This is a genomic window from Pseudoalteromonas sp. ATL1, assembly GCF_058933015.1.
The window spans coordinates 2932817-2990487 of the sequence record NZ_JBZYXL010000001.1 but is presented as its reverse complement, the minus strand read 5'-3'; the positions used below and the strand labels follow the sequence as shown (position 1 = coordinate 2990487).

The 57671-nt window shown below is 41.7% G+C and carries 54 protein-coding genes and 2 pseudogenes (2 of these 56 running past the window's edge); 22 read left to right on the top strand and 34 right to left on the bottom strand.

The features are described 5' to 3' along the window. The 3 genes from apbC to AC5FX4_RS13060 form a co-directional block, all read left to right on the top strand. A protein-coding gene (apbC, locus tag AC5FX4_RS13070; protein WP_493607821.1) for an iron-sulfur cluster carrier protein ApbC crosses the window boundary here: on the top strand, positions 1-731 show its 3' portion. The gene continues 343 nt to the left of window position 1, outside the view; only the last 731 of its 1074 coding nucleotides appear in the window; its start codon lies off the left edge, out of view; the stop codon is at positions 729-731. Between the two features lie 3 nt (positions 732-734). Then, a complete protein-coding gene (gene dcd / locus AC5FX4_RS13065) occupies positions 735-1328 on the top strand; it encodes a dCTP deaminase (RefSeq protein WP_493606811.1) in 594 nt (197 codons plus the stop codon). Between the two features lie 143 nt (positions 1329-1471). Next, on the top strand, positions 1472-3940 hold the full coding sequence (locus tag AC5FX4_RS13060; RefSeq protein ID WP_493606810.1) for an EAL domain-containing protein: 2469 nt from the start codon (positions 1472-1474) through the stop codon (positions 3938-3940). Positions 3941-4119: 179 nt separating this feature from the next. Here the strand turns inward: AC5FX4_RS13060 and AC5FX4_RS13055 are convergent, their stop codons facing one another. Further along, complete coding sequence (locus AC5FX4_RS13055; RefSeq protein WP_493606809.1) at positions 4120-4908, bottom strand: CLCA_X family protein; 789 nt, start codon at positions 4906-4908, stop codon at positions 4120-4122. After that, positions 4905-5501, bottom strand: a complete 597-nt coding sequence (locus AC5FX4_RS13050; RefSeq protein ID WP_493606808.1) for a tRNA-uridine aminocarboxypropyltransferase — start codon at positions 5499-5501, stop codon at positions 4905-4907. Before AC5FX4_RS13050 ends, AC5FX4_RS13055 begins: the two co-directional genes overlap by 4 nt. A gap of 115 nt (positions 5502-5616) precedes the next feature. On the opposite strand from AC5FX4_RS13050, the gene AC5FX4_RS13045 reads away from it, so the two are divergent. Next, positions 5617-5958, top strand: a complete 342-nt coding sequence (locus AC5FX4_RS13045; RefSeq protein WP_493606807.1) for an Hpt domain-containing protein — start codon at positions 5617-5619, stop codon at positions 5956-5958. 90 nt (positions 5959-6048) lie between these two features. After that, positions 6049-7266: a pyridoxal phosphate-dependent aminotransferase gene (locus AC5FX4_RS13040; protein WP_493606806.1), complete on the top strand. Its 1218-nt coding sequence runs from the start codon at positions 6049-6051 to the stop codon at positions 7264-7266. 43 nt (positions 7267-7309) lie between these two features. Here the strand turns inward: AC5FX4_RS13040 and AC5FX4_RS13035 are convergent, their stop codons facing one another. From AC5FX4_RS13035 to AC5FX4_RS13005, 7 genes are all read right to left on the bottom strand, one after another. Continuing rightward, the gene (locus AC5FX4_RS13035; protein ID WP_493606805.1) at positions 7310-7981 is read right to left on the bottom strand and encodes a M15 family metallopeptidase; all 672 of its coding nucleotides are present in this window, start codon (positions 7979-7981) and stop codon (positions 7310-7312) included. 7 nt (positions 7982-7988) lie between these two features. Further along, a complete protein-coding gene (gene dapE / locus AC5FX4_RS13030; RefSeq protein WP_493606804.1) occupies positions 7989-9131 on the bottom strand; it encodes a succinyl-diaminopimelate desuccinylase in 1143 nt (380 codons plus the stop codon). Continuing rightward, complete coding sequence (locus AC5FX4_RS13025; protein ID WP_493606803.1) at positions 9128-9475, bottom strand: ArsC family reductase; 348 nt, start codon at positions 9473-9475, stop codon at positions 9128-9130. The genes dapE and AC5FX4_RS13025 overlap by 4 nt, the downstream gene beginning before the upstream one ends. Positions 9476-9485: 10 nt before the next feature. After that, a complete protein-coding gene (locus tag AC5FX4_RS13020; RefSeq protein ID WP_493606802.1) occupies positions 9486-9995 on the bottom strand; it encodes a PTS glucose transporter subunit IIA in 510 nt (169 codons plus the stop codon). Next, complete coding sequence (locus tag AC5FX4_RS13015) at positions 9996-10376, bottom strand: ACT domain-containing protein (protein WP_476289396.1); 381 nt, start codon at positions 10374-10376, stop codon at positions 9996-9998. Between the two features lie 83 nt (positions 10377-10459). Further along, positions 10460-12616, bottom strand: coding sequence for a phosphate acetyltransferase (gene pta / locus AC5FX4_RS13010; protein ID WP_493606801.1), 2157 nt, complete (start codon positions 12614-12616; stop codon positions 10460-10462). A gap of 2 nt (positions 12617-12618) precedes the next feature. Then, positions 12619-13815 carry an acetate kinase gene (locus AC5FX4_RS13005; protein ID WP_493606800.1) on the bottom strand — a complete coding sequence of 399 codons (1197 nt, stop codon included), beginning with the start codon at positions 13813-13815 and terminating at the stop codon, positions 12619-12621. Positions 13816-13966: 151 nt separating this feature from the next. On the opposite strand from AC5FX4_RS13005, the gene yfbV reads away from it, so the two are divergent. Further along, positions 13967-14413: a terminus macrodomain insulation protein YfbV gene (gene yfbV / locus AC5FX4_RS13000; RefSeq protein ID WP_493606799.1), complete on the top strand. Its 447-nt coding sequence runs from the start codon at positions 13967-13969 to the stop codon at positions 14411-14413. Positions 14414-14433: 20 nt separating this feature from the next. Here the strand turns inward: yfbV and rlmA are convergent, their stop codons facing one another. From rlmA to AC5FX4_RS12975, 5 genes are all read right to left on the bottom strand, one after another. Further along, positions 14434-15228 (bottom strand): 23S rRNA (guanine(745)-N(1))-methyltransferase, encoded by a 795-nt coding sequence (gene rlmA, locus AC5FX4_RS12995; RefSeq protein ID WP_493606798.1) that lies wholly within the window; start codon positions 15226-15228, stop codon positions 14434-14436. Further along, the gene (locus AC5FX4_RS12990; protein WP_493606797.1) at positions 15225-15833 is read right to left on the bottom strand and encodes an energy-coupling factor ABC transporter permease; all 609 of its coding nucleotides are present in this window, start codon (positions 15831-15833) and stop codon (positions 15225-15227) included. Before AC5FX4_RS12990 ends, rlmA begins: the two co-directional genes overlap by 4 nt. 20 nt (positions 15834-15853) lie before the next feature. Then, positions 15854-16663 (bottom strand): exodeoxyribonuclease III, encoded by an 810-nt coding sequence (gene xthA / locus AC5FX4_RS12985; RefSeq protein ID WP_493606796.1) that lies wholly within the window; start codon positions 16661-16663, stop codon positions 15854-15856. 170 nt (positions 16664-16833) lie between these two features. Next, on the bottom strand, positions 16834-17973 hold the full coding sequence (locus AC5FX4_RS12980) for a porin (protein ID WP_493606795.1): 1140 nt from the start codon (positions 17971-17973) through the stop codon (positions 16834-16836). Positions 17974-17984: 11 nt separating this feature from the next. Continuing rightward, positions 17985-18425 carry a type 2 periplasmic-binding domain-containing protein gene (locus AC5FX4_RS12975; protein WP_493606794.1) on the bottom strand — a complete coding sequence of 147 codons (441 nt, stop codon included), beginning with the start codon at positions 18423-18425 and terminating at the stop codon, positions 17985-17987. A gap of 343 nt (positions 18426-18768) precedes the next feature. Between AC5FX4_RS12975 and AC5FX4_RS12970 the strand changes: the two genes are divergently transcribed. Continuing rightward, entirely contained in the window at positions 18769-19296 is a 528-nt protein-coding gene (locus tag AC5FX4_RS12970; protein WP_493606793.1) for an exonuclease III, read from the top strand. Between the two features lie 61 nt (positions 19297-19357). On the opposite strand, the gene AC5FX4_RS12965 is transcribed toward AC5FX4_RS12970, so the two are convergent. After that, complete coding sequence (locus AC5FX4_RS12965; RefSeq protein WP_493606792.1) at positions 19358-20647, bottom strand: anti-phage deoxyguanosine triphosphatase; 1290 nt, start codon at positions 20645-20647, stop codon at positions 19358-19360. A gap of 205 nt (positions 20648-20852) precedes the next feature. On the opposite strand from AC5FX4_RS12965, the gene AC5FX4_RS12960 reads away from it, so the two are divergent. From AC5FX4_RS12960 to ttcA, 5 genes and pseudogenes are all read left to right on the top strand, one after another. Beyond that, entirely contained in the window at positions 20853-21671 is an 819-nt protein-coding gene (locus AC5FX4_RS12960) for a glucosaminidase domain-containing protein (RefSeq protein ID WP_493606791.1), read from the top strand. Next, entirely contained in the window at positions 21661-22323 is a 663-nt protein-coding gene (locus AC5FX4_RS12955) for a DUF2987 domain-containing protein (protein ID WP_493606790.1), read from the top strand. Before AC5FX4_RS12960 ends, AC5FX4_RS12955 begins: the two co-directional genes overlap by 11 nt. A gap of 191 nt (positions 22324-22514) precedes the next feature. Then, positions 22515-26237 carry a response regulator gene (locus AC5FX4_RS12950; protein ID WP_493606789.1) on the top strand — a complete coding sequence of 1241 codons (3723 nt, stop codon included), beginning with the start codon at positions 22515-22517 and terminating at the stop codon, positions 26235-26237. Next, positions 26238-27273 (top strand): annotated as a pseudogene (locus tag AC5FX4_RS12945) (response regulator). Positions 27274-27414: 141 nt separating this feature from the next. Then, positions 27415-28308, top strand: coding sequence for a tRNA 2-thiocytidine(32) synthetase TtcA (gene ttcA, locus AC5FX4_RS12940; protein ID WP_493606788.1), 894 nt, complete (start codon positions 27415-27417; stop codon positions 28306-28308). A gap of 45 nt (positions 28309-28353) precedes the next feature. Here the strand turns inward: ttcA and AC5FX4_RS12935 are convergent, their stop codons facing one another. From AC5FX4_RS12935 to ccoN, 11 genes are all read right to left on the bottom strand, one after another. Then, a complete protein-coding gene (locus AC5FX4_RS12935; protein ID WP_493605020.1) occupies positions 28354-29556 on the bottom strand; it encodes an IS256 family transposase in 1203 nt (400 codons plus the stop codon). 108 nt (positions 29557-29664) lie between these two features. Beyond that, on the bottom strand, positions 29665-30591 hold the full coding sequence (gene uspE, locus AC5FX4_RS12930) for a universal stress protein UspE (RefSeq protein ID WP_493606787.1): 927 nt from the start codon (positions 30589-30591) through the stop codon (positions 29665-29667). Between the two features lie 101 nt (positions 30592-30692). Beyond that, positions 30693-31427: an FNR family transcription factor gene (locus AC5FX4_RS12925; RefSeq protein WP_493606786.1), complete on the bottom strand. Its 735-nt coding sequence runs from the start codon at positions 31425-31427 to the stop codon at positions 30693-30695. A 35-nt stretch (positions 31428-31462) separates the two neighbouring features. Then, on the bottom strand, positions 31463-32134 hold the full coding sequence (locus AC5FX4_RS12920) for a sulfite exporter TauE/SafE family protein (protein ID WP_493606785.1): 672 nt from the start codon (positions 32132-32134) through the stop codon (positions 31463-31465). Further along, positions 32121-32294: a cbb3-type cytochrome oxidase assembly protein CcoS gene (gene ccoS, locus AC5FX4_RS12915; protein WP_070987092.1), complete on the bottom strand. Its 174-nt coding sequence runs from the start codon at positions 32292-32294 to the stop codon at positions 32121-32123. The genes AC5FX4_RS12920 and ccoS overlap by 14 nt, the downstream gene beginning before the upstream one ends. Then, positions 32291-34666, bottom strand: coding sequence for a heavy metal translocating P-type ATPase (locus AC5FX4_RS12910; protein WP_493606784.1), 2376 nt, complete (start codon positions 34664-34666; stop codon positions 32291-32293). Before AC5FX4_RS12910 ends, ccoS begins: the two co-directional genes overlap by 4 nt. Positions 34667-34671: 5 nt before the next feature. Then, positions 34672-35163, bottom strand: coding sequence for a FixH family protein (locus tag AC5FX4_RS12905; RefSeq protein ID WP_493606783.1), 492 nt, complete (start codon positions 35161-35163; stop codon positions 34672-34674). A gap of 115 nt (positions 35164-35278) precedes the next feature. Continuing rightward, on the bottom strand, positions 35279-36244 hold the full coding sequence (ccoP, locus tag AC5FX4_RS12900; protein ID WP_493606782.1) for a cytochrome-c oxidase, cbb3-type subunit III: 966 nt from the start codon (positions 36242-36244) through the stop codon (positions 35279-35281). Next, positions 36241-36426 (bottom strand): cbb3-type cytochrome oxidase subunit 3, encoded by a 186-nt coding sequence (locus tag AC5FX4_RS12895; protein ID WP_476289346.1) that lies wholly within the window; start codon positions 36424-36426, stop codon positions 36241-36243. The genes ccoP and AC5FX4_RS12895 overlap by 4 nt, the downstream gene beginning before the upstream one ends. A 5-nt stretch (positions 36427-36431) precedes the next feature. Beyond that, complete coding sequence (ccoO, locus tag AC5FX4_RS12890; protein WP_493606781.1) at positions 36432-37055, bottom strand: cytochrome-c oxidase, cbb3-type subunit II; 624 nt, start codon at positions 37053-37055, stop codon at positions 36432-36434. Between the two features lie 12 nt (positions 37056-37067). Then, a complete protein-coding gene (gene ccoN, locus AC5FX4_RS12885) occupies positions 37068-38501 on the bottom strand; it encodes a cytochrome-c oxidase, cbb3-type subunit I (protein WP_493606780.1) in 1434 nt (477 codons plus the stop codon). Between the two features lie 311 nt (positions 38502-38812). Here ccoN and AC5FX4_RS12880 point away from each other — a divergent pair, with 311 nt between their 5' ends. Then, entirely contained in the window at positions 38813-39256 is a 444-nt protein-coding gene (locus AC5FX4_RS12880) for a hypothetical protein (protein WP_493606779.1), read from the top strand. A 4-nt stretch (positions 39257-39260) separates the two neighbouring features. Then, positions 39261-39737 carry a GreA/GreB family elongation factor gene (locus AC5FX4_RS12875; protein WP_493606778.1) on the top strand — a complete coding sequence of 159 codons (477 nt, stop codon included), beginning with the start codon at positions 39261-39263 and terminating at the stop codon, positions 39735-39737. Positions 39738-39922: 185 nt separating this feature from the next. Here the strand turns inward: AC5FX4_RS12875 and AC5FX4_RS12870 are convergent, their stop codons facing one another. Beyond that, on the bottom strand, positions 39923-41044 hold the full coding sequence (locus tag AC5FX4_RS12870; protein ID WP_493606564.1) for an ISAs1 family transposase: 1122 nt from the start codon (positions 41042-41044) through the stop codon (positions 39923-39925). Positions 41045-41441: 397 nt separating this feature from the next. Between AC5FX4_RS12870 and AC5FX4_RS12865 the strand changes: the two genes are divergently transcribed. Beyond that, complete coding sequence (locus AC5FX4_RS12865; RefSeq protein ID WP_493606777.1) at positions 41442-42026, top strand: hypothetical protein; 585 nt, start codon at positions 41442-41444, stop codon at positions 42024-42026. Between the two features lie 80 nt (positions 42027-42106). On the opposite strand, the gene ltrA is transcribed toward AC5FX4_RS12865, so the two are convergent. Next, on the bottom strand, positions 42107-43444 hold the full coding sequence (gene ltrA / locus AC5FX4_RS12860) for a group II intron reverse transcriptase/maturase (RefSeq protein WP_493606139.1): 1338 nt from the start codon (positions 43442-43444) through the stop codon (positions 42107-42109). A 659-nt stretch (positions 43445-44103) separates the two neighbouring features. Here ltrA and AC5FX4_RS12855 point away from each other — a divergent pair. Then, the gene (locus tag AC5FX4_RS12855; RefSeq protein WP_493606776.1) at positions 44104-44856 is read left to right on the top strand and encodes a hypothetical protein; all 753 of its coding nucleotides are present in this window, start codon (positions 44104-44106) and stop codon (positions 44854-44856) included. A gap of 112 nt (positions 44857-44968) precedes the next feature. Beyond that, positions 44969-45322 carry a 2OG-Fe(II) oxygenase gene (locus tag AC5FX4_RS12850; protein WP_493606775.1) on the top strand — a complete coding sequence of 118 codons (354 nt, stop codon included), beginning with the start codon at positions 44969-44971 and terminating at the stop codon, positions 45320-45322. 474 nt (positions 45323-45796) lie between these two features. On the opposite strand, the gene AC5FX4_RS12845 is transcribed toward AC5FX4_RS12850, so the two are convergent. Then, on the bottom strand, positions 45797-46840 hold the full coding sequence (locus tag AC5FX4_RS12845; RefSeq protein ID WP_493606774.1) for an IS110 family RNA-guided transposase: 1044 nt from the start codon (positions 46838-46840) through the stop codon (positions 45797-45799). Positions 46841-47007: 167 nt separating this feature from the next. Between AC5FX4_RS12845 and AC5FX4_RS12840 the strand changes: the two genes are divergently transcribed. From AC5FX4_RS12840 to AC5FX4_RS12820, 5 genes and pseudogenes are all read left to right on the top strand, one after another. After that, on the top strand, positions 47008-47235 hold the full coding sequence (locus tag AC5FX4_RS12840; protein WP_493606773.1) for a hypothetical protein: 228 nt from the start codon (positions 47008-47010) through the stop codon (positions 47233-47235). 41 nt (positions 47236-47276) lie between these two features. Next, positions 47277-48251: a transposase gene (locus tag AC5FX4_RS12835; RefSeq protein ID WP_493606772.1), complete on the top strand. Its 975-nt coding sequence runs from the start codon at positions 47277-47279 to the stop codon at positions 48249-48251. A gap of 289 nt (positions 48252-48540) precedes the next feature. Further along, positions 48541-49641 (top strand): mechanosensitive ion channel family protein, encoded by a 1101-nt coding sequence (locus AC5FX4_RS12830; protein WP_493606771.1) that lies wholly within the window; start codon positions 48541-48543, stop codon positions 49639-49641. 146 nt (positions 49642-49787) lie between these two features. Continuing rightward, positions 49788-50195: pseudogene (locus AC5FX4_RS12825) on the top strand (transposase); the annotation flags it as partial. 492 nt (positions 50196-50687) lie between these two features. Continuing rightward, positions 50688-51440, top strand: a complete 753-nt coding sequence (locus AC5FX4_RS12820; protein ID WP_493606770.1) for a hypothetical protein — start codon at positions 50688-50690, stop codon at positions 51438-51440. A gap of 40 nt (positions 51441-51480) precedes the next feature. On the opposite strand, the gene AC5FX4_RS12815 is transcribed toward AC5FX4_RS12820, so the two are convergent. The 5 genes from AC5FX4_RS12815 to AC5FX4_RS12795 form a co-directional block, all read right to left on the bottom strand. Beyond that, complete coding sequence (locus AC5FX4_RS12815; protein ID WP_493606769.1) at positions 51481-52878, bottom strand: hypothetical protein; 1398 nt, start codon at positions 52876-52878, stop codon at positions 51481-51483. A 599-nt stretch (positions 52879-53477) separates the two neighbouring features. After that, positions 53478-54515, bottom strand: a complete 1038-nt coding sequence (locus AC5FX4_RS12810; RefSeq protein WP_493606768.1) for an IS110 family RNA-guided transposase — start codon at positions 54513-54515, stop codon at positions 53478-53480. 216 nt (positions 54516-54731) lie between these two features. Next, positions 54732-55757, bottom strand: coding sequence for a tetratricopeptide repeat protein (locus AC5FX4_RS12805; RefSeq protein ID WP_493606767.1), 1026 nt, complete (start codon positions 55755-55757; stop codon positions 54732-54734). 64 nt (positions 55758-55821) lie between these two features. Beyond that, positions 55822-57549 (bottom strand): cyclic peptide export ABC transporter, encoded by a 1728-nt coding sequence (locus tag AC5FX4_RS12800; protein WP_493606766.1) that lies wholly within the window; start codon positions 57547-57549, stop codon positions 55822-55824. A gap of 6 nt (positions 57550-57555) precedes the next feature. After that, on the bottom strand, positions 57556-57671 hold the final stretch of the coding sequence (locus tag AC5FX4_RS12795; RefSeq protein WP_493606765.1) for a penicillin acylase family protein. It continues 2338 nt past the right edge of the window; 116 of the gene's 2454 nt are visible here — the last part of the coding sequence; the start codon falls outside the window, past its right edge; its stop codon occupies positions 57556-57558.

Below are 57671 nucleotides of genomic sequence, written 5' to 3'. Positions count from 1 at the left end.
TAAACCTTGCCCATGCTTTAGTTGAGGAAGGCGCGAAGGTAGGCGTGTTAGACGCCGATATTTATGGCCCATCAATTCCGGCATTATTTGCAGCACAAAATGAAAAGCCTACAACACAAGACAACAAAACGCTGAATCCGATTGTAAAAGAGCACATTAAAATTCAATCAATCGGCTTTTTGGTCCCAGCTGAAAATGCCACAGTGTGGCGCGGGCCGATGGCATCTCAAGCGCTCAACCAGCTATTAAATGAAACCCAGTGGGGTGAACTTGATTATCTGATTGTAGATATGCCGCCAGGCACAGGAGATATTCAGCTCACCATGACTCAGAAAGTGCCAGCAAGTGGCGCGCTCATCGTCACAACGCCACAAGACTTGGCACTGGCTGACGCACAAAAGGGTATAGCGATGTTTGAGCAAGTGCAATTGCCGTTATTGGGCTTAGTTGAAAACATGAGTCATTTTATTTGCGGGCATTGTGGCGAGAAAAATCATTTATTTGGTCAGCATGGAGGAGAACAGTTGGCGATGCGTCATGGTGTTCCTCTGTTGGCTGAAATTCCTTTAAACACGCAGATAAGAGAAGCGTCTGAACGAGGACACAGTGTGGGTGTGCAAAGCAGTAGTATGTTTGAGCATTACACATCATGTGCTCAGATAATCAGTAGTATGCTTTATTATCAAACACTATCGTCGCCAGCTGTCGATATCGTTATTACGGATGACTAGTCAATGAGATTATCAGATACACATATAAAACAAGCACTAAACGAGAATAAAATTGTCATTGAACCACCGCCGAGTGACGATATGATCTCAGGTATTACCGTTGACTTGAGACTTGGTAACAAATTTAGAGTATTCCAAGACCACGCAGCCCCCTACGTTGATTTGAGTGGTCCAAAAGACCAACTTAACGCGGCGATGGAATCCATCATGAGTGATGAAATTGTGCTTGAAGATGGTCAGGCGTTCTTTTTACATCCAGGGCAATTGGCATTGGCAATCACTTATGAATCAGTAACATTACCGGCGGATTTGGTTGGTTGGCTGGATGGTCGTTCGTCGCTAGCGCGCTTAGGTCTGATGGTACACGTAACTGCGCACCGTATTGATCCGGGTTGGTCAGGCAATATCGTATTAGAGTTTTATAATTCGGGTAAGTTGCCTTTAGCCTTACGTCCCAAAATGAAAATAGGGGCACTGAGTTTTGAGACTATGACAAGTGAAGCGCAAAAACCTTACAACGTCAGAACGGATGCAAAATATAAAGGCCAAAATAGTGCTGTTGCCAGCCGCATAAGTGCTGATAACAATAATCTTTAGCGCCCAATAAAGCGGTGTAGCTTCTCTACACCGCGTGTTCTCTCATTATTAAATTCCTCGAACTTCTGGCAATACCCGATAAAGCTTCCATACTCAGTAGTGGCTAACCAGCTATTTGTTATGGTGAAGTTCAAGGAGTCGATATGTGTATCACCCGTGTGATCTACCCATTTTTCTTAGCATACATGTTGCTTTGGGGCAGCGTGTGCAATGCAGCATCCAGTGCTATCTACTCGGATGTGAGCAATCAAGTAACGATAGAAGCGTTGTTAGCAAGTAAAGTGGAGTTCAGTGCGCTGAATGTTCAGCTGCCCATTGCACAAAAATTGGTATCCACGTGGCTAAGAATTGATGTCTCTAACACTCTGTCGGCAGAACCAAGGCAAGCAATTTACTTCGACAAACCCATAGATAGCCAAGTCATTTTTTATCTTGTGCAAAATAATTCAGTGGTAAAAGAAGTCAAAGTTGGTAGTGATAATAGCGCACCAAGCAAATTACAGAGCATATATCCGCACATTTGGTACCCAACTAACACACCCGATACACAAGTTTACATTAATATATTTGTACCTTATCAGGTTAAATTTGACTACGTGATTCAATCGCAGCAAGACTTTACCTATCACAGTGAGCAAAAACTATTTTGGTATGGTTTAGAGCTGGGTTTACTGTACTTTTTTTCGTTAGTTTTTGCTGTAACTGGGGTTATCAGTAAAAGAAAGTACTTGATTATTCTTGCTGCATATATTGGTTTTCTAACCGTTGAATGTAGTACAAATAGCGGTTCTATTTACTACTACGTGCCAGAACAAATCGCTAAATTTCTCTCACATTTCAATGGTAGTTGGTTGGTTATCACATGTGTGATGGGGTTACTTTATCATCAACAGTTTTTTGGCGTTGCAAACAGCAAGAAGAAGCTGAATCAAGTTATTAAAGTAAGTGCGGCACTGCTATTGCTTTCAGTGTTGTTTTCATTCGGTTTTTACACGCCAATGTCGATACAATTTCAGGCGCTTGCATCGATTTTGACAATTAGCTTAATGGTAATTATTTATAGAGATTGCAAACAAGATTACCCACATGAAGCGCTCATTGTGGCTGGCGCATGGGCCCCCATGTTTGTGCTTGGTGTAGTGTGGATATGCATGCAGTTTGGATTTGTGACCAATGGCAGTTTGATTGGTACAAGTAAGTTGGCGATTATGAGCCATGTAACTTTATTAGCTTTTAGCGTATATGCGCGAGACAAAAGACAAAAAGAAGCGTTTATTTACTACAGCTTACACGATCCAGATACTGGACTTGCTAACCGCTTTTCACTGAATCAGTACCTAGAATCCTTGCTACGAAAAAATGCACACCATACTTTGCTGTTGTTCAGGCCACTTGTCATTAAATCTATACGCTTAAACTGGGGTACTGAGCAAGCAAATAGGCACTTGAAAAGCTTGTTTGAGCGTCTTGCGGTACAACTAGAAAGATACGCCGCATATGCTGTCGATGAGCAAAACGAAAAGACGGAAATCTTTCGCTTAGACGACAGCACATTTGCAATCATTTTACAGGGAAAGCTCTCTTTGAGTCAGGTCGAGCAGTACGCTTGTATATTGTCGTCTGTTTTTGAAGAAGGCACTCTCTACAAAGGCACCCGATTAATTGATGAAATTGAAATTGGTGTGGCTAACTCTCCCATACACGCTAAAACGGCGGACTGCTTAATTCAAAGAGCCTTGTTGGCGCTTTCAAGCAAGTCTGCGCTCAATGACCGATGGCAAATCTTTGATTTGGCTAATTCCGTCATATCGCAACGGAAAATGCGCCTGGCCTCAGGGTTAAAAGACGCGTTGGACAATGATGGTTTTGCGCTATATTTGCAGCCACAGGTGAATTTACGCACCGGTAAAGTGCATGGTTCAGAGGGATTATTACGCTGGTTTCATCCTGAATTTGGACAAGTACCGCCCGACGAGTTTATACCTATTGCGGAATCTTCAGGGCTTATCCACTTGTTAACCGAGATGGTATTTTTAAAAGGGCTTAATTATCAAAAGCATATTGTGGAGCAATACCCAGGACATGTTTTATCACTCAACATCTCTGGAAAGGATTTAGCCAGAAAAGAGCTTTTGGTGCACCTTATTACGTTAGTGAACGAGCTAAACCTCAACCCTTCACAAATTATGATTGAAATAACTGAGTCAGTGACGATAGCAAATCAACAAAATTTAAAAAGCGTTTTAGATGATTACAAAAGTGTAGGGGTTAAACTCGCAATTGATGACTTTGGTACTGGTTACTCGTCAATGGCGTATTTAAGTCATCTTGGTTTTGATGAGCTTAAAATTGATAAGCAGTTTGTCATGGATATCGAAAGCTCGAGCAGTAATCAAAGTATCACAAAAGCGATGACGGACATGGCACATAGCTTAGGGTGTAAGGTGGTTGCTGAAGGTGTCGAGAGTTTAGAAAGCTTCACTAGGCTACAGCACTACGGTGTTGATTATGCGCAAGGGTATTTCATCTCCAAGCCGCTTGAATTTGATGAGTATTTACCGTGGTTATATCAAGCAAGTCAAAGTGACGAAGCACTGCGATTTTTAGTGTAGTGTTGTATTTAACGCTTATCCGTATGAATGATATGGATTAAGCGGATTAGATCCAGCGTTTAGCTTATTTAAGCAGGTATATACTTTAGGTGGAATGGCTATCTATGTTGGTTGTCGTGACTGTTGACAACTTTTTTCACTGACGTTCTATTTCTCTTTCCTGTGCCTGTATCACAGCGCTATCGGCTTTGCAGCGCCTTACCCAAAGAAAAAAAGTAACTAAATATACTTTGGGATAACTTGGGCATTATTTCGGGGGATGGAAAGCCGCCCCGATTCTGAAGAGCGCTGTTATGAATACCATTAGCCAAGTAATCATTGCGAATATTGCCATTGTAAAAAATACAGGCTTCAAATGCTCTCGCAGTCATTTCCTGCGGCCGACTAAAATAAAATGAATTGTGTTGTTTATCAAGTTGTTTGGCATTTTCAAAGTAGCAACTAGGGCGCTTACCGTCTTCGCTTAAAAACGCTTGATTGAAAAAGCTATCTAAATACAAATTGAGTGGGTGATTATTAAAAATTGGTATTTCTAACCACAGACTAGAGGCAAAACTCATCGGACTGAGGGTCTCAAACAGGTGTTTGCAAATATAATGATCAAACGCATGCCACCATTCGTGCGCAAGCGCACCAGCGCCTGCATTTTTTGCTAATGCCAATGTTCTTGTGGCGGGTGCATAGTGTGCTTGTACGCCTTTCTGTCCACCAGTACCAAATGCGAAATTTAATGTGTTATTCAGCCCAATCACCGTCGGTGGCACCGACAGAATTTGTGCAAGGTCAGCGAGCGCATCGTAAATTAAATTGGCGCTAAGGTGTTTTTCTTTATCATTAACCCAACTACCTATGGTCATGGTTTTAAAACCAAACGTTTGCTTAATCTCTTGATAATCTACTTGATCGCCAAATCGATAATCTGGACCATGTCGTGTAAAACGGTCACTTAAGCGTGGAATGCGATTCATGGAAAATATCGGCTTCGTACATGCTCGGGCATCAGTTTGGTCTGTTGCTCAATCATGCCGTTGAGTAGTGTGAGTAGCGGGGTTGGATCAAGACTTTCAAATTGTTCTAGAAATAGTCCCACGGCTTCTAAAGTAGATAAACTATAGCTTTGTTCGGCTTTGCGAATACGGTATTGATTACTTGGAATATGACTAAACGTGAGAGTAGGAAACTCAAGCAACCAAGGGTTGAGCGCGATAATTTTGTTCGCCTTTTTCCAAGTACCGTCAATGACGATAAGGGTATCAAGCGATGCTAAGTTTTGTTTCGCTTGTTCAACTGCGAGTGCTTTTTCGTTGGGGTAGAGAATAGCACAATGTTGATTTGCTAAGGCGTGCTTAACCGCCTGAAAATCCGCCTCACATTCACCTACCACAATTTCTATGTTATCTAATTGGAGTGCCAATAGTCGCGCGGTATTTTTTGCCAAGTTGGTTTCATCAGGGTGCTGCAAAATGAGCACCTTTGTTTTGTTTGATACTTTATCACCGACGTAACTGCATACACAGGTAACATTTGGATAATGGCATTTTGAACAGCAATTTCTTTTCATGTCTAATCGTGCTACAACAACTTCAGAGTAAATCTTATCATAAATATCAAAATGTTTTGCTAACCAGACTCGAATTGTCTAGCATTAGTTATCATGACCGTTAGAAGGGAATTTTATGACTGTAAGCATAGATACAAACGCACTTGAAAATATGCAGTCTTTGCTTGGTGAGCAATTCGAAGATACGTTGGTCTTCTGTTGTAGCGAGTTCGAACGCTTAGAAAATGACTTAAAACTAGCACTGCATTCCGATAAGCAAGAAGCAATTCGCCATGCACATAGCTTGAAGTCGAATGCCGCACAATTTGGCGCAACCAGTTTAAGTAATACCGCACGTGCGATAGAGCTCGGTTTGGTTAATGGTGATGAAGACATTGTGTCTGAAAATATTGCTCAAATCGCTGAGCAAGTAGTTGGTTCAAAGCAGGAATTAATGGACTGGCTAACCGCCGAATAATAATAACTAAATATATCAAATCCATCGAATAATCCCTTTGTTTTTGAGTACCAGTTTGGGCTATGCTAGGCGCTGGAAATGGGGGGATAAATGTCAAAAATTACAAAAAGCAATAAACTACATGGCGTATGTTACGACATACGTGGTCCGGTTCTTACCCAAGCTAAGAAAATGGAGGAAGACGGACAAAAAGTTCTTAAACTCAATATAGGTAATCCAGCAGCCTTCGGTTTTGATATGCCAGAAGATATGCATCGAGACATTATCCGTAACTTGTATGCTGCACAAGGGTACTGTGACTCAAAGGGCCTATATTCAGCGCGAGTTGCTGTGTATCAGCATTATCAACAAAAGTCTCTACCAAACATCAGTGTAGACAACATCTATATTGGCAATGGCGTAAGTGAGCTAATTCAAATGACAACTCAAGCATTGCTGAATAATGGTGATGAAGTGTTGATCCCTGCACCTGATTACCCACTTTGGACGGCTTCAGTTAAGTTAGCTGGTGGCACGCCAGTGCATTATCGTTGCGATGAGCAGCAAGATTGGTTTCCTTGTCTCGATGATATTCGCAAGAAAATCTCGAATAGAACAAAAGCACTGGTGTTAATTAACCCAAATAACCCAACAGGTGCCGTATATGATAAAGCTCTTTTACAGGGGTTGATCGATATTGCTCGAGAGCATCAATTACTGTTATTGAGTGATGAGATCTATGAAAAGATTTTATACGACGGTGCTGAGCATACATCCATTGCAGCGATGTGTGACGACTTGCCCGTGATCACTTTTAATGGTTTAGCAAAAACCTATAGAGCTGCTGGACTGCGTATGGGATGGATGATCCTTAGCGGTAAAGTCAGTGATATGAGTGACCTCATTACCGGTTTGGATATGTTGGCATCAATGCGTTTATGTGCCAATGTGCCTGCACAGTACGCAATTCAACAGGCGCTAGGCGGCGTACAATCCATTGATGCACTGATTGAACCCGGCGGTAGATTGTACGAGCAAAGAAATATTGCGTATCACGGGTTAAATAACATAGACGGTGTCTCATGTGTTAAACCCAAAGGGGCGTTATATGCCTTTGCTAAAATAGACACGGAAAAGTTCAACGTCAAAAATGATGAAAAAATGATGCTCGATCTTCTAAAGCAAGAAAAAATCTTGCTTGTACATGGGCGTGCATTCAACTGGCCCGAGCCAGACCATTTTAGGTTGGTATTTTTGCCTCACAAAGATGAGTTAGATCCAGCAATGGCGCGCATGCAACGATTCTTTGATGGTTACCGACAAGGCTAAGCAGTTCATACAAGGCGCAGAGTAGCTCTGCGCCTTTATTTTTTTAAGGTTTACAAATATTCGCTATAAACTGTTGATAGAGTTCTGGTAACGCTTTTAGCAAGCTGCTTTTTCCGCAAATATCATGCTCCGACAGTGCAAGCGTAATATTTGTTACGGTTTGCTGTTTGGCAAGTTCAGATGAGGTATCTAAATGACTGATATGCCAAGGCTCTTGCGCAACACCACCATTGTAATGTCGGTATGGTTTAAAAAAGCCGTAGCGTGACAAGTTTTCATCAAGCCATTCGTTAAACTCAAAAAATGGCCCACCGGCTTGATATTCCCAAGGCTCAAGTTGTAACTTTTGATGACTGGCTAAACAGTTACCAGCGTAGATATCTAAGTCTGTACCAAAGTGGTGTCTGCTACCACCTGGGATAGCCGAAAATAGCATAATGGCGCGGCACTTATCTAAGTCGGTCAAGGTTGAAATATCAACTTGGTTACCTTGCAAGTCAAACACCGAGCGTAAACCTTGGAACTTATTATTCCAAATCATCGCTTGGCGCTCAAAACCACGATAGGCAGATGCAATGGTTAGTTCAAAACCAGCCTTATCAGCCGCGTCTTTAAGGGCCTTAAGGTCAGTTACCACTTCCTGGTGGATGGCATGTTCTTGCCATTTAGTTAAATGGGACTCATCTAATCCGCAAGCTATCTTAGACAGTGTCATATGTTTCCTAAGCCAATAGCTTTTCTAAAATGCGTTCGTATATCAAAGCTAAGTTATCAAGATCAGTGATACTGACACACTCGTCTACCTGATGGATAGTGGCGTTTATAGGCCCAAGTTCAATCACTTTGCAACCTGTTTGCGCGATAAAACGTCCGTCAGAGGTTCCTCCAGATGTTTCTGGTGTACTGATCACGCCAGTGACTTCTTTGATCGCAGCCAACGTGACATCGAGTAGGGGGCCCGGCTCGGTTAAAAATGGCAAGCCGTTCAAGATCCACTCAAGCTCATACTCTAGCTGATGCGCTTTTAAAATTTGGTTTACACGTTCTTTTAACTCGTCTGCGGTCACCTCTGTGCTAAAGCGAAAGTTAAACTGCACATAGAGTGTGCCAGGAATAACATTGCCAGCCCCAGTGCCACCTTGAATATTTGAGATTTGAAAGCTTGTTGCTGGGAAATATTCGTTACCATTGTCCCAAACTGTTTCACTTAATTCGGTCAGAGCAGGCGCTGCTTTGTGGATCGGGTTTTTGGCCAGATGCGGGTACGCAACATGACCTTGTTTACCTTTAACGCGCAAGTGACCGGTGAGCGAACCTCGACGCCCATTTTTCACCACATCGCCTAATACATTTCGTGATGATGGCTCACCCACCAAACACATATCTATTTTCTCATTTCGAGCTTCAAGTAAATCGACGATTTTGGTCGTGCCATTGATAAAAGGGCCTTCTTCATCGGAGGTGATTAAAAATGAAATGGAGCCGCGATGATTTGGATACTTTGCGACGAATCGCTCCGTGGCCACAATCATTGCTGCTAAAGAGCCTTTCATATCGGCTGCGCCTCGACCGTGCAGCATGCCGTCCTCGATAACGGCGTCAAAAGGAGGAAATTGCCATGTAGCCTCGTCACCAGTCGGTACAACATCGGTATGGCCAGCAAAGCAAAAGTGAGGGCCTTCATTGCCTTTTCTTGCCCAAGTATTCAATGTATCAACGAAGAAGTGCTCTTCAATATTGAAGCCTATCGCTGCTAATCGGCGATTCATCATCGCTTGGCAGCCTGCATCCTCAGGTGTTACGGATGTTTTTTTTATTAAGGCTTGTGCCAGTGCTACAACTTCACTGGTAGTGTGTTTACTCATAAAGCAAAAATCTCTTGATATTGCTCTTTTTTAAATCCGATATGGAATTGGTCGTTATGTACAAGAATAGGGCGCTTGATCATCGCTGGCGATTCTAATAAATGTTGTTTCGCACTTTGCTCATCTAGGTTTTGTTTCTGTTCATCCGTTAAAGCACGATAAGTGGTACCACGTTTGTTAAGTACATTTTCCCAACCAAGTTGCGCACAAAAAGTGTCGATTAACTCGTCAGTGATGCCATCTTTTCGATAGTCATGAAAAGTAAACTCTATGTTATTGTCTGCGAGTAGCTTTTTCGCTTTTTTTATTGTGTCACAGTTTGGAATACCGTACATAATGGTCATATTCATGGCCTTAAAATATTGGTTGTTTTGTGATTGTGATCAGCGGGTCTTGGCCTGCATTCACTTGTTTTAGCGGATGATAACATGGTCCAAGCCTGTCTGCATTGAGGATAACCAAGGAGCCTAAAATTTTTGGCGCATCGTTGGGAATATCGAAATATGCTAGAACTTCACCTTGTTCAATGTCTTTTTTACCTAAAGCATTAATTGGGTGTCTTTCAAGCGCCATGTACTCTTGTGGTAATTTAATATTTACCAGCAGCTTTAATCCGTTCCCTGCAAGAATGATGAATTCACTCCCTTTGTGTCGGACTTGCTCCAATTGGCCCGTGACGGGGGAGGTCACTTTGTTGCTACTCATTTCTACACAAATGCCACGTCCCAACATGCCTTGTGCAAATATGGGGTCTGGATGTAGGTGCAATGGCAGCACTTTCCCAGTGAAAGGGCTTGCTAAATGCATCAACAAGTTATTGATTGTGGTAATTGGGGCGTATTCAATAGTTGGTGAAAATATCATTTATAGAACTAGGTACCCGTCTTTTTTCAATGCTTTAACTGCAGTGTCAATCTGTTGATGTTTGACCAAAATATAGTCGGTATCGTATGTTGAAATTGAAAATATCGACACGTTTGCCTTAGCTAAAACGCCAGAGATATTCGACATAATGCCAGTTAACGAAAAGCCTAAAGGGCCAATGACCTCTAATGCTCGCCAGTTATCTTCGGCTGCAAAACTATCAATTTCAATGTTACTCGGGCACACAATAGATAACTCATCTTGGGTTTTGGCGATAAAGAAAATATCGGCATTAACGACTTTTTCAGGCAACTTGGCATCGCGATCGAGACTGTGGATCGCAAATGTTTGACTGAGAAGCTGAAGAGTTTGTTTTGACATGCCCTAACTCTATTTGATGAACTATTTAGATAGTATAGCTAAGAGTTAAGAAATAATAGTTCTTAACTCTTAGTAAGTTACAATTATTGTTGTTGATCAGCAATTTGCTGCGCTTGAATTGCGGTAAGAGCAATCGTGTACACAATGTCTTCAACAAGTGCGCCACGACTGAGATCATTTACAGGTTTGCGCATGCCTTGAAGCATGGGGCCTATGCTAATAAGTTCAGCACTTCTTTGCACCGCTTTGTAAGTCGTGTTGCCAGTGTTGAGATCGGGGAATACAAACACCGTCGCTTTACCAGCTACTTTGCTGTTTGGTGCTTTTTTCTTCGCCACATTTTCCATAATCGCCGCGTCATATTGCAAAGGTCCGTCAATATCTAGATCTGGACGCTTTTGCTGCGCTAACTTGGTTGCTTCACGCACTTTGTCGACATCAGCGCCTTGCCCTGAAGTACCCGTGCTATAGCTGATCATTGCAACGCGTGGTTCTATACCGAATGCCGCTGCTGAATCGGCCGATTGGATTGCAATATCCGCGAGTTGTTCGGCTGTTGGGTCTGGATTGATTGCACAATCGCCATAAACAAGTACTTGATCCGGAAGCAGCATAAAAAATACAGAGCTAACCAGTGATGACCCCGGTGCTGTTTTAATGAGTTGCAGTGGCGGTCGTATCGTATTTGCTGTGGTATTTACAGCACCGGAGACGAGTCCGTCAACTTCACATTGAGCAAGCATCATCGTACCAAGCACCACATTGTCTTGTAGTTGTTCTTGCGCGACGACTTCGGTTAAACCTTTGCCTTTGCGAAGCTCAACCATGGGGGCAACATATTTGTCGATATGAGATGCCGGTTCTAATATTGTTACATTTTCGTTCAGCTCGACGCCTTGCTGGGCTGCAATACGCTCGATTTCCTCACGTTCACCGAGTAATACGGTCTTTGCAATGCCGCGTTCGCCACAAATAGCGGCCGCTTTGATTGTTCTAGGTTCATTACCTTCAGGCAACACGATGGTCTTGTTTGCTTTTCTTGCCAAATCAGTGAGCAAGTAACGAAATGCGGGTGGAGAGAGCTTACGGGTCTTAGCTACGCCGACAGCTAACTCATCGAGCCAATCAGGATCAATATGGCTCGCATTGTGTTGTTTTACCTTGTCGATACGCTGTTCGTCATCACTGGGTACTTCCATATTGAAGTTGTGCAGTAATAGTGACGTTCTCCAAGTATCGGCTTCAGTAGCCAGAATTGGCAGCCCGGTTTCCATTGCTTGTTCGCACAAGGTCATTATTCTTGGTTCTGGCTTAAAGCCGCCAGTTAACAGGATGGCACCGAGCTTAGTACCATTCATTGCAGATAGACAAGCCGCGACCAGTACATCAGAGCGATCACCCGGAGTTACCAATAAAGCACCTGGGGTGAAATGATTAAGGATATTAGACACTGTTCGCGCACAAAAGGTTACTCTGCGCAAACGGCGGTGCATCATATCACCTTCGTTAATTACTTCGGCTTTCATATAATTGCAAAGATCGATAACACGAGGGGCCACCAAGTCGAAGTCCCAAGGAATGCAGCCTAGCAGCATAAATGGGTGCTTTCTAAAAATGGGCAGCGACGCAAGACGATGAAGTTCGTTTTCTAGTGCATCGGGGTCGTGTTGTTCTACTAAATCAGCACGCGCGCGACCTTGTTCATCCAGCGGCGCATTGACCTTATTGAAAATGCAGCCCAATACTCGAGAATGGTTTACCGTACCATAGTTACCAGCGGCAATTTCTAGCCTGTCTTCCAGTTGGTCGTTACTGTCGTTACCTGGAGTCAAAACAAATACGATGTCAGCCCCAAGGGTTTGTGCTATTTCTCTATTTACACGTCCAGCATAGGGTTGTAATCGGGTAGGGACCATCCCTTCGATGATCGCCACTTCGTCGTCTTGGATCACACTTTCAAAGCGCTCGACTATTTCTTCGAGTAAATCATCACCCTTGCCATCGCCAATCATTTGCTCAGCATAACTTAGTTCAAACGGCGTTGGCGGATTAACGGCGGAACCCTGCTGAACAATAGCCGTTGATTTTTCGGGGCCGTGTTCGTTTTTCCTCGGCTGTGCTATGGGCTTAAAGAAATTAACTTTCACCGCTTTTTGTTCAAGTGCACGCACTAAGCCAACAGAGACTGAGGTTAATCCCACGCCTGTAGATACAGGGATTAACATAATTCTTCTACCCATATTTATTGCTCCTGCGCAATGCGTGCTGCATCGGACGCGATAACCCATTCCTCATTGGTCGGAATGACAATAGCGCATGGTGAAGTACTTGATGTGATAATGCCTTGTTGCCCAAATCGTGCTGCTAAATTCTTATCAGGATCAAGTGATAAGCCTAAGAATGAAAGTTGCGAAACCACTTTAGCGCGGATCACATCGGAGTTTTCGCCAATCCCGCCAGTAAATACTAAGGCGTCTAGGCCACCAAGTGGCACAGCAAATGCGGCTATTTGTTTAGCAAGGCGGTAGCAAAAAATATCGAGCGCCAGCATCGCTTGTTCATTACCTTGCGCCGCAGCTTCTTCAATTGTGCGGCAATCGTTTGACAGTTCACTGATCCCAAGTAGGCCACTTTGTTTGTTTAACAGCAAATCTACTTGTGTTGGCGAATACTTAAGGTGATTTACCAAGAACGAGAAGATGCCCGGGTCAATATCACCAGAGCGCGTGCCCATCATTAAGCCTTCAAGTGGTGTTAAACCCATGCTGGTATCAACTGAATGACCATTTTTTATCGCAGTAACAGAGCATCCATTTCCTAAATGGGCGCTAATAACACGCGAGTTAGACTCATCTAGCGCTAAAATTTTGTGTGCTTGAGCCGTTACATAGTAGTGACTAGTACCATGAAACCCGTAGCGACGAATACCGTGCTGTTTATACAAAGAGTAAGGTAGAGCGTATAAAAACGCTTCTGGTGTCATTGTTTGGTGAAACGCAGTATCAAACACAGCAATTTGTGGCAGCGATGAAAACGCATGTTGCGCAGCTTCGATGCCTAACAAGTTTGCTGGATTATGTAGCGGTGCTAAAGAGCTTGTTTGTTTAATTGCGTCTAAAACATCGCTAGCGATCAGTACAGAATGCGTGAAGTGTTCACCACCGTGCACAACGCGATGACCAACAGCAATGAGATTTTTGTCCAAATCGAGTTGTTTAACGAGTTCGACTAATCGCGCAATTGCAACTTGGTGTGCATCGCCATCATTTAATGTGATGGTTTGCTTACTGCCATTGTGTTTATATTTTATTAGCGGCTCTCGCTCAGCGAGGCGTTCCGCGAGGCCAGATAAAACTTCTGCACCAGAGTTGATATCGATGATGGCAAATTTTAAACTCGAGCTACCGCAGTTTAAAACTAAGACATGGGAAGATGACATAATGACTTTCCGTTTTGACAATAACAGTAAACGCGTATTAAGCTTAAAGTATAGTGGCATTTAAGCTACGCATTAGACCAAGGTATAATTGACTCATTTGCCAGTAATTTTACCTGATTTTTTTCTTAAAAGTTAGCACCGAGGAGTGACGATGCAAAATAGTCTAATTTCACAAGTGCAGCTTGGACGCCAGTACGCTAAGGAATGGCCAATGCGTAAAGAACTCGCCCCCATGTTTGCCGAGTTCAGAGTTATCAAGGCCACCGAATTTGCTTTGACAGTGATGCCTGTGCTCGCAATTTTTACTGTGTTTTTACAAACAAGCCATCTTGGTATGGACTATTTACCGCAATCTATCGCGATTGCATTATTTTTTCTTTCGTTACCCGTGCAAGGCCTGCTGTGGCTTGCTAAAAGATGTGAAACGCCTCTCAATCCATCATTGAACAGTTGGTACAACGAGTTGTATCAAAAAATGGTCGCAAATGGTTATGACGTGCCGCTTACCTCTCGTAAGCCAAAATATAGAGAGTTGGCTAAGCTGTTAAGCGATATGTTTAATAAAATGGATAAGGCGTTTACGAAAGAGCAGTTTTGAAACTGCTCTTTTTTTATTGTTTATTTTTTCGCAAATTCGCTTAAGTAGAAAGACAAGGTAACCTCATGGTGAGAGGTTGCCCTGAGCGATTCGTAGTGTGAATCTTTAAACTTCCAAGCAAATGGCGTCATTTGGATCAGTTGCTCAATAACCTCAGTACTTATGCTCTGTTTTTCTTCTAGTAAAGTGTGCTTGGTTAATTCAAAGCCATTTGGTGCCTCAACCGCCTCATGCAACTGTACTTCATCATATATATGTTTTTTCAGTTCAAATAAATGACAGGGTCCCGGACTCACAATTATCGCGGTCCCATTGTTTTGGCACAGGCGAGCCATTTCTTGCTCAAATATTGGCGCGAATACACTGACCAGCACATTTGCACATCCGCTAGCGAAAGGCGCTTGTTTTGTGGATGCGACGCTAAAGTTCACATTTTTGTATCGCTTAGCTGCGTATTTAATCGCAGATTTAGAGATATCCACACCGTAAACTTGGCGTGTATCTTGGACAAATTGATGAGTGTAAAAGCCTTCGCCACATCCTAAATCGATAACCACATTAGGTTGATATGAGTTAATCAGTTCAACTAGTGCTTGGCGCAAGAACACATAGTGATCGGTTGCGAAAAACGCGCGTCGTGCTTGTACCATTTCCAAATTATCGCCTGGTTGCTTTGACTTTTTATTTTGCACAGGCAATAAGTTTACATATCCTTCTTTTGCATAGTCGAATTGGTGCCGATTTTCACAGAGTAGGCTTTGTTGATGCTGCGTCAGTGGTTTTGAACAGATAGGACAGTGGTACAAAAGGCTCATTTATCTAGGTATTCCTGATCGTAAAATGTTTTTACCCAATGAGGGCGATAAGTGATGAGTAGGGTTATTGCCATGCCATTAAGCATAGCTTCGGGAAACCAAATGATAACAGAAAAGAACATATAGTTATCGCGTAATGTTGCAAAATCATAGGCCCCTAAAAAGTAAAAATAGCCACTACTTATAAGAATTTTAGCGGCACCGATACTGCCGCCTACAAGAAATGCACATACAAAAATATAGATGAAGAAGTGCTTTGGTAGAAATCGATGGCAAAGTAAATACGCGCAATAACTTAAGTACACAGGAATAAGCCCAGTAAAAACAACAAACTCACTAAATGTATTCCAGTTTAAGCTTGTGAATGCCAGTAATAGTACACTCGCTAAGATGACGCATAGACAAGCCAGTCGCCAACCCATAATCAATGTGACAGCCGTTATGCCCAGTATATGGATGTCTAATTGTGGCAGTATGCCTGCTTTTATTTGCCAAAGCAGCACTAATACCAAAGCACAAGCGAATACGCCGGTCTGACGAGCGGGACGTTGAAGTAAGGTGAAATAGGCTTGTCTATTGAGTGTGGCGGCAAATAATGCCGCCATAAGAGCGCTTATCAGCATATTTAAAGATTGAATGTCGCCCAAATTGGCGCATGATCTGACGGTTTTTCGATGCCTCGCAGTTCGTAGTCAATGTCACTTTCAGTACATTGCGCCATCAGGGAGTCTGTTACCAAAATTACATCGATACGCAGGCCTCTGTTGTCATCAAACCCGCGTGAGCGATAATCAAACCACGAATATTGTTGTGTATCTTTGGGTTTTAACTCTCTAAATGTGTCTTTCAAGCCCCATGTTAGTAGGGTATCTAGCCATTGACGCTCTTCTGGTTGGAAAGAACATTTACCTGTTTTTAACCATCGTTTGCGATTTGCCTCTCCAATACCGATATCTAAATCAGTCGGTGAGATATTAATATCACCCATGACAACAAGGTTTTCCGATGGCTGACAATGTGTGCTTAGGTGTGACATGAGATCCGTGTAAAACTGTCTTTTGTATGGAAATTTTATCTCATGGCTAATGTTGTCACCTTGTGGGAAGTAACCATTCATGACAGTTACTTCTTTACCAGAGTTGCTTTCGAAGGTGCCCATGATCATGCGTTTTTGTGATTCTTCCGTGTCGGTGGAAAACCCTTTTTGAATCGCTTTAGCTGGCTTTTTAGATAATAATGCCACCCCATAATGTGCTTTTTGGCCGTGAAAATATACGTGGTATCCCATCGCTTCTACATCTTCTACTGGAAATGCCTCATCATGTACTTTGATTTCTTGAAGACCGATAACGTCAGGTTGATGTTTATCGATCAAAGCCTGAAGCTGATGAAGTCGCGCTCTAAGTCCATTGATGTTAAAAGAGATAATTTTCATATTATGATTATGACCTTATGATTCCGATAGGATTACTGATATTTATGTAGCACTATTTGGGCGCGTAAATAATACCATTCATTTGCAAATTGCTAAATGGCTTTGGGGTGTAAGTTTACCGCAAAAAAAAAGCGCCTCAATTTAAGGCGCTTTATTAGAGTAGTTAGAGATTAGAATACAAAGTCGACACCCATGGTGATTGTTCTAGAGTCTCCATGATAAGCCCAACCTGTTGGTTTGTGGCCTTGGTCTACGAACTTATCGTATTGAATTTTGAAAGCCGCAGTAGGTAGGAAGTTGTATCTTAAGCCAACACCTAGCATGTAGTGCTCTTCTAAATCTTCAGTTGCGTTGCCTCTGGTACGCTCATGATCAGCCTTCGAGTATGAAACGTAAGGCTGGAAGTCATCCCAGTTATACACTAAAGAAATGAGGTATGTAGGGAACTCGGTGCCAACCGCGTCATCATAATCAACAAAGTTCCAATCAAATAGCAGGGTAAATTTATCGAGTGAAACATTACCGCCAAAACCGATGAAGGTTTGTGAAAATGGCGTGTATGGGTCAATGCTACCATCCTGTTGAATGGTTTCTCTATCACGGTCATTTTGGAAATAGACGAAACGAAGGTCGAAGTTATCTCCGGAAATATTCCAGTTCATACCCGTAATGTCAGTCCAAAACTCGTTGACAGTTCTGGCCGAGCCACCATATAGCTTGTTGTAATAAAGCATCTCAACATTGTCATCCGAATACTCATTACCGTAGAAGAAGGTGACTGTATTGGCATACTCACCTAATTCAAAATCGTACATTGCATGCACGCCGTTGAATTGGGTTACTTGCCACCAATATAAGTTTGATGGTGGGCGCATCCAAGGGTAGGCGTAACCCACCTCGGAAAACTCAGAAAAGTAGTACATAGGAATGTTACGACGACCCGCCATTAAGGTCAGGTTATCGGTTGCTTTATAAGTTACATAATACCAATCAAACTCTGGCTCAAAATCATCAACCCCTTTTGCAACCAATTGGGCAGTGACAGTAAAGTTTTCAGCGAGATCCATCACGCCCTGAACAGCAAAGATAGACTCAGCCTTGAATGATAAATCGTTATCGTATTGCCCAACATCATAAAAGTCTGCTGTGAGTATTTCGTCTCTGGTTTTGCCTGGGTTTAGTGGATCATCAACGGTGCCCAATGTTTTACCCGCGACAATTGAACCATAACCACTGATTTTCAGATCAGCATAAGCACTGGTCGACAATAATAAAGGTATGCACGTAGTGACAGCTAAAAGAGTCTTCATAATTCACCCCACTAAAATTTAGCAACAACTTTGACAGCATCGGTTGCAGCACCTGCTTCGATGTAGCCAATGGCGTCAGGATTTGAGGATACAGCGGAAACCACATCTTGAGTTGAGTCCATTTCTTGTGGTGGTGTCCCTTTACCTGTAAATAAAATTTTTGACCAATACGCTTTTACTTGGCTACTCGATTTACCAATAACCTTGGTATTGAATTCATCGGTAGCTGGATCGCTTGAGCTGGCACTGATCAAAATGGCGGAGCGCCCATTTGAAAATGACTTTGCTTTACCTAAAAAAATCTTTTTGATGGTGGCTTGGTCAAATGTTGATGAGTTACTGGGGTGGACGATGATGGCTACTTCGGCATGTGCTTTTGACAGGCTAAGTAAGCAAAATGTAGACGCAGCGAGAACAACTTTCCACGTTATATTTTTTACAGGGAATAACATAGGAGGTTCCTTATGTGATTAGCAAAGAGTACAAACTAATTGTTTGGTATATCAAAAATAAAAATAGCCTTAAGATCTGTATATGCAAGTATTTGTAGCTAAAAAGTTGCTATTAAAAGAGCGTGAAACTGACAGATAAATGGGGAGTTTCAGAAACGGAGATTATCTCCATGAACCTATTTGGACCGGTATTGGGTCTTTTTAGATAAGTGTTTTTGCAAACGAATAAGGTGAGTTTTTGTAAGTGAGAAGTTGGTTAATAACGCTACGCGCATTGTTAAAATATGAACAGTTGTTAGCGGTGAAAAGCGAAGGTTTTACATTGATGTAAATAGTCTATTAAATGAGCGAAAAAGGTTGTTTTTATCATTTACAAAGAAAAAGTTGGTTATATAATGCGCGCAAATTCGTTCAAATTAGGTATATTATGTTTAAGTCACTTTCACTTGTAATCGCGTTATCTTCTGTTGCATCTCTTACTGCACAGGCTGCTACAGTTGAATATACAGCTGCAAACGCATCACCTGAGTCTAAGCTATGCGTTATCGCTGCACAGAAAGGTTTTAGTGCTGCACGTGTAGAAGCACAAAGACATGGTATTCACATTTCTCGTTTCTCAAAAACGTTAGTATGTAATGGCGAAGATATCCGTGACATCGCTAAAAATGCGGTTAAAGCGACTCAAAAAGAAGAGCAAAAAAATGTTGCTCTAGTGGCTAAAATTGAAAGTACTGAAACTGAACTTTGCATCAAAGCTGCACAAGATGGTTTTTCTAGTGCAGTTTTGAAAGGTTTCAAAGCTCGTAACTTGCGTTGTAACGACATGCCAGTAAGAGAATTTGTTAAACAGTACGGCAAAACAGCTATCTAATCGTTTTCTTTCTGTAGAACACAATCCGAAGGCCAAGCTTATTAGCTTGGCCTTTTGCTATTTATTCGCTATCAAAAAGTCGTTTGTGGGTTCTGCGAGCATATTCGTCTGTCATACCACTCAAATAGTCTGCTAGTACGCGCATTTGTGCATTTCTATTATCCGCTTTGATATATTCGTCTTGCGTTGTGTATGGCAGTAAACGCATAGCATCACTCGCCAGCGCACTGAATAAATCGATAAGCAAATTTTGACCGCTAAACTCAATTTGTTGCATTTTTGGCTCTTTTATCAAACGCTCAAATACGAACAATTTGAGAATGTCTAATATTTGTGCGAATTCATCGTCGAGCGATACACAGTATTTCAATAATGGAGAGTCAAAGTCCGCAGACTGTATACTCAGTTTACTGTTGATAATGAAAAGGTTTACAAGCTCACCTATGGCGTCTTTTCTATATGCCTCATCTCTAGAAAACAAACGACTCGTTAATTGTGACAAGTTATTTTTCAACCAAGTCGAGGGGAGTGCGGCGAGTTTGGGCTCTGCATAAAGCGTCCAGTCTGTGTAAGTCAAGGTATCTGTAGCAATAGCATCTTCTAGGTCATGTACGGCATACGCGATGTCGTCAGCCAGTTCCATAATTGAGCAATCAAGAGACTTATAGCGTGTTTTACATCGATACTGGTCAACGACATCATGCTGTTGAAGTAAAGTCCTATCATTGTCACTAAATGGGCTCAAAATCCAATCAAAAACATCATCATCGCATTGATAGATCCCTTTTGCTGGTAGCCAGTCTGTTGCCCTAATAAACCTGTGTGTGGGATCATGATGTGGCTTGTTAAACCAAAGTGTATCAATTATTGCTGGGTACTTAATAAATCCAAGTAATGTTCTGCGCGTAAGATTCATGCCAAACCCTTTGCTATATGGTTCGAGTTTAGACACGATGCGTAAGGTTTGCGCATTTCCTTCAAAGCCACCAAAATCCTTCATCAAATAGTTAAGCGCAGTTTCGCCACCATGGCCAAATGGGGGGTGTCCTATATCGTGCGCTAAACATAAAGTTTCGATTAGACTGGTAGAAGGAAAGTGCTCAAAGTTTGGGGTTTCAATCTTTAAGTGCCTTAACAGGCCACTACCAATTTGTGATACTTCCAGAGAATGGGTGAGACGAGTACGGTAAAAGTCATTTACACCAATACTCATGATTTGCGTTTTGGCTTGCAGCCTTCTAAACGCTGCAGCGTGGATTATACGGGAGCGATCAACCTGCCAAGGAGAGCGGTTATCGTTAGGCCGATGTTTATTTTGTTCTAATCGTCGCTGCTGCCAAACTGTATGCATGTATGCTCCGTATCAAATTCATAACGCGTTCCAATGTTCGATAAACTAACATAAATTCGCGTTTGATTACCGTTTAAGTATAATATGATGCTAATTTTAAAGCGAAAAATAGTATGTTACGTGTAAAAGCTGAAGTGAAATCAATATTTTCAGCAGGAAAAGCCAAGAAGGGAGTATGGCTCGCACAAAAACATAGAGGATGATTATGCAAGCTAGATTAATACAAATTGTTATTTTTGTTATTTCTGTTTGGGCGATAAGTTACCCCTTCGTGTTCAAGCAAACGCCTCAAACAATAGAGGAATCGACAGTTGAACGTAAGAAAGCAAAACCAAAAGTGGTAGAAAAGCCATTACACAACGTCAAATTACCTGATTTTGCAAACATTAAAGATATAAAACAGAAAAAGCAGCAGTTCTTCGACTTTATTAAACCGCACGTGAATGCGGAAAATAAACAAATCGAGGGTCAAAGGGCGGCGCTAGAAATTGCCTTAATGATGTTACAGGCAGATGCAGAGCTGACTGGTACCCAGACTAAAAAGTTGAGAAAAATCTTTGCTTACTATCGACTTGATAGTTCGGAGTTGACGATTGAAAGCATTCAGAATGCGTTGACTCATGTCGATATTATTCCTAAAGAACTCGCTTTGATGCAGGCTGCTAACGAGTCAGCTTGGGGAACATCTCGTTTCGCGAGAATAGGTTTAAACTTTTTTGGGCAATGGTGCTACAGAAAAGGCTGCGGTATGGTGCCTAAAAAACGTAATGATGAGGCAGAGCACGAAGTGGCTGCCTTTAAATCGGTCGGGGCTGCTGTTAAATCATACTTCAGAAACATTAATACGCATGAAGCTTATGCTCAATTGCGTGAACAGCGTGCACAATTGAGAGCACAAAAACTGCCAATTGATCCCACCGTACTCACACGCGGACTTGTTTCTTATTCAGAGCGTGGTGATGCGTATGTTGAAGAATTAAATGACATGATCCGCCATAACAAGGATTACTTTGATGAAGAATAAAGGTTTTGCGGCATTATTAGCAGTTTTAGCCACAAGCACAGTAGTGAACGCGAAAGAGTTTGTTGTATCTTACGATGGTTTTTACGACAGACTAAAAGAGGTTGAAAAGGGTGGCTTTGAGTATGCTCGCGTTAACTTTTATGTGGTGGATATTGCAACCCTAGAGCCATGTAAAATTGCGAAAGGTCAAATTGTAACTGAAAAATCAACCGCGCCCTTAACGTATACAAAGCATGCGCAGTTACTTCTGCCTTATGATAAACAGCTAGACCAAGATAAAGCCGTCATTGTGATCGAGCCAGAAAATCCAAAGCATGATTGTCAGCTTAAATTTCAAATCGAAGCTGAGCATTTTACTTCCGAAAACTTAAATAAATCGGATATGTACCAACTACATAGGGAGTTTGATGAACTACTATCGGATCTTTCAGGTTTTTTTGTAAGTAAATTGATGAGTTTTTTACTGCCCGAACAAAAGGGGCTCAAGGTCCAATTTACTGATAAAGTGCGCTTTGATGATGCACAAGTTCACTGTACAGATCAGCAATGTACATTTGAAGTACACTCTAGTTGGGAAAATGATCCAGTTAGGTTCAAAAGTCACAATGCACACCTTGCAGTACAAAAAGTAACGCCTTGGATCAGTAAATAAACTGCATTTATCAACGTGGCCCATGCTATTCGCAATGGGCTACTTTTTCGGCACATTCCTTAAGCAAGTCAGGATAACCTTTGCGTAATGACAACACTGGGTGATGCCTTTCATTTATCACTCGTCGTGGCGACCTTCCATAATCTATGCTACACCTAATTTGGGCTGATTAATCAAAGGACGGCCGAATTATGTCGCGTATTTTGCAACACATGGATGATTTTAAAAAGTCATTCTCATACCGTGCGTTCAATATTTTCGTTGTAAGCGTTTTATTGATTGGCGTCATTTCTATCGCCGTGATAAGCAATCGCACCGAGCGCGAAGTTGAAAGAGATTACTACACAGAGATTAGTGGTCAGCTTTCAATGCGCTATAATCTGCTAACTAATCAACTAGATACCAAAGTTAGACAAATTCGTTTTTTGCATGATACACCGCCTGTAAAAGGCATAATGCGTGCAACTGCCAACAATGGCATTGATCCTTTAGATGGAACAGCGAGAGCACAGTGGATCAATAGGCTAAAAATCATCTTCAAAAGTTATATTGATAATCACCCAGATATTATCCAACTAAGATACATAGGTGTAGCAGAGCAGGGAAAAGAAATTGTAAGAGTAGACAGACGCAATAATGTGGTTAACGTTGTTGATGAAAGCGCATTGCAACGCAAAGGAGAATCTTCATATTTCAAAGCGGTCAGCAAACTTAGCCCCTCAGATGTTTATATCTCTGATCTCAACTTAAACCGCGAATATGGCAAGCTTGATTTCCCTTATGTACCCACATTGCGTATCGCGATGCCAGTATTTGATCAATCTCAAACATTCTTTGGCTTGATTGTTATTAATGTTAAAGCATCGATTTTACTTGCGGAAATACAACAAGAGTTAAACGATGAGTTACAGTTGTATCTTATTAATAAGAAGGGATATTTCAAAATACATCCCGACTCTTCTAAAACATTTGGTGAAGATCTAGACAAGACCAATCGGTGGAACAATTTCTTCACGACAGGGCAGCAACGCAATGGCTTTACCGTAGTTAAACACCTGATCTCAGGAAACGAGTTGCTCTATCAGCAAAAGCGCGTACTTTTCCCTCATTCAGGAGATCCTTATTTTTTAGATATCATTGTGGGTGTGCCCACATCTCATATTGAAACCATTGTTGGTAAGCGTCGAAACCAGCTTGTTATATTGGTTGCCGCTACTTTATTTGTTGTGATTGTAATTGCTTCTATCTATCAAAGTCATATGCACAAGAGGATCACTTTGCTAGAAGCTAAATATATGTACGAAGCGATAGTTTTAGGCTCGTTAGATGCGATTGTTAGCATGGATCTTAAAGGAAAAGTGACAAACTGGAACCATGCTGCACAAAAGATATTTGGTTATCTTCCTGAGCAAGCAATTGGTAAAACTATTTTTGAGTTGATTGTACCAAAAGATGATAATTGGATTAAGCCAGACACTTTATACAAGCTCAGTGTAGAAAACCAAGAACCGTTCGACTTTTCTGCAAAAAAAGATAATGGCGACCTGATTGACGTGTCGATTTCTTTCTCTCCTATCACCTTTAAGGACCAGAAAAACACCGGCATTTCGGCCATTATACGAGATATAACACAGCAAAAAGAAACTCAGTCGTTGCTCAGTGAGCTGAATGAGTCGTTAGAAGAGAAAGTGGCTTGTAGGACCAAAGAGCTGGAGCAAGCGCGTAAGAAGGCGGTAGAGGCAAATGAAGCTAAAAGTAACTTTTTAGCTAATATTAGTCATGAGATTCGGACACCAATGAACGCAATTTTGGGTTTAACTTATCTTTTACAAAAGCAGTCTCTATCAACAACTGCATTAAATATGGTGCAAAAAATCCATAGTTCGGGTGAGAATTTACTCGGTATTATTAATGATATTCTTGATTTCTCAAAGATTGAAGCGCACCGCTTAGATATTGAATGTATTTCTTTTCAACTTGCTGATGTGATGGATAATGTTGCCAATATCATGTCTTCTGCAGTGGGTGATAAGCCAATAGAAGTAATAATGGCAGCGATACCGCACGGTGCCGAAAATTTAAAAGGTGATCCACTCCGGTTAGGACAAATACTCATTAATCTTACGGGAAATGCGCTGAAATTTACGAAGCGGGGCGAAGTTGTTGTCGGCATGACACGTGTGAATGAACACATGGGCAATGGCAAAGTACGTATTCGGTTTTCCGTGCGAGATACTGGTGTGGGGATCCCTCTTGAAAAACAGCAATCAATTTTTGAGGCTTTCTCCCAAGTAGATACTTCTACGACGCGCACTTTTGGCGGAACAGGTCTGGGTTTAGCAATAAGCAAGCAATTAGTCAGTTTAATGGGCGGAGAACTACAATTGTTTAGTGAGGAAGGGGTAGGTAGTGAATTTTACTTTGAATTAACGTTTCCAATATCTGATCCCTTAAATAACTCAATTCCTAAAATGTTGAATCAGAGAATTTTAATAGCAGATGATCACGATGTTGCATTAGCTTTGATCGTTGATACTGCAGCAAGTCTTGGCTGGCGACCTGAGTCTACTTCATCCGGACAAGGTGTGTTAGATAAACTATCTGAGTTTGGTCATGCCAAATTTGATGCGCTGCTGCTTGACTGGAGAATGCCAGGCATTGATGGGCTCACAGTGGCAACCACAATCCATGATGAATATCCTGATTTTGACATCCCAATTATTATGATGGTTAACGCAGCAGATAGAGCAAAGCTGTATGAACATCCCGCAAACAGTTTGATCGAAGCTGTTATTACTAAACCAATTACTAGCTCTAGCTTATACAATACGATGCTTGAGTATAAAAATCGTAAAGGAGAAATACACAAACATGTCAAACCACTTGATGCTAAGCGTGTAAGAGATCTTGTAATACTCGTTGTTGATGACAATGAAATTAACCGTATGGTTGCTAAAAATATTCTATCTAGTGAAGGAGCTGATGTTGAATTGGCAGAAAATGGTTCCAATGCATATTCAATTTTAGCTAAAAACCCAACCAAGTTTGATGTGGTTCTAATGGATGTACAAATGCCAGTTATGGATGGCTATGCTGCAACTCGAGAAATGCGTCTAAATAAAGAATTACGAGACATTCCCGTTATTGCGCTTACTGCTGCGGTTTTCAAAGCTGATAGGGAGGCAGCGATTAGAGCCGGAATGAATGATTTTGTGCCGAAACCTTTTGATGTCGAGGAGCTGATCAATGCTGTTTTGCGTTGTACCAAAAAAGACATAGTGGAAACGGATATTTACGCATCCCCAGTAGATAAAGTGCGTGATGTGCCATTGTTTAGTGAAGAGCTGGGAATTAAAAAGTGGACAGATGTTAATAGCTATCAAAGCCAACTAGCGGTTTTCTTGGAGCATCATGAAAATGATATTCAGAGAATATCCGATGCTATAGATAGCAAAGATATTTCAGAAGCAAAACGATTGTGTCATAAGCTTCGAGGCTCGGCGGGGGCACTTGTACTTATGCCGCTATGTGATCGTACAAGTGAATTGGAATGTGGATTACAAGATCAACGACAGGACTGTAGACACTTAGTGAACCAATTAACAACTTGTATGAAGGAAACGGTTAGACTTGTTAAAGAATATCTATCGACAAGACAAAATAAAGTTCGTACGTCAGCTAAGGTTGTCACGAGTGCTGAGGTGGCAAACAACGCGTTGACAAAATCAGCCTGTAAAAGTGTGCTCAATACATTACACAGCGATAACCCCTGTGAAGTAGAAAAAGTAATTAAAAAGGTTGAAAAACACCTTCCTCAGAATTTAGTCGAAGAGATTAATGCGTGTTTAGAGAAGTTTGATTTTCGGCGTGCCGAAACTCTGGTTGAAGACTTTATTAATTCTAAGGAAAAATAGATGCCATTCTCACGTCCAATTTTGTGTGTTGATGATGAACCGACTAACTTAGCGCTCATGCGTCAAACTTTAAAAGATGAGTATAAGTTGGTATTCGCTAGAAACGGAAAGGAAGGTATAGAGACTGCATTAAAGCATAGCCCTTCACTTATTTTATCTGATGTAGAAATGCCAGAAATGGGTGGTTTTGAGTTTGCTAAAAAGCTGAGAAGCTATCCCGAGCTATTTCATATACCGATCATCTTTGTGACATCGCTTAACAGTGAATATGATGAGCAAAAAGGTTTCGATGTAGGCGGTGTTGATTATATTTACAAACCAATATCACAAGCGATATTAAAAGCCCGTGTGAAGACGCATTTATCATTAATTCGCGCTGAAAAATTAGAGGCAAGTCAAAAGGCTGCGATTTTCATGCTTGCCGATGCGGGTCACTATAACGACTGTGATACTGGTGTGCATATTTGGCGGATGGCGGCATACTGCAAGTTAATTGCAGAGAATATGGGGTGGGATAGAAGTCGAGCTGAGCTTCTCGAGTTAGCTGCACCAATGCACGACACGGGTAAAATTGGAATTCCAGATGCCATCTTAAAAAAGACCAGGCAAACTTGAAGAGTGGGAAATTATGAAACGGCATTCTCAAATTGGTTTTGAGATCCTTAGCCGTAGTGACGATCCAGTTTTTAAGCTGGCCGCGGAGATTGCTTTAAATCATCATGAAAAATGGGATGGCACAGGATACCCAAATGGATTAAAAGCAAGAGAGATACCAGAGTGTGCGAGAATTGTTGCGGTGGCGGATGTGTTTGATGCCTTAACAATGAAAAGGCCTTACAAAGAGCCATGGCCGCTAGACAAAGTATGCATGACCTTAAGAGAGATGGCTGAAAATCACCTTGATAAAGATATTGTAGAATTGTTCTTTGAGTTAATGCCGAACGTGTTAGAAATAAAAGCAATGTGGGACAAAGAAGAAGCAAAATTAAATGCTGCGTCTGTTGCTAATGATAGTGATTCTAGGAAAGAAGCATAGAGTGTATCAAAAAGTAGTGAGAATTTGCGTCCTAAGTAAATTAGAGATTAAGCTAGTTCAGCAAGAAAAAAGCCCGTATAATTGCCGCCCTCGAATTTCCGTTGAAAAGTAGTCATTGCGATTGACGATGTGAGTAGCAAAATGAGCCAAACAGATACACGAAAAGAAGTTTTTGAAATAAATAAATTACAAAAACGGCTGAGAAGACAAGTAGGTAACGCCATCACCGATTACGGTATGATTGAGCAAGGTGATGTTGTTATGGCTTGTATCAGTGGTGGTAAAGACTCATTTGCGATGCTCGACATTTTGTTGCAATTGCAAAAAGTCGCACCTATTTCGTTTGAAGTTGTCGCGGTCAATTTAGATCAAAAACAACCGGGCTTTCCAGAACACATTCTGCCTGAGTACTTTGAGTCTTTAAATATCCCTTACTACATTGTCGATAAAGACACGTACTCCGTGGTAAAACAAAAGGTTCCAGAAGGCAAAACAACCTGTGGGCTTTGCTCACGACTGCGTCGTGGTACTTTATATTCATTTGCAGAAAAGATCGGTGCGACGAAAATCGCGTTAGGACACCATATGGATGACATGGTTGAAACGCTGTTTCTAAATATGTTCTATGGTGCTCGACTAAAAGGCATGCCACCAAAATTACGCTCTGACGATGGTCGTAACGTGGTTATTCGCCCGTTAACATATTGCCGAGAAGATGATCTAATTCGTTACGCGGAGCACAAGGAGTTCCCAATCATTCCTTGCAACCTGTGCGGCTCTCAAGAAAACTTACAGCGTCAAAATATTAAAGCCATGTTGGTTGAATGGGACAAGAAAACACCGGGTCGTGTAGAGAACATTTTTAAATCGATGCAGAACGTGAGTCCAAGCCAGTTAGCTGATAGAGCGCTTTTTGATTTTGAAAATCTGCCCTTGGATCGAAGCGAAGAGCGTCAAGAGTACGAGTTTAGCGAAGCGGTTGTTTCTTCGACGAACATTGACGAATCACTATTTATTGATGTGACAAACATCTAATCGAATTTAGGAGGGCGTTCAGAATTCTGTGTCAGCTAATTTTGGCTAGATATCTAAGACATCATCCAAGCGCCCATCAAAATGAATCGCCAGTTGAGACAATGTCATATTCCAGTTTTGAATTGGCATTGTCCATTTCTTAGAAGCATTCAATATCCCAGCATACAGTAGCTTAAGCAAGCTGTTTTCGTTTGGGAAGCCACCTTTCGTCTTGGTCAGTTTACGGAACTGGCGATGTACAGCCTCAATAGCGTTCGTGGTATAGATGGCCTTGCGAACGTACTCTGGATACTTAAAATAAACGGACAGGTTTGCCCACTTGTTTCGCCAAGAACGGAGCACTATCGGGTAATGTTGACCCCATTTGGACTCTAAACGCTCAAGTTCCATCTCTGCTGCTTCTTTGCTCACAGCGCGGTAAACTGGTTTTAGATCAGCCATGAACTCCTTTTGATGTTTGGAAGCGACGTACTTCATAGAGTTGCGGATCTGATGAATAACGCATTGCTGAACTTCTGTATTTGGGTAAATAGTTGCAATAGCTTCAGGGAAGCCTGTCAGGCCATCCACGCAGGCTATCAGGATATCTTCAACGCCACGGTTATGCAGATCCGTTAGTACAGATAGCCAGTAGTTCGCGCCTTCTGACTCGGATAGATACAGACCAAGCAGCTCCTTCTTGCCTTCGACGTTTAAGCCTAAGATAGTGTACACCGCTTTGCTGACATAGCGGCCATCTTCCTTAATTTTGTAGTGGATAGCATCAAGCCAGACGAACGGATAGAGCGCATCTAATGGTCGTTGCTGCCATTCTTTCAATTCGGGTATCAAACAGTCGGTAACGCCTGTGATGGTAGCCTCAGAAACGTCAATACCATACATATCTTCAACATGGCCGCGGATATCACGATAGCTCATGCCAAGCGAAAACATGGATAAGATCTTGCGGTCGATCTCATCAGTTAACTTAGTCTGGTTTTTCTTAACTAGCTTTGGCTCAAATGAGCCTGCACGGTCACGCGGGGTATCCAGTTCGAAAGTGCCCACTGAAGACTTAACGGTTTTCTTACTAGAACCATTTTTACGGTTAGGCTGCTCGTCATCTACAAGGTGCTGTTCCAGCTCTGCTTTTAAGGCAGCTTCGGTGATCTGTTTGATAAGAGGGGTTAAGAAGCCATCTTTGCCTGTCAGATCTTGCCCTGACTGAAGGGCTTTAATGGCTTGTTCTAAATCGAAGTCTTTGGTCATGTGTCATTCCTGTTTTCTTAATGATACTGAAATGACACAGATTTCTAAACACTACCGAATTTAGTTACAAAAAATGCCCCTGTTCAGGGGCATTTTTTGTTTTAATCCTTAAGATTCATCTAAAGGGCTCTTGTAACCATCTGGTTTTAGCGCGAGTACGTCACAATCTAGGCTGTCAATAACATGCTCGGCTGTGTTACCAATTAAGGCTGCGCTTAATCCTGTTCTGCCGACGGTGCCAATAACAACAAGCTCTGATTTATTCTCTTTAGCGACCATAGGTATTACGTCTTCTGGTAAGCCTTCTTTTATGATGCAATCAGCTTGAGCAATTGAAAACGATTCCGCGAGCGCATACGTCTCATCTTCATGGTGCTTTTTAACCGCTTCGTTGTAATGAGTTGGATTGAATTCTGGAATTTCAATCGCAATATTGACTGGTGTTGCAGGGTAGGTGTTAACTAAGCTCAACTGTGCATTGGCTAATTGGCAAATAAACTGTGCATCGCTAATGATTCTGCGGTTTAGCTCTAAGTGCTGTTCGTTGTCGCTCACCGCGTTAACTGCGGCTAATATATGGCCTTTTTCTGGCCAGTCTTGATCTTTTACGAGTAACACTGGGGCTGGGCATTTTCTGATCAAGTGCCAGTCTGTTGGCGTAAAAATAACTGATTTTAGGGTATCGTGCTGATGTGTCGCTTTGATCACGAGATCGTAGCCTTCACTTAACACACTTTTGATGATCGCCTCGTAAGGGCGGTTATGCCAAACGACTTTACTTTGTACCTTAATATCAGGAATATTATCAACAAGGTCATCTATCCACGCTTCTCTATCTTTAATTACCGCCTCTCGCATTGCTTCACGCTCATCTTTTGACAGCATGGTGGTCATTTCGTATGAAAAGTCATAAATAGATAAAAATGCGGTAATTTCAGCACCAGTTTTCTTTGCAAGCGTGATCGCGCGTTGCAAGCTATTTTGCTGCGCTTTTGTTGGGTCTATAACGGCTAGAATGCTTTTAATATTGTCCATTGCAAATTCCTTATCGTGCTAAGTTAGCTAAATCAGTTATCTTTAAGTGTAACCGATCTAGCCAAAGGTTAAAGAATTTGCAAACAATTCGTTGCTTTAGATCAAAGAGATATCGCTGCAGTGCGAGCTAAAGCTGGAATGTCTAAGATTGTGATGAACTTGCCTTCAACCTTGATGATTTCCGCTTTTTGGAAGCGACTCAACAGACGGCTGATGGTTTCAACCGTTAGGCCAAGATAATTACCAATTTCACCACGAGTCATGGTAAACCTGAACTCTTTGCGTGAAAAGCCACGTTCGCCAAACCGGTTCGATAAATTAAAGATAAAGGTGGCTAAGCGTTCTTCAGCCGTTTTTTTGTTAAGCAACAGTAGCATCTCTTGATCATAGTTTATTTCGTTACTCATCAAGCGCATGATCTGTTGTCGCAGCTTAGGCAGCTTTCCGGCCAAGTCATCGAGTGTCTCAAATGGGATTTCACAAACCATAGATGTTTCAAGTGCTTGCGCAAAGCTTTGATGCTGCATTTTGTTGATGGCATCAAAACCAACCAAGTCACCTGCAAGGTGAAAGCCTGTGATCTGCTCGTCGCCTTGTTCAGACAGGGTATAAGACTTAAATGAGCCAGAACGCACGGCAAAAATAGCGTTTAGTTTAGTGCCTGACTCAAAAAGGTAGTCGCCTTTATGTAATGGTTTTTTCCTTTCGATGATCTCATCTAGCTTGTCCATTTCTGTGCCATTTAAAGAAAATGGCAGACATAGCTGACTGATACTGCAGTTGTTGCAACTAATTGTGCACTGACTTTTGCCACGTTGCTGATTGCTCAAATCCATAATTTTTCCATCCAATATAAGACGTTTGGCCTAGGTTAATGTACTAATCTATCAGTTGCAATGATTAGTAGATAAACACCGTACCAAATGAAAACACTACCTAATCCTAATCTTACCAGATTGTGATTTAAAAAGCGGCTAAGTTGTTGGGCTGATTGGCCTATAACTAACATGGCTGGTAAAGTACCCAGTGCGAAGTAGGCCATGATCAGGGCTCCTTCAATAGGCGTTGGAGCCTGTAAAGTCCAAGTTAATGCGGAATACACCAAGCCACAGGGAAGCCAACCCCATAAAAGACCATAGCTCAGTACCTTGGCATAGTTATCGATAGGGAGTATGTACTTATTTAATTTTACAATATGCTGCCAAATTAGAGACTTTGCGCCCGATTCTAACCACTTTAGCGTGCTAGCAAGACGCATTACATAAATGCCAACTAGTAGCATAAACACGCCGCTGAATAGCTGTAAACCGAGGGAGAAAGTTGTATTTTGCTTGGCAAATGCACTACCGAGAGAGGCAACCAAAGCGCCTGCAATCATATAGCTCATTAAACGGCCAACGTTATAAAGCAAACTGACTTTGAAAGGAGCAAGCGACTTAGATGCTAATTGTAAGCTTGATGCAATTCCACCACACATCACAAGGCAATGCCCACTGCCCACTAGGCCCATTAAAAACGCACTAAATAAACTAATCTCGTTCATTGGCGTTTTTATGCTGCTCTTTGTCGTCTTCAAACAAAATGCTATGACCTTGCTTTTCAAGATCAGAGAACTGCTCGCTTTTTACTGCCCAAAAGAAGATCCCGATGGCAATGATAACAAACAGTATTGCAATGGGGATTAGTACATAAATAATACTCATAGTTTTAACAGCCTTAGTGAGTTACCTATCACAATGATAGAACTTGCTGACATACCTATCACTGCAAGCCAAGGTGGCACTAATCCCAGTGCAGCGAGGGGGAGTATTGAGCCATTGTATATCAGCGATATTGCTAAATTTTGTTTCACGATCTGGCGTGTTTTGAGCGCGACATGTTGTAGATGCACAATAGCGTTCAGATCGCTTTTCAGCAAAACAACATCGGCAACATTTTTAGAAATATCGGCACCCGTTTCCATTGCAATAGACAGGTGTGCACTGTTAAATACCGGGCTATCATTGACGCCATCGCCAATCATCGCAACGACTTCACCTGCCTCAGACCAAGATTCCACTGCACGTTGTTTGTCTTGTGCAGAGCAACTACTTTGTTGTGAGTTTAAGCCTAGTTTATCGGCTAACACCTGGCCTGCGTTACTGCTGTCACCCGTAAGCATATGGCAGCTTAGACCTGAACTTTGCAACTTATCTATCACGCTTTGCGCATTGTCACGTGTTTTGTCATCAAAGAAAAAGTTTGCGACGATAGATTTGTCGATATACAGCGTGGCTTGTGCTTCGCTGTTTTGAGAATCAAACCAGTTACTTTTGCCAATGGCAACATATTGACCGTTTAAGTGACCACTGATGCCTATTCCTGGGTGAACTTCTACATTAGCGAGTTCATGATGCTGCGTTAAATGTTCCGCAAAAGCGGCTGCAATAGGGTGTTCTGAATATCTTTCTAGACTTGCTGCCAGCGCTAACACATCGACTTCGCTATACGTGTTATCACATACTTCAACTTGCGCAATTGAAAAACGACCTTCGGTCAGGGTGCCTGTTTTATCAAAGGCAACTCGAGTTAGCTTAGTGAGAGTTTCAAGCACATGGCCTTCTTTTATCAGAATACCTTTTTTCGTCAGGGTTGCTACTGCGCAGGTTAAAGCGGTTGGTATGGCTAAGCTTAATGCGCACGGGCAGGTTGCCACTAATACAGAGATGGTTACCCAGAAGGCTTGCTCAGGTGAAACAGAATACCAACCGATTGCGGTGAGTGAAGCAAACACCAACAAGCAGGCAACAAACCACTGTGCGACTTTATCCGTTATCTCAACCAATTTAGGGCGCTTGCTGAGCGCATTATGCTGAAGGCGAATAATTTGGTTGAGTAGGGTATTTTGACCCACTTTATTGATCTCAACGGTAATAACACCATCATGATTGACTGTTCCCGCATAGATCTGATGCCCTTGATGCTTCTTAACAGGCAGATGCTCGCCGGTCATCATCGACTCATCTACACTTGTTGACCCTTCAAGCACAAGACCATCAGCAGGGATCGTCTCGCCGGGCTTAATTAGAATAATATCTGCTAACTTGAGGTTTTTTGCGGCAACAATATGCTCGTCTCTACTTGAGTCAATTTTTCGAGCGGTTAATGGTAAAAGCTTTTGCAAGTTTGCCGTAAATTCACTGGCCTTTAAGCGTGCTCTAAACTCTAAATATTTACCAAGCAACAGCAAAAAGGTGAACATACAAATGGATTCAAAATAGACTTCACCTACTTCCATCACCGTGGCATAGCTGCTTGCGGCATATGCGCCAAAAATAGCCAGCGACACGGGTAGATCCATATTCAGCTGTTTGGCTTTGAGGCCTTTGACTGCGTTGGTCAGAAACGGTAGGGCAGAATACAAAATAACCGGAGAAGCTAAAACGAGGCTGATCCAGCGAAAGTACTGCTCAAAATCCTCTTCCATGCCGGAAAACATGCCAAAATACATGGCAAATGCAAACATCATAACCTGCATGGTCATAAGCCCTGCCACACCTAAACGGCGAATATAGGCTTTGGCGACGGCTTGCTTTTGGGTGGCTTCGTCATCTGCTTGAAAAGGATACGCTTTATAGCCAATTTGCATCAATGACTTAATGATATCACTGAGCAAAACATGCTCAGCATTCCACACGATCATTGCTCGGTGGGTTGATGTGTTAACGTCAACACGTGCCACGCCGTTAATTGCTAAAAGCTGCTTTTCAATAAGCCATGCACAGGCGGCGCAGCTAATCCCTTCAACACTAAGCAAGACCTCAGTCAAATCACCTTGATGAGTGACAAAATCTTGCTGTACATCGGCATTGTCGTAGCTTTTTATCAGAGTCAGTTGTTCTGGTACTAATTCATCGACTTTACCTGCCGAAGTCGTTCTAAATTTATAATAGTCGCTCATTCCCTGAGAAAGTATGGTTTCGGCAACCGCTTGGCAACCAATACAACATACCTTCTGGGGCTCATTTAGATAGCTCACCTCACCAGTAAAGCCTGCTGGAATAGGTTCTAAACAGTGAAAACATGTACTGGCCATCGTAATTACTTATACTCAGGCGAAATCTTTATAATATCTTGTGTAGGGAGTTGTAAGTTTTCTTTTAACTTCCAACTGCCATCCATCGGTTCTAAAAATACTGTATAAGCACCTTGCTGGATTGGATCGAGTACCGATGTAAATTCGCCATTGGCGTTAGGAAGTAGGGTTGTTGTAAAGTCGTACTTTTTAATTGTTCTGTGGTAAAAAGCTGCTTTTAAGGCTTGAACTTTACTGTGATCGCCTTTTGTGAATTTAAACTTGATGTAATCGCTATCTACTTGTAAATCGCCGTGCAAATAAAGTGCTTTGGCTTTGTCGAACTTAGTTAACTCTAAGTTAATTGCCTTGCCCTTTTTGTAGTAATCATCAACAACCATGTCGGGACCATTACCCACAGCAACCATCACGAGTACAACACAGGCGACAATTGTTGCAAGAGGGAAAAACATTAAAAACCAAGGCCAGAAATTTTTATACCACGGAGTAGGATTCATAACGACTCTAATGCTTGAAAAGTGTGGCGATATTTTATCTTATTTGCTGCTAAATACCTAAAAAAAAGCCTCCAAATGGAGGCTTTTTTGATCTTAATTAACTATTAAGTATCGATTATTTATCTTGAGATAAGCTGTACACGTAAGCCGTTAATAAGTGAACTTTATCTTCACCTAAGATCTCTTTCCACGCAGGCATTACACCAGCACGGCCGTTGTTCAGTGTTTCTTCAACTGCACGTTGAGAACCACCATACAACCAGATATTGTCGGTTAGGTTAGGTGCACCGAATGGTAGGTTATGAGCCACAGAGCCTTTACCATCCATACCGTGACACGCCGCACACATGCCAAACTTAGCTTTACCCGCATCAGCGTCTTTTTGGTTAACTTTACGACCAGAAAGGCTTAATACGTAAGCGGTCATTTCTTTAACACCTTGCTCACCAAGCGCTGCTTTCCAAGTAGGCATTGCTGCAACACGGCCGTGTAAAAGCGTTTCTTTGATCTTGTCAGGTGTACCCCCGTATAACCAATCTTTATCAGTTAGGTTAGGGAAACCAGTACCACCACGCGCGTCTGAACCGTGACACTGAGCACAGTTTTGCGAGAACAAGCGCTGACCAATTTCAAGTGCTTTTTCGTCTTTAGCTAGTGTTTCAATATCTTGCTTAGCAAAAGCTTCGAAGATAGGGCCAAAACGCTCTTCAGCAGCAATGATTTCTTGGTCTAATTGAACCTTTTCACCATTTGCTAACGCTTCTTCAGTTGCTTTTTTAGATTCAGCAAGAGAAGTGATACCTTGGTTTGAACTTGTCCACTTAGCAAGACCTTGCCAGTTACCAAGACCAGGGTAAGCTGCTAAGTAATATACAGCCCAAACGAATGTCGCGAAGAACATATAAGTCCACCACTTAGGTAGTGGGTTATTGATTTCTTCAATTCCGTCAAACTCGTGACCACAGCTTTCGCCTTCTTTAACACCTACATAGTTCTTTAGGTTCCAAAGCAATAAGCCAAAGATCAGAGCAAGACACGCTAGGGTTAATACGATAACCCAAATACTCCAAAAGCTAGTCATTTTTCAGACTCCTTTTCCTCGTTAGAGATTGTTTCTTTATGCTTTTTTTCATCTTCAAAGATGGCATTCGCTGCACTATCGAAACGATTTTTAGTGCGTTTGCTATATGCCCAAGCAACAATCACAATAAATAGTACCAAAATTACCAGAGTCAAAATGCCTCTGTATGTGCCGTAATCCATAATAATTACTTCAAGTGTGTGCCAAGTTGCTGAAGGTAAGCAATAAGGGCTTGCATTTCTGTTTTGCCTTTAACTGCTGCTTCTGCACCTTGAATATCCTGCTCGGTGTATGGCACACCAAAGCCTTTGAATACTTCAAGTTTCTTGGCGGTTAACTTACCGTCTAGTACATTTTCATCTAACCAAGGATAAGCTGGCATGTTTGACTCAGGAACCACAGAACGCGGGTTCATAAGGTGTGCATAATGCCAGTCATCTGAATAGCGTTGACCTACTCGAGCTAAGTCAGGGCCAGTACGCTTAGAGCCCCACTGGAATGGGTGATCCCATACTGACTCACCAGCAACAGAGTAGTGACCGTAACGCTCAACCTCGTCACGGAAAGGGCGGATCATTTGTGAGTGACAGTTGTAACAACCTTCACGAACAAAGATATCGCGACCTTCCATTTCAAGTGCAGTAAGTGGGCGTAAGCCCTCGACTGGTTGAGTTGTGTCTTTTTGGAACATCAACGGTGTGATTTCAACAAGTGCACCAAAGCTAATTGCGAATACCGTTAAGATAGCCATTAGGCCAACGTTCTTTTCAACGATTTCGTGTTTGTTATTGGCTGAATTATTATTGCTCATAATCTACACCTCTTAAGCCATTTGCGTATTTGCATCAGTAGCTAGTGAGCCACTTTTAGCAGTTACAGTGCGCAGCACGTTGTATGCCATAACAAGCATACCTGTAACGATGAACACACCGCCTAAGAATCGCATGATGTAGAACGGCTTAGACGCTTCTAGAGATTGAACGAAGCTGTACATTAACGTACCGTCTGCGTTAACTGCACGCCACATTAGACCTTGCATTACACCTGAGATCCACATTGCAACGATGTATAGAACAACACCAACAGTGTGTAGCCAGAAGTGCGTGTTAACTAGTTTAACGCTGTACATGTTACCGTGACCGAATAGTGCAGGGATTAGGTGATAAATTGCACCGATTGAAATCATTGCAACCCAACCTAGGGCACCTGAGTGTACGTGACCTACAGTCCAGTCAGTGTAGTGAGAAAGCGCGTTTACTGATTTAATTGCCATCATTGGGCCTTCGAACGTAGACATACCGTAGAAAGACAATGAAACAACTAAGAAACGAAGTACTGGGTCAGTACGTAGTTTGTGCCATGCACCTGAAAGCGTCATGATACCGTTGATCATACCACCCCATGAAGGTACAAATAGGATCACTGACATAACCATACCTAGAGACTGAGTCCAGTCAGGTAGTGCTGTGTAGTGAAGGTGGTGAGGACCAGCCCAGATATAAAGAGAAACAAGTGCCCAGAAGTGAACAACCGATAAACGGTAAGAGTAAACTGGACGACCAGCTTGTTTAGGTACGAAATAGTACATCATACCCAAGAAACCTGCAGTTAATAGGAAACCTACTGCGTTGTGACCATACCACCATTGAACCATTGCATCTACTGCACCTGCATAGATAGAGTAAGACTTAGTTAATGATACTGGTACTGCCATGCTGTTAACGATATGAAGAACAGCAACAGTAATGATGAAACCAGCATAGAACCAGTTCGCAACATAGATGTGAGATACTTTGCGCTTGATAAGCGTACCGAAGAACACAACCGCGTAAGTTACCCATACAACCGCAATAGCGATATCGATAGGCCACTCTAGCTCAGCATACTCTTTAGAAGAAGTAATACCTAAAGGTAGAGTGATGGCTGCTGAAACAATAATAGCTTGCCAACCCCAGAAGGTGAAAGCGGCTAATTTGTCTGAGAAAAGGCGCGTTTGACAAGTACGTTGTACAACATAATACGATGTTGCAAAAAGTGCACTTGTACCAAATGCAAAGATTACTGCGTTCGTGTGTAACGGACGAAGTCGAGAGTAAGTTAACCATGGAGTGTCAAAGTTCAATGCCGGCCAAGCGAGTTGGGCTGCAATAAGAACACCAACACCCATGCCAACGATGCCCCAAATCACTGTCATGATAGCGAATTGGCGTACAACTTTATAATTGTACTCAGTTTGTGATGCTACTGTTTGGCTCATTTTCTGGATTCCGCTGCAATTAATGCGATTAGAAATGAATTACCTGCGTTAACAGGCCCTGCTTATTATTTCAACAAGCTCGTTTAAAAATAAATCTGATAAAGCAAATCTATTTCAAACCAACTTGAGAAACCCTTATTTTTGCAAGGAAATGATAATTTTTTTGCAAAAGAAAAGATACCTCAAACACCTAAAATTATGACATCAATCAAATTTTGGCCCCATTTTTGCTCAATTATTCACCTTTGTGGAATATCTACAAATTCTGCTTTACCATGTCGCAGTTTTGTAAATGCCATTTTGGACAAATAATGAGCAAATATTGGTTTTACGCGCTTGTTGCTGCGAGTTTATTGAGCGCATGCTCAGACCCTTCTGACATTATACATGAAAGTTCAGAAAAAAGTGAAAGTTCGTTACAAGATGTGAATTGCATTGCCCAAAAGCCCTGCATATCACACAATGATATCCATTTGTGGTACGCCAAAGCACACATTGTAGGTGAAAGTGAGTTTAAGGTGTTTGCAAAAATACCGCAGGGGTACGAGTTGAAATCAGCAATGTTATCTGGCGAAACCATGAATATGGGATATATCCCAGTTTTTTTTGCGGCCCAACAAAACAACGTATATTCGGCGACCACAATGGTGGGGTTATGTATCACAGAGGTAATGCAATGGCGCCTTACACTGACGATGCTTAACGCGCAAGGCGATACGCTCACTAACACCTTTCCTTTATATGTAATCAGGTAGTGCAATGAATAAACTCATCGTGATTGAACATATTAAGTTTGCATTAGAAGCAAAACTGAACGAAGCGCAGCAAGCGGCCCAAAGTGCACATGAAGATGCAACACACGAACAAAGCGTGGCTGAAACTCAGTATGATTCTTTAAGTATTGAATCTGGCTATTTAGCACAAGGCCAAAGCGAGCGTGTGAATGAGGTGCATAAATCAATTTCTTTATTTGCACAAAGTTATGACGTTAACGTACTCCCTAAAATAGGCCTTGGTAGTTTAATAAAGGCCATAGATATAGACGACAACACACATTGGTTTTACCTCGGTCCCAGTGAAGGCGGGTTAAAAGTTGTAGTAAAAGGGGAGCTTATTCTGGTGATCACACCATCGTCACCAATCGGTAAGGCTATGAACGGTAAGCGGGTAGGTGACGAATGCGAGTACACTGTGGCTGGGCAAACTTACAACTATGAAATATTAGCGGTGATGTAATCTAAACGACTCGCGAATCAGTTAAGTCAACCGGTATAAGCGAAGCGCTATCCGACATTACAACTGGCGCATGTTTGTGATTTAAATATTTGGCTTTAGCGTTTAATTTGGATGGCAATACTTCGAATCTTGGCAGGCCAACATGCTGTGGGTTTGTACAGGTATCAGGGCAAGAGCATGAAAAATCACTTGCTATTCAATACCTTTTCTAGATAGCACTCGTTTCTAGCTGCTTTTAGCTGTTTCGCGCGTACACCTTTGTTAAAGGATGTCTCTTTCTTCAATAAATTCAATGCAATATGTCTTACACCAGCCAACACTTCTGCTGCTCCGTCGCGGCGTATACGGCAACCATCTTCATTCATTGCCACATCCAAACACCAATGAAGACTGTTCTCAATATACCAATGTGCTCGCGTGGCTTCTGCTAGTCTTTGCGCACTCAAGTTCGCTGAGCTTATGTAATATTGATAGGTTAATTCACCTTGCTGCTGGTTATCCGATTTACGGTAAGACACTATCACGCCTACACTTTGTAAATTGGGCCAGCCAGCTCTTGCGGGAATTTGAGCCATTTCATGGCAGACAACAGCCGCTCTGAATTCTTCTCGACCTCGTTGATAATCTACTTCACTTAATAAGCTATCAGTCGCTATCTGGCGTGATATTTCTGGTTGCAAGAGTTGTTTCACTTGTTCAAATAAGTTGCCCTGATTGGCTTTGAGAGCCAGCAAATAATCTGCTTCTTTTTCTATAATTTGCTTCGCAATCTCCTTTTGGCAGCCCATCGCATCAATCGTCACTAAGCAACCTTTTAGCTCTAGTAACTGTAGCAACTCTGGGATTGCGGTGATTTCATTGGACTTCGAGTCGGTCTTGCATTGACCTAACGTCACGCCATTTTCACAGGCAAACGCACTGACAATGTGGATAGCATCTTTTCTATCTGGCTGTTTAAATGAACCTTTTAGCCTTTTTTCATCAATGGAAACCACACTGCCGTCTGTGAGTTCACTACAGCTTTGCATCCATTGAGAGAAACAGGCTTGAAACTGGGTCATATCAATACGACTTATAACTCTTGCAATCGTGTCGTGCCGCGGCACGCCGTTCGCTAACGCTATAAACTTACGTAACCAAGTTAGTTTGTCATGGGCAAACTCTTCAATTTCCTCCCAACCTTGGCAACCTGCGATTACGGCGCTGATTGTTAGAAATAGAATATCAAATAATGGATGTTGCACTTTACCTTGCTGGCGTGGGTCATCAATGGAAGAAAAGTGTTCGAACAACTTATTGGCTGACATAATTGTGCTGCTTAATCTGAAAAGCAGTATAAGATCATAAATTTATGTCAAGGTAAAGTTCATGATCTTGCCCTGGTACAGGTATAACTTAAGAGAGCAAATTTTGTTGCCTGAGGCCTCGTTAATTAATGTTTTGATTGTGCGGCTTAAAGTCTGAAACTTAAAGTTAGTGCTTGATTTATAAAATTAATTTATATTCGGTGGTAACCTTTTTTATTCGCGTTTAAGTAGATTCTCGTTTTGCTCTGTGAGCGTTGTTACTTTTTGAAAGCAAAATGAGTGTTAACCTGCTAATATTTAGCGCAATTAAATTTGTTAATTGGTGTGTTGTAGGGCTAATGGGTAGAACATTAACGCGAATTCACGCTAATACACTGTTAGTTGCTATGGAGAGCTTGTGCAAAAAATTAAAAAAGTATTTCAATTAATTGTTGGTTTTATTTTAATAGCTCTATTAATTTGGGGAGCTTATTTATTATTTAAGGCAGTAGGGGCAATATTTAGTAGTGTCGACCCCAAATTAGCAGCGGGAATAATTGCAGGTTCTGCTACGGTTCTCGTTTCTGTTATCACTGTTTTATTTTCGAAAAAGCAAGAGCATAAAGTAGATATACAAAATCAACTACGAGAGAAAAAGATTCCAATTTATGAAAATATAATAGAATTTATTTTCTTGATAACTTTTGCTGAAAAATTAGGTAAAAAGCAACCTTCTGAGCAGGAAATGATTAGATTCTTTGCCGATACAACTAGAGATTTGGTTATTTGGGGTTTCAAAGATATGGTGAAAGAGTTTGGTAATTTTAGAGATACATTAACAAATTTGGCTGACACTTCTGATACAACAGTAATGTTAGTATGTGTTGAGGATTTGTTTATTGCCATTCGAAAAGATTTAGGTCATAACGTTAGCGGCGTTAAACGAGGCGACATATTGCGTTTATATATCAATGATACAGAGACGTATTTTCCAGCAACTTAATCGGGTAGCCGAGGGTATCTAGCCCTCAGCCCCCACAACACCCTGCATGCGGGTCCGCACAGGGCGTTTCATCTAACAGATTACCCGTTTGGGTAATGCACTTTTATCCATCCGTCTCTGAGTGAATATAGTCCCTCATTTTTCAGATAATTTAAGCTTAAAGCCTGTTGAATACCGGGTGTTTTGGAACTGCGCCAAGGTCCTTTACTTGTGATGCCACAGGCAACAGCTGCTTGCACATGAACTCCACGCTTCATCAGGTTTCTTACTTTAGTTCTCGGTTTTCGCCATTGTCGCCAGTAACACATCCTGATCCTGCGCCTTATCCATTGGTCTAGGTCAACACATTGCTGGTATGTGTTCGCAATACCAAAGTAATTGATCCATCCGCTTAGATATTGGCTTAATTTAAACAACTGATATTGCATGCTCACGCCCCAATTACGGTTAGTTAAAATGCGTACCTGTCGCTTAAATTTATGCAGAGTTTTGTCATGCCATTTGATTGCTCCACGTTTAAAGGTAAACCCTAAGAATTTACTTTGTGTGGTGTTAACCACCTGACTTTTATCCGTGTTAACAAGCAATTTGAGTTTAGTTTCAAGGAACCGAGTAACGCTGGCAAGTACACGTTCGCCCGCACGTTTTGATTTTACTAAGATTATAAAATCATCAGCGTAACGGGCAAATTGGTGACCTCGTTGCTCCAATTCTTTGTCTAAATCATCCAACATAATGTTGGATAATAAAGGTGAAAGAGGGCCGCCTTGCGGTACTCCTTCTAAACTCGGAATTAGCGTGCCATAGTCATCAATTCCAGCTCTCAAATAACGGCCAATGAGTTTGAGCAAGCGTTTATCTTTGACATGACGTGATAAATTTCGCATCAATAAGTCGTGATTGACTCGGTCAAAGAACTTTGACAAATCGACATCTACCGCAATATTGCGTTTAGATTTAATAATTTGTTGAACTTGCTTCACTGCTTGTTGGCCGTTACGGTTAGGACGAAAACCAAAGCTGTTATCTGAAAATGTGTTATCAATGATGGGCGATAAAACCTGAGTAATGGCTTGCTGGATAACCCGGTCGACCACTGTGGGTATGCCGAGTTGCCGTTTTCCACCATCGGGTTTATCAATTTCAACGCGTTTGACCGGTTGTGGACGATAAGTCCCATTTTCGAGTTGAGCTTTGCACTGTTGCCAGTGTTGTTTTGCCCAGTCGATAAATTGGTCTATTTTCATACCATCTACACCCGCTGCGCCTTTGTTGGCTTTAACCTGCTTCCATGCGCGTTGAAGATTATCGTTTGATAAAACGTGTTCGAATAAATCAAAGTTGAAGGTTGATTGCACTGCATTACGCTGCATATCAGAACCACAGGGCTGTGGCGTATAGTTATGTAAGTAAGACATGAAGTATTCCTTCGGTTAAATGTTCAGGCCTTCACCGTGTCCCATCCATTACGATGGGTGTTTGGCTACTATGCCGTCTGCTGACTGCTGGATAATCACAAAATAAATTGCTCTAAATTGCGCTGCGTGCGTATCGGTGGGTGTTGCAGTGGTTTCGCTCGTAGTCTATTTCGCAACCAAATAGCACGCCAAGGGGTTGATTGACCAGCCACTTACTGGTATTTTCCGCAGCGATAGCGCAGGCCGCATGTTATCCAGCTCTCCCCGAATAAGAACATTAACTTTCATTGCACAACTGCATCATTTACGGTGGCCGTTAGATCACGTGACTTCGTTATCTTGTGCTAACTCGTCTTCAGCCTACGCCTAGTATGATGTTTTTGTTCATCAGCTCGCAATTTTGCTAGCGGCTTCCTCCATACAACCCCTCGCGGATTTGCACTTGCCATTCGCTAGTAGTTATCGTTTAATAACAATCAGTTATTTAAACGGTGATCTTCCTACAGAGGACTTTCACCTCATTAGTTAATGCCCATGTCGGGCGTACACAAACGCCTCAACAAAGGACGTAAAAAGCTTGGCTTGCGTCACTTCGTTCCTAATTTTAGCCAAGCCTTTTACGCCTGTTAGGCGGGCGTTATACAAACAAGGATGCATAGGTGAATTTTTTCAGCAATAACTTTAAAGCCATTTGGTGGGGAGTCATCGTCATTACACTTGGCTTTTATTTTTGGCAGCGACTCCCTGACTTAACAACGGGTAAATCTGTTACTGCGGATATGCTAGTTTTTGTTGTATGGATAGCTGTATGTCTAGTTCCTTTTTTCAATCAATTTGAATTTTTGGGCGTTAAGCTTAAAGGGCAAATCGAAGAAGCAAAAAAGGAGCTGCAAGGACAGTTAAATGATTTAAAGTCTGAAATTAATAACAACAATAATGTTGATGTAAAACCTAATGTAAGTCCAAATTTTTGGGTTGGAAATCAGCCCACCCCAGCAAGTGATGAAAAATTACTCGAATTAGAAAGTAAACTGGACAAAATCATAACCGCTACGGAAGCAGGTTTTGGTTATAAAGTAAAAAATCAGCCTAAACCCGCGTATGATGTTTCTCCTGATGTTTCATTTCTATTTGAAACCCGTTATCAAATAGAAAACGGTATTCGGAAACTGGTAAAGCAATCTTGTTCCAATGCCCTTAAACGCCCTTTTCCAATAAGTAAGGTTATTTATCATTTAGTTGAAGAAGAGTTGTTGCCCTCAGATATAGCGGCACTTGTTCGGGAGGTGTACTCAATTTGTACCCCTGCCATACATGGTGAAGAGGTAAAAGCTACTCAAGTTGATTTTGTTAGAAAAGTTGCACCTGAATTAATATCAGTAATAGAAGCTGCGAGTGAAAAATTTGTATAACAAGCGCCTTAAAAAATGGACGCAAAACGCTTGGCTTGCGCTCATTCTTCGCGGATTATAGCCAAGCATTTTTGCGCCGCTTAGGCGAGCGTTAGGTGTTTCGAGAGTTTGTATGTCTTTTTTAAGAAAATTATTTCGCTGGGAACGAGGAAGGCAGAATTCAGGCTACGATAAAATGCTACTTTGTGGCGCTATATGGCCTATAAAATTTGATACATACTTACTAAAATTCCCGCAAGGAAGTGAAATCGCACCGCATACTGATATGGTCCAAACGGGTAAACATTATCGGCTCAATATAATACTTAAAAAAGCTAAAGTCGGTGGCGAATTTATTTGTGTTAATCCAATATTTGAAACTAGGCGCATTAAACTATTTCGGCCAGATGTCAGTGAACATCAGGTAACAAAAGTAGAGCTGGGTAATAGGTATTTACTAAGCATTGGTTGGGTACAAAACACCTAACACATATGAACCTTCTCGGGTCAAGTAAGCATAATGATTCTTTTTAGCTGCTTTTAAGCAGCTAATTTGTATCTGCAATTCTTAAATCTGTTCACTTCGCTATGTCGGATAGCCGTTAAAATCGTTTACGGCAAACACATATTGAGGGTCTCTTAATGCGATCTCATCGCTGCCTAAATCAGTCGATACAACTTATCGTTTAGGGCCACTAGACATTCATCGGTTAACCTTAATCTGGCGCTACTCAAGGGGATGGCTCATTCGTCCAGTTAGTTAAAGGCTCAGCTAAGGTGTAAACGATTTAACTCATTGCTTAAATTAATGCGCACCAATGGGGTGTCTAATCAAGGCCAAATAGCTTACTACTTCGACAACACTTACCTGTAAGACACAGCTTTAGCTGACAAAAACACAAATAATACGCGGTTGTTCATGCTTATCTAGTTAGGTGTATAGCTCACCCCATTGTGCGACTTAACTTTTTAAAAAACGTTCATCATCGAATACCGTTTTATTCTTCAACATAAAATAAACACAGCGCCCGAGCTTATGGGCGAGCACTGAGAGTGCTTTGGCCTTGCTCATGCGTTTTTGTAATTTGTTTAAGTAACGCCGAGCTTTGTCGTTGCCACGTAAATAAAGCACTGCGGCTTCACTGAACGCCCATTTTAAGTGACCATTACCAATTTTATTGCCACTGGTGCCATAGGTTTTACCAGCAGATTCGGCTTTGCACTTAACGAGTCGACAATAAGATGCAAACTTTTGTACAGACTCGAAGCGATTAATATCACCAATTTCATACAAGATGGTCATGGCTAAGATAAGCCCAATACCTGGTATGGTACGCAGCTGTGCGTAATAGTTTGGTTGATGCTTTTTAGCTTTGCTTTCTAAATAATATTCAAGCTTTTTAAGCTCTTCTGCGTAGGCATCGAGAATGGCCAAGTCAAAGTTAACATTGCGTTGAACGGCTTGATCGTCAAAACGCGTTTGGAATTCTTGGCGAACGCATTTGTTTTTCATGTGTAATTCGAGCGGTGGGTAGTTGTACTGACTATTTGTGTTAACTATATGCGCTTTCAGTTGTGCGCCATGTTGAACCAGTCGTGTTCTTCTGCGCAGTAAATCGCGGGTCGAACGCATATTAGCAGGGTAATTGTAAGCCAGTGGAAAGTTGCCACCACGCAATAGGCTAGCGATTTTATAAGAATCAATTTTATCGTTTTTGGCTTTGCCACCATGAATGGCTTTCATGTACAGCGCATGACCAAGTACAAAGCCGATATCATGTTCAGCGCATAAATCACTGACCCAATACCAGCAATGCATGCATTCAACACCGATAACAATATCTTCTAGATAGGGTGAAATCAGTTTAAGTAATTCATGTTTATCAGCTTTTATTTTCTGATGAACCACTTTATTACCACGCTCATCAAGAATGCAAACGTATAAAATGCGTGCATGCAGGTCAATTCCACAATAATATTTGTGAAAAGTAGTATAGAATTTCATTGAGCTTTCTCCTTTTGGTTTGGTCGCCTTGAAGTTTAGCTGTTCGCTAAACTTCGGGGAGAAGGTTCAATAAGTATCAAGCAAATAAATCAGGACAAATAACAGTTGGTTTTTGCTCCTGCGTCGCTTATTTTAACCAACTGATATTTGCCCATTATTAGGGCGTTATGTTTGAGTCAGATATGGATGCAGATTTAAAGAAAAAAGTTGATGTTGTAGTTGGATTGAGCCGCCTTGCAGGCGGTACATTGATTCTTGTTGGTAGTATTTTGGTGTTTGTTTTTGTTCAATCTGCGCTAGACCCAAATGCTGTAATAGAAATTAATGGTGTTCCTAGCATTTATAAGGACAGGCATTCAAACTTGAAACCTTGGATGTCTTGTCTAAGCTTTTAGTTCTTCAAAATCATTTCAATTCTCAGTTCAAGGAGTGAACGATGGGATTAGCAAGGAAGTGTCAAATCAGTCTATCCGATACTAAATACTATCACTGTGTTTCGCGTTGTGTTCGTCGTGCATTTTTGTGCGGCGAAGATAAACTAACTGGCAAATCGTATGAGCATCGACGAGGCTGGGTAGAAGAGCGTTTGTTGTTTTTAGCGCAGGTGTTTTGTATTGATGTATGCGCCTATGCGGTGATGAGTGATCACACTCATATTGTGCTGTATGTAGATGATAAAAAAGCACAAAGATTGAGTGATAGAGCTATTTTACTACGTTGGCATAAATTGTTTAAAGGCACACTGCTCAGCCATAAGTATCTCAATGGTGAGGTGTTAGATGAAGGTCAGCGGTTCTTTTTAAGTAAAGATATCAAAGAATACCGAAACCGCTTATCAAGTATCAGTTGGTTTATGCGTGTGCTCAACGAAAACATTGCCAGACGAGCTAACAAAGAAGATAAATGCACAGGCCATTTTTGGGAAGGGCGATTTAAATCACAAGCTTTGCTGGATGAGTCAGCACTACTGGCCTGCATGGCATACGTAGATTTAAACCCAATACGCGCGAAAATGGCACGCACTCCAGAACAATCAGAACATACCAGCATCAAAAAACGCTGTGAAGCTGCCACATCAGGCAAACAACCTAAGCAACTAGCCCGCTTTGTAGGTAGTCCCAGAAAACACATGCCCAAAGGAGTGCCCTTTGAATTAAAATCTTATCTAGAGCTGGTTGAACTCACCGGAAAATGCATTAGAGCAGATAAACGAGGGTACATAGAACCACACCAAACTCCGATTCTACAACGCCTCAATATTCAGGCTGAAAACTGGCTAAAACTGACCACCCAATTTGAACGTGTTTTTCATGGTGCCGTAGGCAAAGCACATTCGTTAGATATGTATTGTGAACGCGCACAACATAAACGACGAAGCAACATCAAAAACAGCAAAGCATTATTGGCTTAATCAAAATAAAACATTCACTACATAAACACCTTACAAAAACATCGCGCAGGGTGCGAGAAACTGTGCTAGTAGCTTTGTTATTTCATTGCAATCAACGACCAAAGAGCGATTTGAGAATACGGAAAGTTACCTTTTGGTAGTGTGTAGGTTAAGACAATTGTGAGTTTGGTAAATTAAAGGGCCCAAGGCGCTAGATTTTAAGTGTCTGTCCTTTTTAACCACCTCATTTGGCACTAAACTTGCTGTGGTCAATTCGCGACCTTGCGAATAAAAAGCCAAAGAGAGCAATATGGAAATTAATAATCTTATTAAAAATCAAATAACTAAAATTATCGAAGCGGCAGCTTCTCCCGAAGCGTCTGAGGCTGCGACTACTTTGGATACGCTAACTTTAAGCGCACAGGTTGTGCACTTTTTACAAACCGCATGGCAATTATTACCTGCTTTGGCGTTGGGGATAGTGGTTATTGTACTTTGTTATTACTTAGCCCGGCCAATCTCTTACCTTTTGATTAAACCCATAGGTTATGTCAGTACAAGCCGGTTATTGCATGTAGTCACTCGTCGTTTTATCAGTGTGTTAGTCATACTCTTTGGTATCTATATCTTTTTGCGCTTGGCTGGGTTGAGTGAGTTTGCAGTCGCAGTAATGAGTGGCACAGGGCTTGTTGGTCTTATTCTCGGGTTTGCGTTTCGTGATATCGCTGAGAACTTTATTTCGAGTATGCTACTTAGCATCCAACGCCCGTTTAGAATTGATGATATTATCGAAGTGGATAACTGTTTAGGTATCGTTAAAAAGGTCACAGCCCGAGCAACGACCTTAGTTGATTATGATGGCAACCATATTCAAATCCCCAATGCGACCGTATATAAGAATGTGATAAAAAACTTTACCGCCAACCCCAAAACTCGTGGACACTTTAAGATTGGTATTGGCTATGACAACGATATACGCCTGACTCAGCAAATTGCAATTAACTTACTAAAAGAACAAAGCGCGGTTTTAAATGATCCGCCACCGCAGGTTTTACTTGAAGCATTAGGCTCCGCAACTATTAATCTAACTATTTATTTTTGGGTTAATAGCGAACAACATAGCCCGATAAAAGTAGCGTCTCAACTCATGCGAGAAACAGTTAATTGCTTTACTGAGCACGGAATTAGTATGCCTGACGATGCTAGAGAGCGGATAATCATAGCTGCAAATCGTGAGACGCAAGGAGTAGCCAAAAAAGCGAATAGTAATTCAAGTAGTAGCACATCCATGAGGCAAAAGCTTAAAGCTACAACAGGTGCGGATATTGATGATGTGAGTAGCGATGCAGATGAGATCAGAGAGCAAGCGGAGCGTGCTCGAAGTCCAGAAGAAGGGGATAATATTATTTAGCGGCACAAGAGGTTTTGAAATGTGTCTTGGTTAATTTTTGCCTTAGTCTATTTGTATAATTCAACTTAGCAAAGTGATAGGAAATTGCACCAACTTATAAAGGACCACCAACTTATAAAGGACAGGCACTCGAATTTTTAGCCCTAATCATACAGTCTATTCCTGGCATTGGACTTATCAACACCTCCGCTTTTGTGGCTTCTATCGATAAAGGTCAGGCATTTAAAAATGCCAAAGATTTTGCTGTATGGCTTGGTCTTACTCCTTCGCAATACGCCTCGGGTAATACCAATCGGTTGGGCAGTATCACTAAGCGTGGAGATGGCTATCTTAGAAAACAGCTTATTCACGGTGCTAGAACCGTTGTGACTCATGCTAGTAAGAAAAGTGATGATTTGAGTCGTTGGATAACAGCGCTAAAACAGCGACGAGGTCATAACAAAACAGTGGTCGCTACCGCACACCGCCTAGCAAGGCTGATGTGGGTATTACTGCAAAAAAACGAATCTTATCAGCCCCAATATACGCAACAAGGTGCTGTGCACAGTGTTTGATTATTTTTCTCTTTGGTTGTTAGGTAAGCTCGACGTGGACAAGGGCAAACTAGCCCGGGTGGGTGTAGTGAGCACCTAGCAACCTTTTACCACTGCTTATTTTTTTATTGATGAACAAAGGCCAGCGCCTGTCTGCATCAATCCCGTTACAGGCACGGTCATGCAGGCCGAGTGGGTGAACAACGTTTAGGGAATGCAGGCTCGAAGCTCATTAGGGGCGCTGCTAAATGCAGTTAAGCCCGAATATATGTCAGAGCAGCTTTTTACATTGCATAACTGGTTGATTCAAAAATTAAAATATAAGCGGGTAGATACTATAAAAAACGGCACGAGGCGACTAAAAGCCACCTCGATTGGTTAGTACTGTTTGACAACGACTGAGCGTCCATATATGTCCAATTTGCAATTTTTTTGCAATTTGCTCCTTAAGTTTTGAAGCTTTAAGTCGATTGACAAGATTAGTACATACTAAAGTGAAATAAGGAATATGACATGAAAGTGAGTAATAACCAAGGGGCAATACTATATGCCAGTAATCAAACTGCCCCAGCACTCCAAGATAATAAAGCACTTCATCAAGACGCGACTAAGAGCCAAGATGAGACACTGAATACGGTCCTTGCCGATGACATATTCACCCGCTCAAACGCCGACTTTTCTGATTATGAAAAAGCAAATTACACACCCGATGGTCGCTTAAACCTTCCCCCTGCTTTTGAATCGCACCGAGGTACAATTGAAGCGATTTTTACCTCTATGGACAAACTTTATAGTGACACACCTAGAGCGGCTCAGCGTATGTTTCAAGCGTACTCTGGCTTAGAAGAGAAAATTCTGAGTGAGTTACCAGAATTAAGTCATAAAGACTGGGGATTTTCGGTGAATGACCAAGGTGTTCTGGTTGCTACAGGTCAGCTATCGGATGCGCAGCGTGATGTGATAGAAACTAACCTCAACAGTAACGATAGCCTGGTGAAGGCTGCGCAAGATTTTAAAGCACATTTTATCGAAGGACTTGAAATTCAACGAGGAGAATCGGGTAAGAGCCAATACTGGGGCAAGTATGATGTAAAAAATGAAAACTTCTCAGATATTATCGACTTCAAATCGATGATGAGCCAAATTGCAAGCGCCAATGAGAGTAAAACAGGTGGGTTTGAGTGGCGCTCAAAAAGCCAATATGCGTGGGAGCAAGGCATGGTTGCACAATTGAAAGCCAAAGCAGAGCCTAAATTTTCTGCTTGAGTGAAACAAGCAGGTCAAGCCTGCTTGAATAAGAATACAACTAGCTTTTAGTACTGGAAAGTAGACGTTGTTTACAGATGTGGCCTAGAGAAACAATTTCGACATTAGGGCCACCTACACCCGTTGCTTGACCAAGTGATGTTGGTACGACCAATTGCCAAGCACCGATATTAAAGTTCGATTTCCAACGGTTTACATAACCAAGGCTACGCTCAATATGCTCAACTTCATAGTCGCCATATGAGCAACGGCCTATATCAAGTTGCTTGTTAATTTTACCTTCACTATCTGAGCTTAAAAAAGTGCGTTCATCATTCTCTGAAGTTCTATTGTAATAGTCTCGCCAGAGTCTAAATACTGCATTAGCACCGGGTACAGGGTGGCCAGTTGAGTCATTGAGTGTGAATGAGATGTTCAGTTTTTGATACGCTTGAGTGGTTAAATAGGGATCATTCATTGCGGAGTATGGTAACCGCAATACGTTGTTTTCACCATTAATGTTGATACTTGACAGCGATTTTACTGTAGAGCCAAACGTTAACATATATTGGTTAGCGGGAATCGTTTCTAAATTTGGGTTTGCACTCACACGAACAACGTGAAACTCTCCAGCTTCAGTTGGCGTAATTGACTTGCCTTTAGAGGGGACCTCGCTCCAAGTCCCAGACTCGAAGTGCTCTAAAACAAACGCGCCACGGTTACTTAAGTCATCTAATTTTAGCAGTAGATCCTGCCCTCGTTTTGCTTCAAATGCATAATGATCCACATCGAGCATATGGTCGAGATTTGCTGTAAACTTGTTTTGTTGATCTGGCAATTGAGTCGAAGCTGCTACCGTATCATTTGACTCAAATGAATCGATAGTTTCACTTGTGATTACACCAAAATTGAATTCCGACCCATCAGCTTGTTCATACTGTAAAAGCCAATAATAATGACCTGCTTGTGTTAAAGCAGAAACCATTTCATTAAGATTACCGTTATTTGCTGATGTACCCATAAAGGTCAAAGTGTCATCCGCATTATGGCGGACTAGAGATAAAGTGACATCGGTGTTTTCATTCTGCCCCAGTACGAAAGCATAGGACTTACTCCGATTTGTGATTTCGAAATGGAAGCAATCAGAGCCACCGGTACTGGCACCTGCTAATGGGTATGCGGTATTGGTTTGTAGAGTTGGCTGACACTTTAATTGAATAGTGCTGCTTTCCTCAGCCAGTGAGGAAAAGGTAGAAGCATCAGCGCTGCTTAGACGTTTCAAATGGCTTAGTTTGGCGAAGTTTTTTGCTTGATTACTTAGGGTATGTTTCTGAGTTACACCAATGGTTAGCGAGTCGCTCAAATCTGACAGTGTTAAGTTATTACTAGCAGCAAGAGCAAGATTAGAAGTGCTACCTATGATAGTTCCAAATGCGCTTATTAGCATGATTTTATTCATAAATTTTCCTTTTCAATTGTAACATCCATATAAAATTAAATTGTTCCTGTAAAGTCAACAGCAGAGAGCAAGTCGGGGAGACGTTTTGGGAGACTCTGGAGTAATTTTGAGAGGCACTCCCTCTAGAACACCGTATGCTTATTTATTGCCGTGCGTCGAGTGATTAACCCGCAGGGCAAGCTGGACTCGGGGAAGCAAATAATCAAGACATATATGGACGGCTCAGCCATTGTCAAACAATACTAACCAATAGAGGTGACTTTTAGTCGCCTCGAGCTTTTTTGTGTTATTTACTTGCTTAATTTTTAGCTTTGAATCAACCAGTTGTGCAATGTAAAAAGCTGCTCTGACATATATCCGGGCTTAACTGTGTCTATCAGCGCCCCTAATGAGCTTCGAGCCTGCATTCCCAAAAAAGTTATTCACCCACTCGGCCTTTATAGCCGTGCCCTATACGGGATTGATGCAGGCAGGTTTTGGCCTTTGTTCATCAATAAAAAATAAGCAGTGGTAAAGGTTGCTAGGCGCTCACTACAGCCACCCGGGCTAGTTTGCCCTTGTCCACGTCGAGCTTACCTAACAACCAAAGAGAAAAATAATCAAACACTGTGCACAGCACCTTGTTGCGTATATTGGGGCTGATAAGATTCGTTTTTTTGCAGTAATACCCACATCAGCCTTGCTAGGCGGTGTGCGGTGGCGACCACTGTTTTGTTATGACCTCGTCGCTGTTTGAGCGCTGTTATCCAGCGACTCAAATCATCACTTTTCTTACTAGCATGAGTCACAACGGTTCTAGCACCGTGAATAAGCTGTTTTCTAAGATAGCCATCTCCACGCTTAGTTATACTGCCCAACCGGTTGGTATTACCCGAGGCGTATTGCGAAGGAGTGAGACCAAGCCATACAGCAAAATCTTTGGCATTTTTAAATGCCTGACCTTTATTGGTAGAAGCCACAAAAGCGGAGGTATTGATAAGCCCAATACCAGGAATAGACTGTATGATTTGAACGGCTTCGCTGCGGGTATTTTCTTGTTTAAACAAATCATCAAGTAGATGGATTCTTCGCTCAAAGTGAGTGAGTTCATCACAGACTTCTGAAATCATCAAAAGAACAGCTGGTTGTAATGAATGAGTAAGTAGCTCTCGTAGCTTTTGTTTAAACTTGCTGTAAGACTGAGGAATATCAATACCAAATTCAAGTAGCAGGCTGCGTGTTTGGTTGATACAAGCGGTTCGAGCAGATAAAACACGCTTGCGCATTCGATGCAGAATAAGCACAGCTTGTTGCTGCTCAGTTTTTACAGGTACAAAACGAATGTTTGGTCGGCGACTGGCTTCATAAATAGCGAGGCAATCGTTTTTATCATTTTTATTACCACGCACAAAAGGAGTGACATGCTGTGCTGGGATTAAGTTAACTTGATGGCCCGCAGCTAGACAGGTTCTCCCCCAAAAGTGAGAAGAAGAACAGGCTTCCATAACAATTTCACAAGGCGGTAGGTTGATAATGGTTTCTTTAAGCTTGCTTCGAGATAGGCGTTTGGATAAACAGGGATGACCTTGACTATCAACACCTAATAATTGGAATACATTCTTTGCTAGGTCAATGGACAATGTGCTAACTTTTTGCATGATGGATGCTCCTATGAACTGTTGCTACCAAATCAGTTTGGCGCATTGACGCCGATTTGGGAGCGTCCATCTCATCACCCACCTCGACGGGAATGATGGACACCTACTCCAATTTGCATGTCGGGGTGGTTTGCACGGCGGAATTAGCTTGTCGAATTGCGGTAACGCTTTGCGTCTTATTCACCAATTTGTGTTCTGCTTAAGTTGGAGCCGACACTAACTCGTGAGTGTTTTTAGTGCTTGCTGTGCTTTTTTTACCAAGCGACCGTCAATCGATTCGTGAGTAATACGTTGTAGCAAAGCTTTTGCAGGTGCGGTAGTTATATTGTTATCTTTTGCTAACGACAAATAAAGGTTCGCCAGTTCATAGTTGGACCATGTCGGTAGCTGATATGCGTTTAGTAAGTTTGTTAATGCTAAAAGCGCTTTGTGTAGCTGCAGGTTTTGTTCTTTGGCAAACATTGCCACACGATAGCAGGCATTGAACCATTTTTCTTGAGCATGCCATGTGGAGTCCGATTGGCTATTGCACGCACGGAAAAAATAATCTTGCGCGTGTCGGTCTTCACCTAGAGTCCAGTATAATTGCGCTATTCGCTCCAAAACATCAAAATCTTGGGCAAATTCTTTCGCGGCTTGCTCAGCAAGCTCTTTGCCTTGTGCGAAATTATCATTACTTTGTGCTTGGTTGATCTGTGCAATGTAACCCCATTTTTTGTCTAAACGCATTACTTGTTTAGTGGCAGCCATTTGTGCATCAGGTCGACCTCCATAAGATTCACTTTGACCGAGTGCGGAGGCCTGTAAAGTAAGATACTTAGGGTCGTTAGGGGCGAGTTTACCGACTTTAATCTTTGCGGCGACAGCCTTTCGGTAATAGCCTTGTTTTGAAAATATACTCGCCAAGTGACCAATGGAACGCCAAGCTTCGGCCGAAAACGCAAAGGTTTTTGCTTGATTGTCGAATTGTTGTTCAAGCTCAGTAACTGCGCGCTCTGCTTTGTCGAGCAACTCTTGCTCCAGATAAAATAAAATTGTTAATTTCGAAAGCTCATAATTCAACGGTAAGTTTTTATTATTAACCAATCTTTTTGCCGGGTTAAGATCTCCTTGAAACAAAGCATGCTGTGCGTTTGTAATTTGTTGCACTAATTTATCTTGAGCATTTTCACTGTCATGGCAAAACGCTGTCAATGGGGTTAGTAAAATGCTTGTCAACCATATGAAAATTAAAAGTTTCATAGCAAACTCCTTGGTTTTTTGATACTGCATTGGTGCTCAGTATCTATATCGGCTTAGTTGTCCATTAGGGGGTAGCGTGGGAAAGTTTACGCTTTTCACTATCGTATATGTAATTATTTCGCTCATTGACCTGTTCAATACTGCTGATCTTACCTTCATCTATGACAACTAGTTTGTCAGCCGCACTGAAATAGCGGTCGTCATGTGAGATCACCACAACGGCTTTGCCCTGCTGTTTTAAGTCAGGGAGAATGTGGCTGTAAAATTCATGTTTAAATTCAGGGTCCTGATCGGCTGCCCATTCGTCAAATAAGTACAGTTCACTGTCTTCAATTAATGCGGCAATTAAAGCCATACGTTTTCTTTGCCCATCAGATAATGACAAAGTTGAAAATTGTCCGTTGGTGTATGTTACTTTCTTATCTAACTTAAAAGCTTGGAGCAAATGCTGAACTTTTTCGGCTGAATAATGTTTGTCGCTGCTGAGTATGCGATCAAATAAATAATAGTCAGTGTATATGGCTGATATTGATTGTCTGAAGCCCATAATATTACCATCGTTCATTACCACATCATCGAATAGTAAAGTACCTGAGGTTGCCGGATAATGTAACGTTAGCAATTTAGCCATAGTCGATTTACCAGAACCATTGCCACCGATAATAAAAGTTATTTCACCTCGGTTGATAGTAAGGTTGAGAGGTCCAACGGTAAAGTGACGATCATTTTTTGCGCTGTGTTGCTCATATTGAAAAGTTACATCTTGTAGTGTAAGTGTGTGCCAATTTTTTAACGCCTCACTATAAAGATATGGCTCTTCTGGTAGTGCTTTAAATAATGATTCAACTTTGTTTAAGGCTATTTTAGCACTGGCAAATTGTGGTGCAAAATTAAGCAATGTACTGACGGGGCCTGAAATGTATAACAAGATCATCACCACAGCTACCAACTCTTGGTTGGAAATGGCATAGTGATTGACAAATACAAAGGCAACAGCACCTATTACTAAAAGCGAGATCAGATCGCCAAAATTTACCGCGACTCGCATGATGGTATGACCCATCTTACTTGCGTCTCGAACGTTATATTCATCTGGATCAAGGCTTTGTATAAAGTAATTTTGCCGTTTTTCAGGGCTTAATTTGAGCTCTTTACTACCAAAGACGAGGCCTTTTATAGACTCGTGCAAGTCATCTAAATAGGCGCGTGCTTTTACAAGAAAATGCCGCCCAATTAACATGGGTATTTGATAGGTGATAATGCCAAAAATTATGCAGGCAATGACAAATTTAAATACATCACTATTGAGGTAGTAAAGGTAAAACAACATACCACATAAGGTAACTAGGGTGGTTAAAACATCAGTGATTAATCTGGCACCCGCTACAATCAGCCGCACATCTGAGGTAATGGTAGCTATGATTCTAGATTGCCCTACTTTTTCAAGTGACAATAGGGGGGCATTGGCTATTCGGTCGTAAATTTGTTGACGTAGATCTGTGGTTATATCTAACGATATACGTGTTAATATAATTTGTGACAATGTTTTCGCGATCAAAATAAATAAACATAAGCCGGCAAATACAAATGCATGGCGGATATGAGAAATTTGCCAAGAAAACAAGGTGCCAAATTCGCTTTGTACTTTTGAAAATAAGCCCGTCTCCGGCGTGAGCACTGAAATAACCAACGGAATTATCATCGCATACGCTACGCCTGATAATGCCCCTAAAATGATTGCAAAAAATACTCTATTCGGGGCTTTTTGTGCGAATAAACCGATAAAGTTCATCTGTCATTACTCCCTTGTTTGGTGCTTTACAGGTATAAGCTTAACTTCATTGGCGAGCTGCTCAACGCCGTTTGGCATAGTTTGGTACTGTGCTAAATGAAATGGTGTGAGTAAATCATCAT

What these genes read in the sequence shown, in the direction of transcription:
- dcd (WP_493606811.1), top strand. Translation starts at nt 735, where the DNA reads ATGAGATTATCAGATACACATATAAAACAAGCACTAAACGAGAATAAA.
- AC5FX4_RS13060 (WP_493606810.1), top strand. Translation starts at nt 1,472, where the DNA reads ATGTGTATCACCCGTGTGATCTACCCATTTTTCTTAGCATACATGTTG.
- AC5FX4_RS13055 (WP_493606809.1), bottom strand. Translation starts at nt 4,908, where the DNA reads ATGAATCGCATTCCACGCTTAAGTGACCGTTTTACACGACATGGTCCA.
- AC5FX4_RS13050 (WP_493606808.1), bottom strand. Translation starts at nt 5,501, where the DNA reads ATGAAAAGAAATTGCTGTTCAAAATGCCATTATCCAAATGTTACCTGT.
- AC5FX4_RS13045 (WP_493606807.1), top strand. Translation starts at nt 5,617, where the DNA reads ATGACTGTAAGCATAGATACAAACGCACTTGAAAATATGCAGTCTTTG.
- AC5FX4_RS13040 (WP_493606806.1), top strand. Translation starts at nt 6,049, where the DNA reads ATGTCAAAAATTACAAAAAGCAATAAACTACATGGCGTATGTTACGAC.
- AC5FX4_RS13035 (WP_493606805.1), bottom strand. Translation starts at nt 7,981, where the DNA reads ATGACACTGTCTAAGATAGCTTGCGGATTAGATGAGTCCCATTTAACT.
- dapE (WP_493606804.1), bottom strand. Translation starts at nt 9,131, where the DNA reads ATGAGTAAACACACTACCAGTGAAGTTGTAGCACTGGCACAAGCCTTA.
- AC5FX4_RS13025 (WP_493606803.1), bottom strand. Translation starts at nt 9,475, where the DNA reads ATGACCATTATGTACGGTATTCCAAACTGTGACACAATAAAAAAAGCG.
- AC5FX4_RS13020 (WP_493606802.1), bottom strand. Translation starts at nt 9,995, where the DNA reads ATGATATTTTCACCAACTATTGAATACGCCCCAATTACCACAATCAAT.
- AC5FX4_RS13015 (WP_476289396.1), bottom strand. Translation starts at nt 10,376, where the DNA reads ATGTCAAAACAAACTCTTCAGCTTCTCAGTCAAACATTTGCGATCCAC.
- pta (WP_493606801.1), bottom strand. Translation starts at nt 12,616, where the DNA reads ATGGGTAGAAGAATTATGTTAATCCCTGTATCTACAGGCGTGGGATTA.
- AC5FX4_RS13005 (WP_493606800.1), bottom strand. Translation starts at nt 13,815, where the DNA reads ATGTCATCTTCCCATGTCTTAGTTTTAAACTGCGGTAGCTCGAGTTTA.
- yfbV (WP_493606799.1), top strand. Translation starts at nt 13,967, where the DNA reads ATGCAAAATAGTCTAATTTCACAAGTGCAGCTTGGACGCCAGTACGCT.
- rlmA (WP_493606798.1), bottom strand. Translation starts at nt 15,228, where the DNA reads ATGAGCCTTTTGTACCACTGTCCTATCTGTTCAAAACCACTGACGCAG.
- AC5FX4_RS12990 (WP_493606797.1), bottom strand. Translation starts at nt 15,833, where the DNA reads ATGGCGGCATTATTTGCCGCCACACTCAATAGACAAGCCTATTTCACC.
- xthA (WP_493606796.1), bottom strand. Translation starts at nt 16,663, where the DNA reads ATGAAAATTATCTCTTTTAACATCAATGGACTTAGAGCGCGACTTCAT.
- AC5FX4_RS12980 (WP_493606795.1), bottom strand. Translation starts at nt 17,973, where the DNA reads ATGAAGACTCTTTTAGCTGTCACTACGTGCATACCTTTATTATTGTCG.
- AC5FX4_RS12975 (WP_493606794.1), bottom strand. Translation starts at nt 18,425, where the DNA reads ATGTTATTCCCTGTAAAAAATATAACGTGGAAAGTTGTTCTCGCTGCG.
- AC5FX4_RS12970 (WP_493606793.1), top strand. Translation starts at nt 18,769, where the DNA reads ATGAGCGAAAAAGGTTGTTTTTATCATTTACAAAGAAAAAGTTGGTTA.
- AC5FX4_RS12965 (WP_493606792.1), bottom strand. Translation starts at nt 20,647, where the DNA reads ATGCATACAGTTTGGCAGCAGCGACGATTAGAACAAAATAAACATCGG.
- AC5FX4_RS12960 (WP_493606791.1), top strand. Translation starts at nt 20,853, where the DNA reads ATGCAAGCTAGATTAATACAAATTGTTATTTTTGTTATTTCTGTTTGG.
- AC5FX4_RS12955 (WP_493606790.1), top strand. Translation starts at nt 21,661, where the DNA reads ATGAAGAATAAAGGTTTTGCGGCATTATTAGCAGTTTTAGCCACAAGC.
- AC5FX4_RS12950 (WP_493606789.1), top strand. Translation starts at nt 22,515, where the DNA reads ATGTCGCGTATTTTGCAACACATGGATGATTTTAAAAAGTCATTCTCA.
- ttcA (WP_493606788.1), top strand. Translation starts at nt 27,415, where the DNA reads ATGAGCCAAACAGATACACGAAAAGAAGTTTTTGAAATAAATAAATTA.
- AC5FX4_RS12935 (WP_493605020.1), bottom strand. Translation starts at nt 29,556, where the DNA reads ATGACCAAAGACTTCGATTTAGAACAAGCCATTAAAGCCCTTCAGTCA.
- uspE (WP_493606787.1), bottom strand. Translation starts at nt 30,591, where the DNA reads ATGGACAATATTAAAAGCATTCTAGCCGTTATAGACCCAACAAAAGCG.
- AC5FX4_RS12925 (WP_493606786.1), bottom strand. Translation starts at nt 31,427, where the DNA reads ATGGATTTGAGCAATCAGCAACGTGGCAAAAGTCAGTGCACAATTAGT.
- AC5FX4_RS12920 (WP_493606785.1), bottom strand. Translation starts at nt 32,134, where the DNA reads ATGAACGAGATTAGTTTATTTAGTGCGTTTTTAATGGGCCTAGTGGGC.
- ccoS (WP_070987092.1), bottom strand. Translation starts at nt 32,294, where the DNA reads ATGAGTATTATTTATGTACTAATCCCCATTGCAATACTGTTTGTTATC.
- AC5FX4_RS12910 (WP_493606784.1), bottom strand. Translation starts at nt 34,666, where the DNA reads ATGGCCAGTACATGTTTTCACTGTTTAGAACCTATTCCAGCAGGCTTT.
- AC5FX4_RS12905 (WP_493606783.1), bottom strand. Translation starts at nt 35,163, where the DNA reads ATGAATCCTACTCCGTGGTATAAAAATTTCTGGCCTTGGTTTTTAATG.
- ccoP (WP_493606782.1), bottom strand. Translation starts at nt 36,244, where the DNA reads ATGACTAGCTTTTGGAGTATTTGGGTTATCGTATTAACCCTAGCGTGT.
- AC5FX4_RS12895 (WP_476289346.1), bottom strand. Translation starts at nt 36,426, where the DNA reads ATGGATTACGGCACATACAGAGGCATTTTGACTCTGGTAATTTTGGTA.
- ccoO (WP_493606781.1), bottom strand. Translation starts at nt 37,055, where the DNA reads ATGAGCAATAATAATTCAGCCAATAACAAACACGAAATCGTTGAAAAG.
- ccoN (WP_493606780.1), bottom strand. Translation starts at nt 38,501, where the DNA reads ATGAGCCAAACAGTAGCATCACAAACTGAGTACAATTATAAAGTTGTA.
- AC5FX4_RS12880 (WP_493606779.1), top strand. Translation starts at nt 38,813, where the DNA reads ATGAGCAAATATTGGTTTTACGCGCTTGTTGCTGCGAGTTTATTGAGC.
- AC5FX4_RS12875 (WP_493606778.1), top strand. Translation starts at nt 39,261, where the DNA reads ATGAATAAACTCATCGTGATTGAACATATTAAGTTTGCATTAGAAGCA.
- AC5FX4_RS12870 (WP_493606564.1), bottom strand. Translation starts at nt 41,044, where the DNA reads ATGTCAGCCAATAAGTTGTTCGAACACTTTTCTTCCATTGATGACCCA.
- ltrA (WP_493606139.1), bottom strand. Translation starts at nt 43,444, where the DNA reads ATGTCTTACTTACATAACTATACGCCACAGCCCTGTGGTTCTGATATG.
- AC5FX4_RS12850 (WP_493606775.1), top strand. Translation starts at nt 44,969, where the DNA reads ATGTCTTTTTTAAGAAAATTATTTCGCTGGGAACGAGGAAGGCAGAAT.
- AC5FX4_RS12845 (WP_493606774.1), bottom strand. Translation starts at nt 46,840, where the DNA reads ATGAAATTCTATACTACTTTTCACAAATATTATTGTGGAATTGACCTG.
- AC5FX4_RS12840 (WP_493606773.1), top strand. Translation starts at nt 47,008, where the DNA reads ATGTTTGAGTCAGATATGGATGCAGATTTAAAGAAAAAAGTTGATGTT.
- AC5FX4_RS12835 (WP_493606772.1), top strand. Translation starts at nt 47,277, where the DNA reads ATGGGATTAGCAAGGAAGTGTCAAATCAGTCTATCCGATACTAAATAC.
- AC5FX4_RS12830 (WP_493606771.1), top strand. Translation starts at nt 48,541, where the DNA reads ATGGAAATTAATAATCTTATTAAAAATCAAATAACTAAAATTATCGAA.
- AC5FX4_RS12820 (WP_493606770.1), top strand. Translation starts at nt 50,688, where the DNA reads ATGAAAGTGAGTAATAACCAAGGGGCAATACTATATGCCAGTAATCAA.
- AC5FX4_RS12815 (WP_493606769.1), bottom strand. Translation starts at nt 52,878, where the DNA reads ATGAATAAAATCATGCTAATAAGCGCATTTGGAACTATCATAGGTAGC.
- AC5FX4_RS12810 (WP_493606768.1), bottom strand. Translation starts at nt 54,515, where the DNA reads ATGCAAAAAGTTAGCACATTGTCCATTGACCTAGCAAAGAATGTATTC.
- AC5FX4_RS12805 (WP_493606767.1), bottom strand. Translation starts at nt 55,757, where the DNA reads ATGAAACTTTTAATTTTCATATGGTTGACAAGCATTTTACTAACCCCA.
- AC5FX4_RS12800 (WP_493606766.1), bottom strand. Translation starts at nt 57,549, where the DNA reads ATGAACTTTATCGGTTTATTCGCACAAAAAGCCCCGAATAGAGTATTT.